This window comes from Agrobacterium sp. 22-3639C2 (genome assembly GCF_053522105.1).
Genome location: NZ_JBNWDB010000009.1, coordinates 1 through 53,530, shown reverse-complemented (window position 1 = coordinate 53,530; position 53,530 = coordinate 1). Strand labels below are relative to the sequence as shown.

The window sequence follows — 53,530 nt, the reverse complement described above, 5'->3', positions numbered from 1 at the left end:
CGTAGACGCGGTCCGGGTGTTCTCAATGAGACCTTTGGATCGTCGCGGATTTCGCTATTGTACGTTGGCGTACAGCAACCAAGCGTCTGCCGAGCCATTTGCCCATGGTGAAAGGATGGGAAAATGGCCAAGCACGCTGTGAGTGGAGTTTCCGGAAACACATTAAATGATTCGCAGCTGGAGGTGTTGCGTATCGGTATTGCAGATCTGGCGCCGGCCTTGACGGCTTTTGCCCGCCGCTTCGTCAGGAATGAAGAGGATGTCGACGATCTCGTTCAAGAGACGATGTTGCGAGGACTGCGGTCCCTGCACGGTTTTACGCCCGGCACGGCTTTGAAATCGTGGCTCTTCACCATTTTGCGCAACACGTTCTGTACCCGCTACAAGGTGTCTAAACGCGAATGTGTAGGCTTACCCGTTGGTATCGAGCAGACCATGTCTACCCCTGCCAGCCAGGAATGGCGTGTGCAGCATCAGGAAGTCATGCGGGCTATACGGGATCTCGACAAGGATCAGAAAAAAGCTCTTCTGCTTGTCGCCGGAGGGACGAGTTACTCCGATGCCGCGGCCATTTGCGGCTGCCGGGTGGGCACCATCAAAAGCCGGGTGAACAGGGCAAGGGAATCGCTTCGGCGCAATCTTGACTAAAGTGTAATTTCTCACACTCGAGAGCGCCTTTCCGGCGGATCGCCGGAAATCATCTTTCGGTGAGTTGAACCTCTCGCGCAAGACATTGCCGCGGCCGTTTTGTTTCTTTGCTCCTATCAGCGGTCACCGATCGCAAATTGCAGGGCATAATCGTCATACCTCGTGCCCTCGATACTGCCGTGCCGGAAAAAGGTTTCCCCCTGCACAGTCGGAAGACTGGTGAGGTTTGGCGAAAGGTTGGCGCGCATTTCCAGCCGTCCCGCGCTGAAATACCAGTCGATCGCCAGACACTGGGTTTCGCAGTCAAGGGAAACTGCCCTCTCGAAATCCGAGCACAGGAGCGGCCAGATGTACCGGCGCCGTTTCTCAAGCAATGCCTTCATCCTTTCCCTTGCCAGCTTCCCCTCGGTCGTTTCCGCCTCATCCCACTTCAGGGTCGAGATTTGCATCGTGTGCAGATCATTCGGATCCAGCACCACCTCTGGGGCCTCGGGAGGTAATTCGCCCTGGAAGCTTTCCGCCTGTTTCAGCCGATTCTTGATCTCCTGCTCCCGGTCGTTTTCAGGGTGGTCGGAAAAAAAGAAGAACGGGTTGGTCGAACCATGGTCGTCGCCCATGAACATCAGCGGCGTCTGCGGGGCGAGGAGGAGGATTGTCTCAAGCGTATCGAAAAGGGGAGGTTGTATCAGGGAACGCAGCCGCTCCCCGCGCAGGCGGTTACCGGCCTGATCGTGGTTATGCAGAAAGTTTACGAACCGGTGGGGCGGGAGATGGCCGCTGGGTTCACCGCTTCCGGCAAAATTATGAGAAGGCCGCGGGTGGCCCTGATAGACAAAGCCGGTTGCGAGCGAGCGGCGAAGACCGTCATAGGGCTGGTTGGCGAAATCCTCGTAAATGCCGCCGTCCTCATGCGTGGTGGCAACATGAATAACGTGGTGAAAGTCGTCGTTCCATTCGGCATCGACACCGACGAGGCCATCAGACGAAGGTGTCATGGGTGAGGCTGCATTTCGCGCGTCTTCCGTAACGATATGGACATGCCTGCTCGTTATCGCCCGTTTCACGTGCCCCGCCATCTCGATCAGAAAATCGACGTCTCCGTCGCCGCCGGCGAGATGGTCGGCGGCATCGATCCGCAGCCCGTCAAACCGATATGTCTCTAGCCAGTAGAGCGCGTTCTGGAGAAAGAGCGACCGCACCTCGGCGCGGTTGAAGTCCGGCGCGGGTCCCCACGGCGTCCCGCCCGGCTTGAAGAATGTGGGAGCAAACGCCTCAATTGCGTTCCCCGTGGTGCCGAAGTGGTTATAGACGACATCCAGCAGCACCATGATGCCGTGGGCGTGGGCCTTATCGATAAAGGCCTTGAGGTCTTCGGGCGTTCCATAATCTCGCTGGGGCGCGAACTGCAGAACGCCGTCATAACCCCAGCCGCGACTGCCCGAGAAGGTAGCAAGCGGCATGAGTTCGACAACCGTCACACCGATGCCTGCGAGATATTCGAGCTTCTCCCCTGCGGCCGCAAATGTTCCTTCTTTTGTAAAAGTTCCGACATGAAGCTCATAGACGACCGCTTCGAGCCACGGCCGGCCTTTCCAGTCGGGGTTTTTCCAGTGGAAGTCATGGTTGACGATAAGGGAGGGGCCGAGCGGGCCTTCGTCCTGCTGGTTGGAAGCGGGATCCGCAACCCTTGTCCCGTCATCCAGTATGAAGCCGTAGCGATCGCCGGCGGAGGTGGGTTTTGTGGCGTTATGCCAGCCGTTCCCGGCCGTTTGCATGTCGAATTCCGCGTCGTTCAGCCACAGTTTCACCGTTGCCGAGGCGGGTGCCCAGATGCTGAAATCCGTGTCGCCGGATTGATTGCGCTGCACACCCCATTTGCGATAATTCGCTGCATTCATCACCAGAGCCTCCTGTTGCCAGTGGCCTAACCTGTTGGTGATCCTGGGGTTCCCGCCTGCCGCCTGTCAGCTCTTATCTTTGCAAAAGTCTCGGGTCTGAAGTCGGCGACCGCGTTCTTTTTGCGCTTGCTGTTGCCAACAAGGCTCTCGAAAAGCGCCATATATTGTGCGGCACTCTTGTCCCAGGAAAAATTAGCCTGCATGGCCTGCCCCTGAAGCCGCCGGAAAAGTTCCCGGTCATTATAGGCGTTAATGGCGCGGTCCAGTGCTGCGCACAGATCGTCTGTATTCGCCGGCTCGAATTGAAAGCCTGTCGCCACGCCCGCTTCAATGGCCGCGTCATTGGCGTCGATAATGGTTTCCGCCAGCCCGCCCGTGCGGCTGACGATGGGCAGCGCGCCATATCGCAGCGCGTAGAGCTGCGTCAGCCCGCATGGTTCGAACCGCGAAGGCTGGATGATGAAATCCGAGCCGGCCTGGATCATGTGCGCCAGCCGTTCGTCATAGCCGATATGGGCGCAGACCAGCTCCGGATAACGCTTTGCCAGCGCCTGCAAGCTGTCTTCCAGTGTCGTATCCCCCTCTCCGTGAATGATCAGCCTGCCTTTCCTTTCAATTATAAGGGGTACGACGTGAGGGAGGAGATCGATCCCCTTTTGCCAGGTCAGGCGACTGACCACGCCGAAGACCGGGCCCTGGGTAGGGGCAAGACCAAGGGCCTGGAGCAAGGCATATTTGTTGATGCTCCGTCTCGTAGCCGTGGCAGCCGTGAAATTGGCGAGAATGTAAGGGTCCGTCGCCGGATTCCAGACGTCCTGATCGACGCCGTTGACGATGCCGCGCAGGTTCTCGCGCCGCTTAGCAAGAACGCCCTGCATTCCCATTCCCATTTCCGGTGTGAGGATTTCTCTTGCATAAGTGGGGCTTACCGTCGTCACGGCCGATGCGGTCGTCAGGCCACCCTTCAAAAACGACATGTCGCCATAATATTCGAGGCAATCCACCGTGCAGAGGTGGGGCGGCAATCCGAGAACGCCCGCCCGCTCCAGTGGATATTGTCCCTGAAACGAGAGATTGTGAAGGGTAAGGACGGAGGGCACCTGCGGCGTTGCCTCGGCGAGGTAGACGCAGCTTAAGGCCGCGTGCCAATCATGCGCGTGAACGAGATCGGGCTTCCAGCCGTCAATCGCACCGATTGCGATTTTCGCTGCAACCTTGGAAAGGACCGCAAAGCGCAGATCGTTGTCGGAAAAAGGCTCGCCTTTTATGCCATAGGGATGGCCGTCCCTGTCGAACAGGTCCGACGCTTCCAGAAGCAGCAGTTGTTGACCGTCTGAGATAACGGGATAAACCGATACCGGCTGCTCAAGAACAGTTGCACTCAGACATGGCTCCTTTCCGCGGATAAGTGGCGTGAGCCTGCGGTACAAAGGCAGCAATGTACGAACATCCGCCCCCTGTCTCGCCAGCGCCTCCGGCAGAGCACCTGCCGCATCGGCCAATCCGCCGGTTTTGACGAATGGAAACATTTCGGCCGTCACGGCAAGAATCCGCATTTGGCGCCTCCAGGAACCGCATTGATCTTAGATTGCGAGGAGCCCGGAAACAGGTTGGTGACAACCAAGCCGCCTGCCGGGAACAGGCGGGCATTACCTGTCCTGCCGGTGCCCTTGATGGGTCGAGTTAATCTTTATGTTTGCCTGCCGGCCCGTCTGGGTCGAAGCTTTCTGTTCCTGGGCAGATGAGGCGTCTTCCGTGCTCAGGCGGCCATTGTCACCGGGGCCCTGGTGGCTCCGGTTGTCTTCTGGAATAGGGAGAGTTTTCCGGGTCATTTGATAACCTCGTTCGGTATGAGTTCCTTGGAGCAACCCGAACCGTGCCTACGCAGGTTTGTTCCCGGTCCGCCGGCTGACTTTCATATCGTGATCGTGTCGTTTCACGGATCGATCGACGGTCGGAACACGGCAACGTTCTGCCCACCCGCATGGCGAGATGCAGGATAATCGGAAACCTCGGAGGTGAAAAACTAAGCTGAAATCGTGACAGGATGCCACCCGTCAGACCTGGATGTCAGCCGACACGCAATTTGGTTCGGAAATAGAGAGCGGCCAATTGCTGGAGTTTCGACGGATCGACGACGCCGCGATCATACATTTTCAGGACATAGCGGGCGACGTCTGCAGGGCATAGAGCCGGATCGCGTTCTGCAGACACGACATTTTCGTAGGCTGCCTTAACGATATTGATGTCTTCGTTCAGAAAAATTCCAGCACTCAGGTATTCGTGATTGGTTTGCATTTCACCTCCTTGAAACGCGCTCGGCGTTTCACAGCATGAGGGAAGATGCATTTATCTTATAGAGAAACGACCAAAGGTAAATGTCCGCAAGCGTACCAACGACAACTGAGAACGGCCGACGGGCCTAGCGAACGCCCTCGCTCGCAACAGCAGTCAGGTCGTCAAGCGCGGAATCAGAGCTGTATTTGCGCATAAATCGGGCGAGCATTCGATTGTTTTCCTCCTCGGGCACGCCGTAGAGATCGCCGGCATAGGTCTCAAGCATCTCGCGGTTCTTGATCGTAATTCGTCCCCTTTCGGAGCGAATGAACCCAAGGCTTTCCAGCACGTGGAGAGCGTCCGTTACGCTCGCGCGTCTGACTGCCAGCATGGTTGACAGGAATTCGTGGGTCAGTTGCAGCTGATTGCTTTCCACCCGGTCGTGGCACATCAGGAGCCAGCGGGCGAGGCGCTCCGTTACGGACTGGGTGGCGTTCGAAGATGCCGTGAATTGTATCTGTGTTCTTGAGACGTGGAGGGCGCAGACGAGAATGTCGAAGAATACCCGATATTTTGAAATAAGCGCGTCAAACGACCTGATATCCATGAAAAGTGCTTCGCCCGGAGCCTGCATGACGATCTCGGTCAGGTTCGTTTCCGCGCCAGCTACGGCTCCCGCCGGCACGAACCCCTCTTTGCCGACAACTCCCGCCTCGGTTTTGCGCCCCGATTTGGTCACGACAACGACCGAAGCTATGCCGGATAACAGAAAGAAGACACCCTCGATGGCCCCGCCGGCGGGTATCAACATGTCACCCAGTGCGAGTTTGATGGGCCTGCACGCGTCTCCAACCTCAACCCGGACGTCATCAGGTAAATGAGAAAGCAGAATATTCGCTTCGCCATGGCTATCGCGTTGCTTCAGCATGACACGTGCCTCCCTCTAATGTCTGATGTCTCTTCCTTGCGCCATCAAGGCGGAAACAATGTTTTCAATGTCTTCCGAACGCCTGGAGAGGACAAAAGGTCCCGGCTCGCTATCGATGACCGCGTCGGGCACGAAAAAAAGATAGGGAATGGCTTCACCATCCAACTGCTCTGTGAGGCGTAGCAGGACGTTCGCCTCGTAACGGATGTCGATAATCGCGGCGGTAAATTTCAGAGCGTCTTCACTCTCTATGAAACTGGCGGAATACGGTCCTTCAAGGCCAATCTGCGCGTGAAACCAGGCCATTCTGATTTCCGGCGTCACGGTATCAGTCATGCCAATGATTGCGATGGTGAGGCGTTTGACTGTCTGCATGCTCTACTCCTCGCATACCACTGCATGCGTGTGCCTTTCCGCTTACCATAACGCCTGAGCAGGATGATTTCAGCCGCCCCCAGTCGGAATTTATCAAACAAGCGCGAGAGGGCTGGCGCGGCGTTGGGCATCGCGTCCCGATGATGAAAACCTCTTGCGGCGGTTTTCCTCGCCGCCGTCCCGCTTCGGGGGCGGAACAATTGCGGATGGGCGGGGTTGGGATGCCGCGCGCCCATGAGGAGGTATCGGATGCAGGCAAGACAATGACTTGGCTGATCCGCCACGGGAAAGCATCAGGCTTGAGCAGGATATAAACCGACCGGTAAGTGAAAGGCTCGATTCAAAGTTTTCACCCATCGGCGTAGATGACGGCGATTTTCGCCGCCGCAAACGCACCTGGAAAACCATGATGGTCTATGCGCTTGTGATATTTGCGCTGGCGGCCGCCATTGCGCTCTATTTTTTAATCACGACGCATCCCGGTCGCACCGCGTGAGACGGCGCCGGCCCGTCATTTCGCCTAGACTTTACCCGCCTCCAGATTGTGACCATCAGTCGACGGTGGAACGCTGATTTCTGCGCTTCTGCGTCGCAGGGCAACATCCACCTGATGGGGCACCGCCACCATCACCTGAAGCGACCGGGACACCCGATTGGGGGCTGCGGTATCGGTCAGCGTCATATGGGTAGTTTGAGCGAAGCGTCTCGCCTCTTCGGTCCGCAGCATATCGTTCTCCAGCAGCTTTGCTGCCGCGAGCGCGAGATGTCGGCTGGGATAAACGCCTCTTATGATATCAGAGATGACGACGGCCCATCCATTTTCATGCGCCGTGATCTGGTATTCGGTGTTCTTTTTCATGGTGTTCAAGCCTCCCTGTTTGGCAGCCCCTAACCACGATTGGAAGAGCTTGTTCCAGATATTGAAGGCGGATGCGGCGGATTGCTTTCGCTAAGTCGTCCCGGCAAGAATTTCGCCTGTTCGGCCATTCCCCGATGCAGCAAGGGACCCTCCTGCAAATTCGTACGGAAACGTACTCACTGTTTTCATGCGATTTTCCGCTGTTAATATGACCGCTGCATATTGTTGTTTTCGAGCAAGGGGCGAACCGGGCGAACCGCTATGCTTGGATCTGATTTTTTTGTTTATAACCTGCTATTGAAAACCCTGGGCATGGAAGGGCTGTCACGGCTCGCGTCTCGAATGGAGCACGTCGATCTGCCGGCGGGGTATCAGCTCGTTGCGCCTGGCGTGCCTGTTTCCCATCTCTGTTTCATCGAAACCGGTCTGGCATCCACCGTCGTTCATAACGATAGCGGTAAAAGTATAGAAACCGTGCTCGTCGGCCGGGAGGGGATCACCGGCTGGCCCGCTCTTCTGGGCGCGGAAACCACGCCGGATGAAACCGTCATGGGTGTCGGCGGCCGTGGCTTTCTGATCCCCGCCGTCGAACTGCGACAGGAGATGGAGAATGACGTGCGGCTGCGGGAGCTTTTGCTGGGCTATATCAATATCTGTCTGCTTCAGGTGGGCCAGCTTGTGCTGGCAAATGGGCAGTACAGTCTGCGCGAAAGGCTCGCGCGCTGGCTGCTGATGTGTCATGACCGGCTCGATGCCGATGATCTGCCGATCACCCATGAGTTCCTCTCCACGGTTCTTGGCGTGCGGCGGCCGGGCATCACCAACGAGCTGCATGTTCTCGAAGGCATTCATGCCATCCGTGCCAGCCGAGGAAACGTCCGGATCGTCAATCGAAGCATATTGGAAGACGTCGCCGACACGACCTACGGCGTCCCGGAAAAAGAATATGAAAAACTGATAACTCGTATGCGGACGGACGTTGCAACGCCATCAGTCATTTCTGCCTAGCGCGTCGGCGAAGCGGACGACTTTCAATACTTCCTGCTGTTTATTCCGGATGATGATGCATCCTTCCGAGATGTCGCGCCCTTGCAGGACTGCCTCGCTCATCAGCGCCCGGGCATCTTGGAGCGCCTCCTCGATCGCCCGGTCGAGCGACGGCAGATCGCTGCCTTCCGGATCATCGAGGATGTTTTTGCCGCTGATCACGGTGAAGAAAAATCTTGGCATGTTGGTTCCTCAGGAAAGACATGGTCGCCGTAGGCGCACCGCGGCTTGTCCTCAGCCGAAGTGTCGCAAATATTGGGCTTGTTTCTCAAGCCGGGCGGCAAGTTCGGAAATGCTCATATTGTTCGCGCATAAATGAATAGCGCATTCCAGGAATTGCAGTGACGAGCGCCTGATAAAGTCCTGCTGCTGCTCATAAGCCATTCTGGAGATGCGATCGGATTTGCCGGATTTGTCCGTCATCGTCATGTTCCCTCGGATTGAATTTTCTCTCGCGCCTAACCGGGGCAACGCGAAATTGTTTCGAAAAAAGTTGCCCTGCTGTGTTGTTGTCTTCGCGGAACATCGTCGCCGCAAAGAGGTTGGGTGGGTTCGCAACCCAACCGGAGGCAATGATGACCAATAATTCTCCACGAGGTGGCGCTCCCGGCACCACCGACCAATCACCCCGTTGGGAGGGGCCGAAGGAAACCCGCCCCAGCGGCTACATGGAGCCCCTTGACGATCCCGAGCACGATCGGGAGGCTGTTGGGGAGAACGTCAAAAACCCACGTAAGAAGCGTGTTTCCGACGCAATGAAAACGCGCGACGAGAAGTAATGCGCGGCTCGTCCGTTGCGACCGGAGGAAGACATGTTCACTTCAACAAAAATACCGGCCAGCATCCGTCAGGGCGGGCCGGGTGCATCGCATGAAAACGCGAAGGCACCCTTGGAAATCAAGAAACCCGCCGCAGATAACGACAAGCGTTCGAAGAGCAGGGTTTCCGGAGGAGGTCGTGGGCGTGACAGTCACCATACCCATGACCCATACCGAAAATCATGATTCGCCGGGAGAGAAACAGTGAAAAAGGGGAAAAAAAGAAAAAGAAAAAGAAATGGTCGCAGAAGGTGACCAAGGAAAGCGACGCGCTCGATCTTGAGAAAGACGCCTCTCGTTGAGGAACTCTGTTTTCCTCTTGCCCGAAGCAAACGTCAGGATCGCGTCAGATCGCCGCGTAGTACGATCACCAGTTCCGCACCATCGGCACGAGATCAATGCGGTTTACCAGCGTGCGAAGCTTGTCGGCCGCCTGTACCCTCGTCTCCTCGTTGCCAAGCTGGTCGTGAAGAGCAGCGATCTCCTCATGATAAAATTTTGCCAGATTGGGATGCCGCAGGGGAGGTGGCTCCTCCGCATTGCGGATTTCGGATTACATAGAGGTTTCCGATGACCATGACACGTTTTTCCTGCAGTGAAGTCGATCTTGACGTTAGCAAGGCAAAGAAAGCCGCCCAAGCGGGATCCGTGACGATCACCCATCGCGGCAGGCCATCTCATGTGTTGATGACGTAACGCGAGTTCGAGCGCCTCATCGGAAAGCGCCGCAACCTCGCCGACGACGCACGAGCACTAACGGCTGATAGCCACCAAATCTCGTCGCCATGTTCCGCACTATGAACTGGCAAATGCTCTGGTCTACAATGCTGGCGCGCAACGCTCCCGAAACACTCCTAAACCCGCGCTTCCAGAACCATGTTGAAAGGCCCGGTGAAGGCTCGCCTGACGCTGGAAAAGCCACCCGAACGAATGACCTCTGAGAGCTTAGCTTCGCCAGCTTGAGCTCCCAATCCTTCACCCACCTCCTGGTCAAGTGACGTTGGCACGCAAATCATGGTTGATGCATTGTAGTAAAGGCGGCCGACAGGATTCATATTGTCCGCCGGGCGGTCGCCCGAGATAGGTTCAACGATCATCCAGGTGCCGTCATTTTTGAGGATACGAGACATGTGCCCCGCACACCCACGCGGATCACCCATATCATGCAGACAGTCGAAACTGGTGATGAGATCGAAATCCGTATCCTTGATGTCTTTGGCCGTCGCCGCCACGAATTTCACCCGGTCGTCCACCCCATGGCTTCGGGCATGCTTGTTGGCCTCTTCTATGGATGGCTCGTGGAAGTCATAGCCTGTGAAGCTGGCGTTGGGGTACGCCTCGGCCATAAGAATTGTCGAGAAGCCGACGCCACAGCCGACATCGGCGACCCGGGCGCCCTTCACCAGTTTGTCCTCGACGCCATGAAGGGCGGGCAGCCACGATTGGACAATATTGTTCACATATCCCGGCCGAAAGAACGCGCCCGTTGCGCAGAACAGGCAAGCTGCAGTGTCACCCCATCGCACCCCGCCGCCGGTCCGGAAGCTGTGCTCAACCTTGGGCTCTCCCTCGATCATCGCCGCGACCAGATCGAAAGCCCCTTCGAGATAGACGGGGCTGTCCTCGTTGACGAACACCATCGCCTGCTCGGGTGAGAGACTAAACATCCCGGAACCGCTGTCGTAGTCGATGTAGCCGTTTGCCGCCTGTGCCAGCGCCCACTCCCTGACGTAGCGCTCCAACAGGTTACCGGAGGCTGCCGCAAGGCCTGTGGATGTTAGCGGTCCGGCGCGGTGCAACGTATCGAACAGCCCCAGTCTCAAGCCAATCCTAACAGTTGGAACACTGAAGGCTCCGCCTAGATCGCCCAGTATTTTGCCAATAAAAGAATTCAGTTTTGTTTCGTCGAGCTGTGTCATTTCATTCCCCCCAATTAATTGGGTTGGCGGGCAAAGGCTGACCGAAAATTTACGCGTCAGTGAATGCTCGTAGGCGAAGTAATATAGCCGAATACCCTGAATTTGTCACGCAAACCAATATCGCTCTATCGGTGGTCCGCTCCTGACTGGCGTTACCCGTAAGAGTGATGGACGATAGCGCGGGGAAGTCGTAAACTGGCTTGAAGACCAGGCAACGATATACTCCCGGGAGGAAGCAATGCCTATCTTCATGGACCGGCACGAGCTTGCGGGAGTTTCAGCGGCGGATATCGCCGCGGCACATCTTAAAGATCTCAACATTCAGGAGCAGTACGGCGTCAGGTTCCTGACCTACTGGTTTGATGAAAGGCGTGGTACGGCCTTTTGCCTTATCGATGCTCCAGACGCTGAAACTGCGCAGTGCGTACATCGGGAAGCCCACGGATTTGTCGCCAGTGAAGTTGTGGAAGTCGCTCTGTCCGCTGTGGAAGCATTTCTCGGGCGAATACAGGATCCCTTGTCGCTTGCTACCATCTCGAAAGATATGGATGCCGGCCACCGTGCGATCCTGTTCACTGATATTGTCGGTTCAACCGAGATGACGGCCCGCCTTGGCGATCGTATGGCGGCGGAACTCGTCCGCGCACACGATGCCCTGGTTCGTGGTTGTCTCGGGCGACGGTCGGGGCGAGAGGTCAAGCACACCGGCGATGGCATAATGGCTGTATTCTCGTCCGTACCGTTTGCCGTGGATTGCGCCATTGATATCCAGCGCGAGTTCCATCGCTACAACAGCGGCAACGGTGAGCCAATTCACATCCGCATTGGACTGGATTGTGGTGAGCCGGTCGAGGACAGCAATGATTTCTTCGGTGCGACCGTGCAACTGGCAGCCAGGCTCTGTGCCGCGGCCGAGAGCGACCAGATCCTGATATCGGACAAGACCTTCCAGGAATATGGCAGCGCCGATGTCCTCGTCCATGGCAATCAATACAGACTGAAAGGATTTGCCGAGCCGGTCATCGCCTATCGTTGCGAGTGGCTGCACTAGCGACGTGATTTGAAATCCGATGTAGAAATGACCATCAAATGGTAATCTGCGTTGAGCCACCGTGCGGTTTGTTCGGTCGGGCAACACCGGCCTGATGTCTGGCGGGGTGTGGACACTTGCACCACCGCTGGGCGGCCGCTCTGCGAAGCCGGAAAACTCTAGCCTCAGCTGGTCCAGAAACCTGGGGCGGTTCAAAATGGGCCGGACTCAAATTTATTCTGGAGGAAAGTCTCAGTGGCAGGTCACGGTCACTTTGCAATTCAATGTCGCCTTGGTTGGGAGGATATTGATGAAAAGTGCGGCATTAGATAGAAAAACCACAGAATTCCATTTCAGGCACTGATTTCCATGGCTAATTTGGGAAATCTCTAAACGTTGCATGGCATCGGCCGCAAATAATGTACGTCGCGCCGCCAAGCGGTACGCTGCAATGGCGCTAGCAAGAGCGCGATCAAGGATCGATGGAATGGACTTGGCGTATCGCCTCCCGGAGGAATTCTTCACAGAGCGGTTTCTAGTCAGGCGGGTTCAACCATCTGATGGCGACGCAATCTTTGCTGGTTGGGCAACTGATCGTGAAGTGACGAAATATCTCACTTGGCGTCCGCACACAGACCTTTCCCAGACGCAGGAAGCTGCGGAACGCTCCTATCTGGAGTGGGAAGGTGGCTCCACGTTTCCAGCGGTCATTTGCCGACGCGAAGTGCCGAGCGAACTTGTTGGAAGGATTGACGCGCGACTGGCGGGACCGCGAGTTTCCTACGGTTGGCTTGTCCGGAAGGATCACTGGGGACAGGGCGTTGCGACTGAAGTGGTAAAATGGGCGATCGAGCATGCCCTTACCCATCCGATGATCTATCGCACCGAGGCAGCTTGTGATGTCATGAACGTGGCCTCAGCACGTGTGATGGAAAAGGCTGGTATGACCCAGGAAGCGTTGCTTCGGCGGTATCTTTTCCATCCAAATTTGTCGAACGAACCAAGGGACGCTTTCCTGTATTCCAAAGTTCGCTGAGACCGTCTCGGGTTACCAATCCGGCTGTAGCTTCCCGCATAAACCAACTGGGTCTCTCACGAGCGACTCCTATGCGAAATCCAAGGTAAAATCTGGATCATGTTCAGGATGATACGCATACAGCTCTAATCTCCCCGCGGCCTTCAGTCGCCGGACGGTGTCAACATCAGGATGCGCCCGCCCTAATCGTGGCGGTTCTTCACGAATGAATGAATCTCATGAAGCTGTTGGCTAATCGTGTGAACGAATGATATTTCGGTGAAGGGAGATTATCTGCGCGAGACGGATAAATCGTTGTTATAGCATGGTCGCAAAGAGGGGCGCCTGTTTGAACCCGCCTCAAGGCGTAGTCTTCGATTAGAATTGTTGGATAGCATCGCTAATTTCACTTCTCGCTCATGACGCCTCCGCCATCGCTGCATAGATGGCCCGACTGATATCGGTAGAAAACCGCCCGGCGCCAGACATGCCTTCAAATGCGGTATTGGTCAGGGCCACAACTGTCAGGCCGTTGCTTGGGTCAGTGAACCAGCTATGCCCGTAGGCCCCGCCCCAGCGCCAGGTGCCTGCCGGCTCGGCCACGCCTGCGGCCTGGCTGTCGCGCAGCACCGAAAAACCGAGACCATAGCCCCAGCCCGGCGATCCCTCGATGTCGATCCCGGCTATCTGGTCACGCGCCATCACGGAGGCATGATCGGCAGTCATAATATCACCGCCGCCCTGCCGTAACGCTTCTATCAGCTGCAACACATCGAACGCTGTGCCGACCATACCGGCGCCGCCTGAAGGAAAAGCCTTGGTATCAAACACCCGTGATGGATCCATCATGACGCTTGCCATACCGGGGAGCAATGGCAAGCAGTCCGGTTCGTGCATCCGGCGGGGACGTGGCGTGGCGTCCGCGTATGCAGCCGTAACCCGGGATGGATCGGAAAGCGCAAAACCGGTATCCTTAAGACGGAGCGGCTCGGTGACGAGCTTGCGGATGGATTCCGGCAAGGCGAGCCCTGTTGCCGCCTCAATCACCGCACCCACAACATCTATCCCCAACGAATAGCGGAATGCCGACCCCGGAGCGAAGGAGAGGGGGACGCCGGCAAGGCGCCGGATGTTGTCGGCAAGCGTCAGGTCGGAGCGGTCCATACCGTCCGACACGCCTGCTTGGGCGAGAGGCCCGCCTTCCGGCTCAAAAAAGCCGTAGCTGAGCCCTGCGCTGTGACTGAGTAGATGACGCAAGGTGATAAGAGCCGGTCGTCCCTCGAAGGTCGGCGTGAACGCCGGTAGCCATTCCGTGATTGGTCGATCGAGATCCAGTATCCCGCGACTGACCAGCGCTAGGGCAGCCGCAGCGGAGAAGAGTTTCGAGACGGAGGCCAGTCGGAAGATAGCGTCAGTTCGCATCTCCGTGCCGGCATCCCGGTCGGCGAGCCCTGCTGCGCGGCAATATATTGTTTTGCCGTCGAGCGCGACAAGGACGACAGCACCGACGATGCGTTCGGCTGCAATCGCGCCGTCTATCACAGCGTCCAGGCGCGATACGATCGAAGAATTTGAGGATGTCATGAGAATTTCCTTTGGATCAGGGATTGGCAGCCGGTGGGAAGGCATGATGGTGTGCAAGAAGTGTTGTGATGAATGCCGGGACGAGGAGGATAAGAATGGCTGGGGCGAAGCCGCCAACGCCACTCTGCTGCAGGATCAACCCGCCGACGATACCGCCACCGGCGATTGCCAGGTTCCAGGCGGTGACCAGCATGGATTGAGCAACATCGGCAGCATCGCCTGCGGTGTTCGAAAGAGCGGTCTGAAACAGCGTGGCGGTTCCGCCAAAAGCGAGGCCCCAGACCGCGATTGCACCGTAGACAACCGCCGGGTTCTCACCCCATAGCCCAAGCGCCAGCGCTGCAAGCCCGAACAAAGCGATGCTGGCGAGCGACAGGCTTCGCAGTTGGCGGTCAATCAGGACACCGACGATCCAGATGGCTGCCAGTGCTGTCGTGCCGAAGACCAGAAGCACAAGATCGGTCCGCGCTGCCATGCCGGCCTCGACCAAGAACGGGGCGATATAGGTGTACAGGATGTTGTGAGCGAGGACGAAGGCAATGGTGACGAACAGGACCGGGCGCACGCCGGGCAGAGTAAACACCGTGCTGAGCCCGCGGCGACGCTCCATAGGCTGGCCTTCGAAGTCCGGCACCTTCGCGATAACCCAAACAACCAGTACCAGAGTCAAGCCGCTGATGAGGCCAAAACACGCCCTCCACCCGAGGAGGGTGCCCAGAAAAGTACCGGCCGGAATGCCAAGCGACAGCGCGAGCGGCGTGCCCACCATGGCCACCGCGATAGCCCGTCCCTTTAGTGCCTCGGGCACCATGCGTGCCGCATAGCCTGCGAGCAACGCCCAGAGCAACCCGGCCGAAACGCCGGCACAAAATCGTGCGACCATCGTCAGCAGATAGCTAGAGGAGACGGCTGTAACTGTATTGGCGATTGCGAAACCGGCGATGGCAGCGAGGAGTAACCGCCGCCGTCGTATGCCTTGCGTCGCCGCCGTCAGCGGGATCGCGGCGATGAGCGATCCAATCGCGTAGATCGTCACCATCTGGCCCACCAGTGCGTCCGACACGGCAAGGCCCGCGCCGATCTGCGGCAGCAAAGCTGCGGGCAACGCCTCGGTCAGAATGGTGATGAAGCCGGCCATGGCGAGTGCGAGCAGGCCCGAGAGCGGCAGACGACGAGGTTGGGGCGGGTCGACGGGGGACGCGGCGAATAAGTGCATGTTTGTCATGCCCTGACCATAAGCCGGTCGCCGCGATTGGAGAATTATGCTAGAGTTCTCATCATATCGGACATAAATGTCCGCAATAGGGACCAGTGGATGGAACATCTCGGCGCATTGAATGCCTTCGTTCAAACGGCAGATTGCGGTAGTTTTGCGGGTGCAGCCGCGAGGCTTGGCGTTTCTGGCTCGGCCATCGGCAAGGCGGTCGCGCGGCTGGAAGAGCGGCTTGCCGTTCGCCTCTTCCATCGCTCGACGCGCTCGTTGACGCTGACTGCGGAAGGAGCTCTGTTCCTCGATCGCTGCCGCCGGATATTCAGCGAGATCGAGGCCGCTGAACTGGAGCTGTCGCAAATCCGTCAGGCGCCGCGCGGACGTCTTCGTGTCAGCCTGCCACTAATCGGCATGCTGATGATGCCCGCAGTCATGGCCTTCATGCGCGCCTATCCCGAGATCGAGCTTGACCTCGACTTCACCGACCGGCTGGTGGATGTGATCGACGAAGGTTTCGATGCCGTGGTCCGCACCGGCGAAGCCCGGGACTCGCGATTGATGATGCGTCGGGCAGGGGCATTCTCGCACCGGATCGTCGGATCGCCCGATTATCTCGCGGCGCGTGGCGTGCCTTCGACGCCCGACGATCTGCTCGGTCACGCCTGCCATCATCACAAATATCCGTCCACCGGCAAGCTGGAGCGCTGGCCGATGGTGTCGGACGGCGCGGCCCTTGAACTTGTTCTTCCCGTGACATCGGTAGCAAGCACGCTCGAGCCGCAGATCTGCCTGACCGAGGGGGGCTTCGGGCTTGCATGCCTGCCGCAATTCGCGATCCGGGAGCAGCTCCGGCGAGGTACGCTGGTCAGCGTGCTTGAGGACTATATGCAAGAGGTCGGTGCCTTCCACATCCTCTGGCCGGCAAACCGGCATCCCTCGCCGAAGGTGTCCGCCTTCGTCTCCTTTATGGCTGAAAACCTTCTGCGTGAGCAACATAGGTGATTTGTCATTCGCGCGTTCGCACCAAACCTCGTGGCCTTAGGCCTCACTGGCGGCAACTGACGTTCGCTTGAAAGGATCAGGAGATCGTCCGCGCCTACGTGGCCAGCGCAAAGGCCAAGGGGCGCGACGACATTTCCGCCCATTCCGAAAGCCGCTCGCCAGCACTCGGTCAGCCGCCTGAGGCATGGCGTTCAGCGGTCGATTCGAGGGGGGGGTCGATCTTTTCGATCACCGATGCGCTTGCATACGGCATGATCGAACGTCAATGGGGTCGCATCATCATCATCATCATCATCATCATCGGTTCATCGGGCATCGAGCGACCCATTGCCGGTTTCGCCCTGTCGAAAGCGGTTCGCGCCGCGGTCGCCGGGTGGTCGAAAACGCTGTCGACGCAGCGCGCGCCTCACTGGGTCACGGTCAACATGATCCTGCCTGGCCGGAGTGACACCGACCGCGTTCGCGTGCTGGATGATATCAGGGCTAGAAACATCGCCCTTGAGCTAGCTGCCGTGCAGGAAGCGTCGCGAACGGACATCCCCCGGGAGAGAACGAGTTCAATCATGGTCGGTCAAATATGCGTAGCTCGGGCTTGATCTCAAACTGGTAAGAACACCGATACCATGGTCAGCAACAAAAAATTCGAATCTTCCCGGTTCAAGACTAAGGGGGACATAACCGGTGTCGTTTCGTTGACTGCGGGTCGACCACTTTGGCCCAGAGTCCGTAAAGCGCTGCGACGAATTTACTACTGTGGTCGCTGGAAAAAAAAACGGCGCTGGTACTAAGCCGCTTAAGTCGATTGACCATGTCTGTGCAAGCGTCGGGGTTTGAAACCAACATGGTGACGGGCATTAATCCGAACGGATGTAGTTCTTCGAAAAACCACGTACCTCCCCGATGAGTAATAAAGTGACCGAAATGCCGAGGGTCCAACCACCTCGACCCGTTGCGTCCCCGCAGGTGCGCGGGAAAGATATGAATCAGCTCAAGGAATGCGCCTAAGGACGGTACCCGATGGCAGGTCGGCCACGTCCACTGCGCCGTTCTGCAGGGCCAAGGAAACATCGTCGGTGAAATCGTTTGTGAGCGCTTCGATGAGTCACCTTTGGACTGATGCCGTATCTTGGTCATGGTAGCGACCGCGAATAAAGAGGACCTCTTCGTTAAGGTTGTGCTCCAGCAACTCGGCGCTAACACGAGCAATTCATCGGGAACGTGCCGTGATGCTTCGGAGACGATTTCCAGCCCACGGTTGACGGCAAGCTTGTTCAAAGTCCGCTAATGTCTTACCGGTCGTGTGGCTCTGAATGCCTTCAATTTCTTCCAGCATTTCCGCCAGAACAAGCCCAACTTTTCGCTCTACCATCAAAATACTCGAACAGCCGATTGTTCGTTGTCGCGGCGAAGCATGGGATGGCGGCTATTGCGAGTGGTCACATCGACCTCTATGGCCAGCTTTTCTTCAAGGAACTGCCTAATCCCAAGTAGCTCCAGAAGCGAGAACTTTTTGGAAGGGTCTTAATCAATGAAAACGTCTAAATCGCTGGAAGAGCCGGCTCCATCCCGGGCTGTTGATCCAAATAGATAAGGGCGCGTCGCGCCAATGCCTTTTATGGCGCGAGCGGGCTTCTTTAAGCTTCGGATGGCAACGATTCGGTCCATGACCCAATTTTATATCAACCTCCGAAAACCATCTACATGCTTTACCTATTACAGACCGGGCGACATGATTGGGCCAAAGAGAGCTGCTGCGCAGCCTGCCCGGTCTGATCCTGGAGTGAATTTAGTCCATCCCGTCTTTCTCAGCCCGGTTCACGATATGGGTAAAGCGGCGGTGGATACCGATTTCCATGGCCAGCATTCGGCCGACGATGCGTTGATAACTGTCGATGTCAGTGGTTTCCACCGTCAGGAAATAATAGACGCCACCGCCACTGACTAGCAGGACACAATTTCCGCTTTGGCGCTGACAGCGCTCTAGAAGCGTTTGAAATCCACCGGCGATGGCTGGCCAGTGTTACGTTCATCAGCACCCAAACGGGCAGTTGTTCAGCCCTTGATAAGCGGGCGTGAAAACCAGTGACCACACCTTGTGCCTCAATCCGTTTCAATCGCGCCCAAGCCGGGGTGGTCGACAAACCAACGGCTACGCCGGCGTCTGTTTGGTCAGGCGTCCGTGGAGCTTCATTGCCTCGATAATGCGCAGGCCTATTACATCCAGTTTCAGTTCTTCCTCCATGGGCCGCCGCAGACAGTTGCAACATGATGTAAGCGGGGTGGCTCGAATATGTTTCCATGATGCATATCGAAACATGCTTGACTATGATTTTTACATATGAAATGTTTTTTGCATCAACATAAAACAAAAGGGCGAACTTATGTCACTGTCGAAACCGGCCTTGCGTGCATTATTTGCATCTGTGGCCCTGACTCTTCCCGGATTGGCTGTAGCCAATACGCTGAACGTGCAGATTACCGCTGATATCAGAAGCTCCCAACCGGGCATAAACCGCGATGCTGGCACGGATTCCGTCATGCTCAACGTGGTTGAAGGGCTGGTTGCTGCAGGTGAAAAGGGTGAAGTTCGCCCGATGCTGGCTAAGGAATGGACGGTATCCGACGATGGAAAAACCTATACATTTACGCTGCGTGACGGCGTGAAATTCCACAATGGCGAGACGATGACCGCTTACGATGTGCAGTGGAGCCTCGAGAAGCTCATTCGTGACCCGGAATTCAGCTGCAAGACATTTTTTGATGGGAGTCGCGACGCAAAGGTCCAGACAATCGTGGCGAAGGAAAACACGGTTATTGTTACGCTTGATCGTCCCGATGCGATGTTCCTGAACTACATGGCGCAGGCGCAGTGTGGATCCACCGGTATCGTGCACCGTGCCTCGTTCGGAGATGACGGCAAGTGGAAGGCGCCAGTCGCCACCGGTCCGTTTGAGTTCGGCGAATGGAAACGCGGGCAAGGACTGACACTGAAGAAATTCGCTGACTATTCTATGTCAGGAGAGCAGCCCGACGGTTACGGCGGACGCAAGGAAGTTCTTGTTGATGAGGTGAAATATGTTGTTGTGCCGGACACCGCAACGGCGGTGGCCGGTCTCAAAAGTGGCGCTCTTGATGTGCTGCCCTACCTGCCGCCGGGTGAGGCCGCAAAGTTGAAGGACGAAAAGGACTTCAACATTGTTGCGGCTCCTCACGGTGGCCTCGTGACCATGCTGTTCCAGACCGCCGATCCGTTGATGTCGAAGGTTGCAATGCGTCAGGCTGTCATTGCCGCGCTGGATACACCGCAGATCGTTGATTCCGTAACCTACGGGCTGGGTGTTCCCAACAATTCGCTCGTTGCGTCCGGCTCGCTTTATCATACGGCGGCACATGACAAGGGTTACAGTTATGACCCTGATGCCGTGAAGGCACTGCTGGCCAAGGCCGGTTACAAAGGCGAGAAGATCAACATTCTCACCAACCGTCGCTCGGCCATCAACTATGATACCGCAATCATCGCGCAGGCCATGTTGCAGTCTGCCGGTATCAATGCGGAAATCGAAGTTCTTGAATGGGCAAGCCAACTCGACCGCTTCAATAGCGGTAAATACCAGATCATGGCATTCAATTATTCCAACCGCACCGAGCCGGCGCTCGCCTATCAGACGGTTGTCGGTTCGAAAGCCAAGAAGGCCAATGCTGTCTGGGATGATGCTGATGTTAGCAAACTCGTCAATCAGGCGCTGCAGGAAACCGATCAGGCAAAACGTCAGGCGATCTTTGATGACCTGCATACCCGTTTTCTGGAGCAGGCACCTTTGGTCATGCTCGCCAACGGTCTCGATGTCGGCGTGTCCGGCCCGAAGGTAAAGGGATATCGCACCTGGCAGGGCTTCGCCCGCTTCTGGGGTGTTGAGAAAACCCGGTGAGAATGACTGGCGGATACTGACCATGCTGAAATTCGCCCTGAGCCGATTATTGTCGGCAGTCCCCACCCTGTTCATCGTCTCGGTGGCGGTGTTTGGCCTCATCCGCCTGATACCCGGCGACCCGGCCAGTCTGATGCTCGGCGATCTCGCCGATGCGGATGCGCTGGCCGCCGCCCGCAGGTCGATGGGATTGGATAAACCCGTGCCACTGCAATTTGTCATCTGGCTTGGCAATGCCGTGCAAGGTGACCTCGGCCACTCTGTGCTGAATGGCCAGCCGGTGCTTGATCTTGTGTTGCAGCGTTTTTCGACCAGTGCGTGGATGGTGCTGATTGCAGTTGGTCTTTCCGTTCTTATTGCCGTGCCACTCGGCATGGCGGCGGCATGGAAACAGAATGGGGGACTTGATCTTGCTATTGTTGCTATGTCCACTTTGCTGCTTTCAATCCCGACCTTCTGGTTGGGATTGATGATCCTGCTCGGCTTCGGCCTCAAACTCGGCTGGTTACCGGTACTGGGTTATGTTTCGGTCACTGACGACCCGATTGCCGGATTGATCTACCTGATCATGCCAGTGGCAACTCTGGTGCTACATGAAGTAGGCATTATCGTTCGTATGGCCCGTGCCTCGACGCTTGATGTGCTGCGGCTGGATTACATTACTCATGCCCGCGCCAAGGGGTTGGGTGAGGCGGCGGTGCTTCTGCGCCATGCGGCACGTAATGCTTTTGGCCCAACCTGGACGCTTATTGGCTTGGTTCTTGGCAACCTTCTTGGCGGTGTTGCCGTGGTGGAAACCGTGTTCACCATTCCAGGCCTCGGTAGACTGATAGTCGATTCCATTTACGCTCGTGATTACGCCGTCGTGCAGGGTTGCTTGCTGTTTGTGGCCGTCACTTACCTGCTCGTCAATCTGCTGGTTGACCTGCTCTATCCCCTGTTCGATCCGAGAGTGACTGCAGAATGAAACGCCATCAACGAAACCGTATCCTCGGCGGCGCCCTTCTCGCCTGTTTTCTCGGGGCGGCGCTTGCCGGACGCATCTGGACACCTTTCGATCCGATGCGCATCGATCTGCGCTCCAAGCTGCAGGCACCAAACGCTACTCACTGGCTTGGCACCGATGAATTCGGTCGCGACGTGTTGTCCCGGCTAATGACAGCAGCAGGAACCAGTGTCTCTATTAGCCTCGTGACGGTGTGCATTGCAGTTCTCGCCGGCGTGTCGTTTGGTGTTCTGGCGGGTTACGCTCGTGGCTGGACGGACCGCGTCATCATGGCATTGAACGATGCGCTACTGGCTTTTCCCAGCATGTTGCTGGCGCTGGCATTGCTGTCGATTACCGGTGCCAATATGTACGGCATCATTCTGGCGCTCGGCATTGCCTATACGCCCTCCATGGTGCGGGTGGTGCGCGGTTCGGTGCTGTCACTGCGTGAACGGGAATTTATAGAAGCGTCCCGCATCATGGGCAATTCGGCTGTCTATACCATGTTCCGCCACATAGTGCCGAACTGCCTTGGTCCGGTAATCGTGCTGGCAACCTCCATGTTCGGATCGGTCCTGCTGACTGAGAGTGCACTCAGCTTCCTTGGTCTTGGTGTGCCTCCGCCAGCGCCGACCTGGGGCAACATGCTGGCCAGTGGCCGTCCGCACATCGCCGAAGCTGTCTGGCTCGGCATCTTCCCGGGTCTCTGCATCTCCCTGTCACTACTTGGCATAAATCTGTTCGGAGATGCGATCCGCGATCGTTTCGACCCCCGCATGCGAGGATTGTAAGCAATGAAACAGCCTCTTATTCAGGTCGAAAATCTTAGCCTTTCCGTAAACGGTATTGATGACCACGGTATCGTAAGCGATGTTTCGTTCAGCGTTGGTGCGGGTGAAATCGTCGGTATTGTCGGCGAAAGCGGTTCGGGAAAAACCATGGTGGCACGTAGTCTCATGGGTCTCCAGCCACCCGCTATCTCCATCTCGGGCGGCGATATCCGTTTTGAAGGCCGCTCTGTACCATCAATGAAAGGTAAGGAAATCCGCGCATTGCGTGGCTCCCGGCTGGGCATGGTGTTTCAGGAACCAATGACCTCGCTCAATCCGTCGATGACCATTGGCAAGCAGCTTGAAGAGCCACTGAAACTTCACACACGGCTGGACGCCGCTGCACGGCGCGCCAAAATTCTTGAAATTTTGCGGCGGGTCGGCATTCACGATCCCGAAGGTGCGTTGCTGGCATTCCCGCATCATTTTTCAGGCGGCATGCGCCAACGCATGATGCTGGCATCTGCCATGCTGCTGCGACCATCCCTGCTGATTGCGGACGAGCCGACGACAGCGCTTGACGCGCTGGTACAGCGCGAGGTGCTGGAACTGATGCTCGAGATGGTGCGGAGTGAAAACACGGCACTGTTGATGATCAGCCACGACCTGCCCATGGTGGCGCGCTACTGCGACCGCGTCATCGTCATGCGGCAGGGGGAAATTGTCGAGCAGGGTCCGGTTGCGGACATCATTTCCAATCCACGCCATTACTACACACGCGAATTGCTGCAATCCATGCCGATGCGTGGGCCGTTGAGAGACATTGATCCGCAATCAAAGCCCGTCATGGAAGTGCGCGGCATTGAGGTCACATACAGTGCCCGTGCAGGTTTTATGGCGCCGCGAAAGACCAAAAAGGCTTTGCATGGTGTCGACCTTGTCGTGCGGCCGGGTGAAATCGTGGCGCTGGTCGGTGCCTCCGGTTCCGGCAAGACAACACTTGGCCGTTGTATTGCCGGGCTGGTGCCTGCCTCTGCCGGCCGCATTTTCTTCGCCGACGAAGAGGTGAAGCCGGATTCGCCCGTGTGGCGCAACTACCGTCTCAATTGCCAGATGATCTTCCAGGACCCGTTCGGCTCGCTCGATCCGCGCATGAAAACATGCGATATCGTGGCGGAAGCCTTGCGTCACGACACCAAATCGACGCGGGAAGAAAAGCTGTACCGCACCCGCACCATTCTGGAAGAAGTGGGGCTCGACGGGCGTTATTCTGACCGGTTCCCGCACGAGCTTTCCGGCGGCCAGCGTCAGCGCGTGGCAATTGCGCGTGCCATTGTCGGACGGCCGCAGTTCGTGATCGCTGATGAGGCGGTGTCGGCACTTGACGTTACTGTGCGTGCCAGAGTGCTGGAACTGCTGGCTGATCTTCAAAAACGATATGGTTTTTCGTGCCTGTTTATCAGCCATGACCTCGGTGTGGTCGAACAGCTCGCCGACCGGGTGGTGGTGATGCGTGATGGCGCTATCGTTGAGCAAGGCAATCGCGACGACATTTTTGATGCTCCGCAGTCGGAATATACTCGGGCCTTGCTGTCGGCCATTCCAACACTAACCCGCACCGAAACCGGCGTTTCGCTGAACTGGCGTTTCGCAGAAACGGAAAAACAGCAGGCGGACGCATTGCAATGAAATTGACAGCAGTAACTACGGATCTGCCAGGGGCAACACCCGCCTCGCGGGGCACAGACCCAGCGATAATCCTCGCCATGCTAGACGAGATCGAACGTCACGATCTCGAACTGCATAGCCTTCTCGTCTGGCAGGATGGTGCACTGATCACCAGCGCTTACTGGGCACCTTATTCACTTGCCCGCCCGCATATGATGCATTCCGTGACCAAAAGTTTTACCTCCATGGCTGTTGGTTTGGCCGTGTCGGATGGTCTGCTGTCGATCGATGATGCGGTGCTGCAATTTTTCCCTGACTATGCAGGACCGGTCGACGATAACCTGCGGGCCATGAAGGTACGGCATCTGCTGACCATGACCAGCGGTCATGGCCGCGGCATTTCTGGAGGCTCCTGGCGGCGGGTGCTTTCAAGCTGGGTGGAGGATTTCCTGCGCCAGCCCACACCCCACAATCCTGGAGAAGTTTTTGTCTACGACAGTGCTGCAAGCTACATGCTGTCAGCCATCGTGCAGCAGGTCACGGGACGGATGATCGCGGATTATCTCTCTGAGCGGATATTCCAGCCGATGGGCATGTCTACGAATATGACATGGGACACAGGCACTGACGGCGTCAACACCGGCGGCAATGGCCTCAGTTGCACCAGTGAGGACATGCTGAAGCTGGGCATACTGCACTTGCAGGGCGGTGAATGGCAGGGCCGACAGCTTCTGCCCCGGCAATGGGTGCAGGCCGCAACCGGCATGCAGATCCGGGACGTGGTACTCGGTGTTTTCACAGGAGACCACTATCTCGGCCCGGACGAAGTCGGAGATGGTCAAAAGGTTAGCCGGCGTGAAGGCTACGGATATCAATGGTGGCGTGGCCCCCATAACAGTTTTTCCGCCAATGGCCTGTTTGGCCAATATTGTATCGTCCTGCCGGAAGAAAATGCCGTCTTAGCATTTACCGGCGGGTTGGAAGACAGTGATCGCCGTGTCCATCAGCTTATTTATGACGTGCTGCGTCCAGCACTCGGCAAAGGCGGTGGCACCCCTGAGAGCGCCGAGAAACTGGACGCACGTCTGGCTGGATTGCGGCTAAAAAATTTTGCAGACATGGCGTTTTCGGCGGAAAAAGTGCCGTGCGGCACATGGATGGTCGAACCCAACGATCAAGCTATCGAAAGCATCGCTCTTGCCGCCAACAATAACGAACTGAGTGTCACTCTTCGCGATGCGGATGGTGAACATCAAGTACGGGCAGGATGCGGTTTTTACATTGAAACTGTTACCACAATACCCGGCGCAAGGCTGCACCATTCCTACCAGCCAGTCGGCGGATTGAGGGTCTTGGCCTCGGCCCGGCTTCTTGAAAATGACGGTGCCGACACGGTTCTGGAAATGGATTGGATATTCGTTGAAACGGCGTTTCGCGATACCGTTCGCTTACGCTTTACAGACGGCTCGATGATCCTTTCGAGGCGGGTAAATGTCAATTCATCCGAGCTTGAATTTCCTGACATCAAGGGGCAACTGCTGGAGCAGCATGCAAGGGAGAAACAGCATGGTTGACAATGAACCGGTTGCGATTTCTCACATGACGCATGAGACATTTGCGCAGCGTATGAAACGCCCCGCAGTCATTCTCATTCCGCTTGCTTCGCAGGAAGAGCAGGGGCCGCACGCGCCGATGGGTGATTTCATGCTGACCGAACGGCTAGCGGAAATGAGCGCCCGGGCGGGGGACGGGCTGACAGCGCCTGTGCTGCCGTTTGGCCATGCTGAATTTTTCCGGGCGATAGCCGGTGGAATTCAATTGCGTGCTGCGACGTTCACCGCTGTGCTTGAGGATATCCTGACCTCCTTCCTTGATCACGGTTATGAACAGCTGCTGATTTTCAATGGTCACACAACGAATGCACCGCTGATCGATCAGGTTTGCCGCAAGTTGCGCCGTGAAAAAGGGGTGCTGATACCGGCACTGAACATTTGGCAGAGCTTGCCGGATGGCCTGTGGAAGACACTTTATGGTGATGACGCCGCGCGCGCGCGCGGTCACGGCGGTGAACCGATGACTTCGGTCTATATGCATCTTTTTCCCGAACTGGTTCGAACAGAGGCGATGCGCGATCCCGCGCCGCGTGGCAGCGTGTTCGGTCTGCCCGTTGGTGGTGTCTCTGCCACTCGTTTCGAGGGAATACCGGTCCAGATACCGCTTGACTGCACCGAGGTCGATCCGGCCGGTATGCTCGGTGGTCGGGCCTCATTGGCAAGTGCTGAAAATGGTCAGGTGATTTGTGGCCATATAGTTGGCCATACTGCGCGGTTGATGCGCCATCTCGCCGGTTTCGATCCACGAAATGCCGTACAGCCTTTTGAGGCATCTGTCGCACGGCCGTCGCAAGGAGAAAGCCATGACTGAATTACGTATCGGTGCAATGCCGGTTACGCCTCCCCAGGTGGTTATCGAGGCGTTGCAGCAGATTGAAACGGCCAGTGTCGGGCATCTGCGTCATACCGGTTTCATGACCGGTTCTATTCAAGCGGTCTTGCCGCAGCAACAGGCCCGTGCCGGTGTTGCCGTCACGCTCGCCATTCCCGCCATGTGCTCGACGCTGTTGCATTACGCGCTAAGCGAGGTGCGCCCCGGCGACATGCTGGTAATTGATCGGTTGGGTGACAGCCGCCATGCCTGCCTTGGCGGTGCGGTTGCACGGGCTGCGCGCATGGCAGGTGTTGCCGGTGTCATCATTGACGGGCCGTGTACCGATGTCGCGGAAATCATCGCCGAAGGGCTGCCCGTCTGGTGCCGCGGTGTTTCGTCTGTCACCACCCGCCAGCTTGATCTTGGTGGCACATTCAATCGACCGATCGCCTGTGGTGGTGTGCCGGTTTTGCCGGGCGATATCGTATTGGCGGATGCTTCCGGCGTGGTGGTGCTGCCCGCGGATGAGGCGGCAGACATAGCTGATATCTGCATAGCCCGTGAGACACGTGTTGCCCGCACCATGCAGCGGTTGCTCGATGGCGAAAAGCTCGGTGACATCACCCGCGCGGTGGACAAGGTGAACGCGCGCCTCAAGCCAGGCGCAACGGAAGGAACACAAAAATGACCCCGCTCTATGGCCAGTTGCAAGATATAACGCTGGAGGGCGTACTTTCGGTGATTGCACCCCGCACGCCTCTGGCTCCGATGGTGTTTGACAGCCCCCATAGCGGTCTGGACATGCCTAGGGGATTCCACCCTGCTGTTTCCGCAGAGCGAGTGAGAGTAGCCGCAGACACCCATATCGATGATCTGTTTTCGTCGGCATGTGATGTCGGTGCGCCGTTACTGAGCGCGCGTTTTCCCCGCAGTTTTCTCGATGTGAACCGGTCCTTGCTCGATATGGACACCCAGCTTGTGGACGGTGATTGGCCTCATCCAGTGCGTGAAAGCGCAACGGCGAAACGCGGCATGGGGTTGATGTGGCGTTACGCCTGGGGCGATGAGCCAATGTATGCGGCACCCATGAGTGTGGCGGAAGCTGAGACGCGGATCGTCACCTACTGGCAGCCCTACCATGAACATTTGGCTGGCCTGCTGAATGCCGTCTACAGCCGGTTTGGCCGTGTTTATCACATCAACTGCCATTCGATGACCGCCGTTGGCCATGCGATTTCGTCTGATCCGGCGGGAACGGTGCGGGCAGATATTTGCCTTGGCGATTTGCACGGCGGGTCAGCCTCCAGCGAATTTATAGCGCTGATCACCGAAACTCTTGAAGCGCAGGGGCTGGTCGTTGCGCTCAACAAGCCTTTTCGTGGGGCGGAACTGGTTACAGCCTATTCGAATCCGGCCCTTCAACGCCACAGTGTGCAGTTTGAAATTAACCGCAAGCTCTACATGGACGAGGCAACTCGCGAGCGTAACGATGGTTACGAGGCATTAAAGGGCGTGCTTGCCCGTATGAACCGCGTGCTGGCTGATTACGCCAGCCAGCAACCACCGAAAAAACTTTAAAGGGAATTGTCTCATGTTCGTCCAGCAAAAGGCCGTGCCACTCAATTTTTATCGCCGTGGCCGCACACCGATCTTTGCTTCGCGCATGGATCAGCGCTTTTCGTGGTGCTGCTATATTCCCGAAGGATATGATCCGGCCGGTGAAACCGTGCATCCGCTTGCCGTCCTTGTTCATGGCAGCCTGCGCGACGCTGATATCCTGCGCGACGAATTCATCGACTTTGCCGAACAGCATCAATGCGTCCTGCTGGCACCGCTTTTCCCGGCGGGTATTGATGATGCTGATGATCTGCACAATTACAAACACATGATCTATCACGGTATTCGTTACGATCTTGTTCTGCTGGACATGATTGATGAGCTGGCGACGCGTTACCGTGTCGAGAAGGAAAAGGTGTTGATGCACGGCTTTTCCGGTGGTGCGCAATTTGCCCATCGTTTTTTCTATCTTCACCCGCGCCGACTTCGTGCCGTTTCGGTGGGTGCACCCGGCACCGTCACGCTTCCCGATGATCGCGCCAATTGGTGGGTCGGTTTGAACGGCATGGAAGAGATATTCGGCCAGCCCATTGATATCGACGCGATGCGTCAGGTGGCCGTGCAGCTGGTGATCGGTGACGCGGATGTCGAAACCTGGGATGTCACCGTCGGGCCAAAATCACCCTTCTGGATGGAGGGCATAAATGATAGCGGTGAAACCCGCGTTGAGCGTTTGCGCGCCTTGGAAAAGGGCCTGAAGGCGGTTGGTGTCGAACCGCGTTTCGATAGGGTTGCCGGCATCAGCCATAATGGCACCGGTATTCAGCCGCCCGTCAAGGCATTCTTCTCGGCAGTTCTCGAAGGCTGAGAAACTATCGGCTTGGCCGGAGACTACGACGTCGATCAGTCTTCGGGCCGAACAGATGTGGCGACCCATCGCGCCACATTTTTTGTGCCCTCGGGTTCACCAATCGTGACGCAGCGTGTGTTGACCGCAAACTCGGGTCTGTCAACGGTTACAGTGGCGTGTTGCGTGCCGATCGTTGCGCAGAAATGAACTTGGTCGGCGTTGGAAATGCCGCTCTCCGTCTTATGAAGTGTCACCGCCCCTGTTGTGCCGCGCTGTCCTGCCCATTCCAGCAGCGCGATTTCCGCCGTCTGTGCAGGCGCGTCGTAGGAGGGGTTGCCGCGATAGGCGGGAAGGTAGGGACTGCCCTGTTCAAGGCAGGTGAGAAAATCGCCAACCTGCGATGGCTCTAGTCGGCTATAGCGGGCTCTGTGCGGCAAAACGACAAGTGAGGCTGCAAAACGGCATCCGCCGAGATGGGTGGATTGCAGGATACGGAAGCGACTTGGATTTGCTGCCTGTCGCAGGGCCTTCCATGTCGCAAAGCCGTAACGGGCGCAGCAAGGGTCCTGCTTGCCATCGGTGCAGCACACGATGGTCATGCGTGGGTCATGTGTACCGTCAAGCACGCCTCCACCGGCAATATGCAGCAGCAGCCGTTCGGCTTCCGCAGGTGTCACATGGTCTCTGACAATACCCTGATGCGTGAACCCAACGTCGTCGCCATCCACCAACGCAACGTGAATGCCCGCCGCATTTGCAGCCAAAATTGCCTGCCCGAGCCCTTCTGGCATATTGTGCGATTTGATCCGTGGCACACGCCATTCACCGCGCGGCCAGTGCAGCAGCACATAGCTTTTTGACGATGGGCCAAGTCCCGACGCCGGTTCGCCGCGCTCAGTACACAGGTCACGACAAAAGATACGTGCAGCCATCTGCGATCAATCCCCGAGGCGGGCAGGGTGCGCCTCGCCACTGACGGAAGAACGGCTGAGATGGCGGAAGAGGATGGCCGAAGCCAGCTTTCGGTCATCGCTTTTGATGGCTTCGAGGATTGCCAGGTGGTCTCGCGCCGCCTTGCGTACGCCCGCTTCACTCAGTTCAGCAAATTCCGCATATTCCGTCATGCGCCGCAGGCTGTTTTGGCGGTGGATCGCCTGTTCGAGAAAGCGGTTGTTTGCCCAGGAAACCACGGTTTCGTGGAAGCGGGCATTTGCCTCAAACCAGGCCGATCCTTCAATCGATGCCAATGGGGCGTTAAGCAAAGCCGTCTGTTCACTTTCCAGCGCCAGCAGCATCTCCATGTCCACCCGGAATGTATCTTCCATTACGGCGCCGCATTCGATGATGGCGCGGAAGGCGTAACTTTCATTGACCGCCTGACGGTTGTCTAGGCATTCGGCAAAACGCCAGCCGTGCCCGTCACGCCGTTCTGCAAGTCCTTCAGCAGACAGGCGCATGAGCGTGCGGCGCACGACGCCGCGTGACGTGCCGAAGTGTTCCAGCAATTCTGTTTCGGACGCTTCGCTGCCGATCAGACCGTTTGCTCTCGCATGCATAATCTGCCGGTACAGCACATCCATCCCAGATGGGGGCACAACTTCTTCAAAGCGATCATCGCCGGTTGGCACTCGCACCAACACAAAACCACGATTATCGGTTTGCGCTAGAAGACCCTTTTCAGAAAGGAATTGCAGTACCTGTCGAACTGGCGTACGCGAGATGCCGAATTCGCGGGCGAGAGCCGCATCCGAGATCTTCCCACCGATTGGCCACTTACCCGCACGGACAATTGGTATCAGTTTTCGAACAACTTCAATCTGTAAAGGACTAAGAGCGCCGTTCGCAACACTCTTTGAGCCTAGGATGCCACTTCTCATAGCCACTTATTACACGCCCAATCTATAAAATGATTTATGCGTCATCATAATACAAATCGACTGTCAATCTGAAGCGAATAATTGGTTGTAAGCCACGTTTCGTCGCCTTTACATTTCGCGAAAGCAGATAGTCGCTTGGAGGGTTAATTCTAATGCCGGACTGGACGCCATATCGACTTGTACATAGATCAGGCAACTGAATGAAATGAGCGCGGTTATGGGGAGATTTTATCACCCTCGTTAGCCGTCAACTACACCCAACTCGAAGTATGGCGTCAACGATGAACGGTAGCCGCAGGAATCGCGTGTTGCGAGCCCCCGCAACCAATATTCCAAAAACCCCTGGCATCAGCCGCGGAGGTTTCGCGGTATGGGCATAAGCACAATGCTCACACAAACGGGTCCTTAATTCGCCACAACGACGGGCCTCAGTCAGCAGCCAGATATTCAACCGAGCGAAATTCTTGACTGCGCAAGTGCGCCAGGTCTTCATCCAGTTGGCTAAGTCGCATCATATGTGCGGTGATCTGTAATGAGATGATGTGCCGGTCGTCTATAGAGAAACGTTCCCACCTCTTGAGATTGTCGATGACCTCAATGAGGTCGAGACGTTCTTGTTCAAGTTTCTCCAAATTCCAGATCATCGCAGCCGGCCTCCCGATTTGACTTGCGTGAAACGTAGCATGGCCGGATCGGTTCAAACCGATAAGATTTAGCGTAAATTTTATCTAAATCGCAAGTTGCTCCAAGCTGCGGTTGGCGTGCTTGAGCAAATCCAGGGGATCCGTCAGCTAGCCACCGCGCTTGGTCGCGAATAGTGTCGTCGTCGAACGCATGGAACAGGCTTGTACCGATCCAATGCCTCCAGGGAACACCCGCATCATCCGCGGAAACTTGCCGCGCGGCAACGGGAGCTCGAGGTGCGGCTGAAAGTGCTGCTTGGCACATGGGTTCTCAACCAACTGCAAAAAAGCCGGCGGATGGAATGGATGCTCAGATGCTGCTCCACTTACTGCGGTGTAAGCTGACGCAGATGGCGCTGTGTGATGCCGATCGTGCACTGCTTGGGGATTTGCTCAAAGGGGAAATCGTGGGTGAGGCTGGCTGATCGTTTGCTGGAGGGAGAAGGACCGTGTCCGGTCGCGTCCGGGTTCTGGTCGGCATGTTCAGTCATTGTGGTGGCATTGCAACTGGCCAACAGGTGGCCCGTACTTGCCCACCCCTGTTTGTCGCTTCCCGCCTTCGGAAAAGGGACAAGAAAAAAGCCCGGCACAATGGCCGGGCTTTTGCTGTTGCTGTCCGGGTGAATCAGAATTTTACGCCGAGGCCGACGCGTATTGCATGCTGGTCGACATCTGCATTGATTGCAGCGCCGCCGAAATCGAAATCCTTGTCGCCGAAATCGGTGTAACGATACTCAACGCGTCCGAACACCATGTCGGTAAACGCGTAGTCGAGACCAACGCCGACGGTGTAGCCGTTGAACGTTTCCTTCACGTCGGCAATGCCCGGAACTTCCGCGTAGCCGCGAGCATAGGCCCAGCCTGCGGTACCATAGACCAGGGCACGGTCAAATGCGTAGCCGACCCGGCCACGAACCGAACCCTGCCAGTCAAACCCGTAGTCAAAGCCCGTGCCAAGGATAGTGGCTGAATCATCGCCCCAGTTCTTTTCGAAGTCTGCTTCGAGGCCAACGACCCAGCTGTTGCCAAGGTCGTAGTTGAAGCCGACGAAACCACCGGCAAGAGCACCGTCGAAGTCTGCGGACGTTTGGCCGGGAAGGCCGACGATCGAAGCGTCATTGTTGTTCCAGCCGTAGCCGGCCTGGACACCGGCGGTAAACCCGGTCCAGCTGAACAGCGGCGCAACGTCTGCTGCCGGGGCTGCAGGAACTTCTGATACGGCATCGGCCGCCATTGCAGTCGATGCCGCAAGCACGAATGCGATAGTCGATACGATTTTCTTCATAGTCTCTGAACTCCCTTATATGAGAGATCATTCATATGCTTTTTTCCAGAAATATGATGTAACCTTTGTGCAACGCCCGCGACCTCAGCAGCTGTCTGCATAAATTGAGGCTGTCCGGCTTCAGCGTCTCGTGCAATCACACTCTTTCGGCTCATTTTTCTGGCGCTGGCGGGCCACAGATACCTTCGACCGGTGAAGGCCGTCAGCCGAGCTGGCGCTCAATTGCGGCCTTGTCGATGACCGACCAGACCCTGCGGATTTTTGTCTGTTCGAGCTCGTAGAAAACATGCTCGCAGAACTGAACGCGTCGGCCATTGACCGGAAGGCCCATGAAGGTGGATTTGGGAGTGCAATCGAACGAAAGCCGGGCGCCGATCCGGGGCACGTCGCTGACAAGGATCTCTGCCTGAAACCGAAGGTCTGGAATATCAGCAAAGTCCCTGACCAGCATGTCGCGATAGCCCGACAGGCCTAACGCCCGGCCGTTGTGTTCAACAGTATCGTCGACGAAAGTGCCGAGCTCATCGAAGGCCTGACGGTTGAGGCAGTCGAGATAAGCCAGGTAAATGACGTTAAGTGTATGCATGTGTTTGTCCCCTGTCGACGTGGCGAATGACGTCCTTGGCCCCTGGCTTTCTGGATCATGACGGTGCGGGTCAAGCTGTGATGAGATCGCACCTGCCATCATCCAGTCGGTACAACACATCCTGCGGAACGGGAAGTTCGAGCATCTCCAGCTTCGAAAGTCCGAGAAAAACACCCCGAAGAATCCGCCCGAACAGGCCATGGGAAATGGCGATCGTCGGATGCCGGAGATCCGAGATCCATGACGTCGCGCGCTTGCAGGCGTCATCAAAACTTTCGCCATCCGGTGCCCTGAAATACCAGTCGAATGCGTTGGATCCTTCAAGGCGCCCAGGAAATTCGGCATCAATCTCAAATCGCGTCATCCCGTCCCAGGATCCGGTGGTGACCTCAACGAGCCTGTCATCTTCGAGATACTGGAGCGTAACCTCGGCCAGGACCCGTTCTGCTGTCTGTCGCACGCGCCCGAGCGGACTGATTTGCATCCGGAAAGACTGCTCATCGTCGCAGAGAGCGTCACGGAGCAGGCGTGCGACTTGATCTGCCTGTTCGATACCGCGCGCGGTCAGCGGCGAATCCTGTTGGCCCTGAAACCGGCCAAGACAGTTCCAGACTGTTTCGCCGTGGCGCAGGAGATAGATTGTTGGGACAGCCACGCTTGCTTCACCTCTATGTTCGTAATCGATTGCCATCGCTCGTGGCATCAATACGGAAACGTGCCGATTGCAGCGCATTGATGACCGCGTGCAAGGCCTGATCCCTGTCCTTGCCCGACAACGATAGTAGGTTGTGCTCGAAAGCCCCGAGATTGGCGAACTGGGCATGAAGATCGGCCACGACCAGCGGATCGTGGAGGCTGACGCCGCCGCGAGTCTGACAGCGTTCGATTGCTTCTGTTACTGTCGTGCGCAGCACGATGTAGTGCAGCGGGCATGCAAGCGCCAGGAAGGCCGGGAGCCAGTCCGGTCGCACGACGCCGTCAAGGATGACGAAGTAACCCTCACTGGCGTAACGACCGGCAACATCGGCGGCGATCTGCATGATCATGCGGTTCTGCTGATGGGATTGCGGTAGCCATGGATCGATGCGGCCATGCTTGATATAACCCCATAGGTCATCGCTGTGAAAATGCACTTTTGGAACCCCGGGCAAGTGCGCCAGCGTTTCGGCGATTGTGGATTTGCCGGAGCCGGGGTGGCCGGACAGAAGCAGGATATGGCCGCCGAGATCGTCTGTCATGTTCCGTCACTAACCACTGGTATACATGAACCCGCCGATACGACGGTCATTGGCCCAAGTAGCCACCCTGTCATTCTACGTCCTGGCCGATAGGCGGGTGAAGAGCTGCCGCCTGAGCTGTCCTATCTGGCAAAGCTTACCACGAGATAGGCGGACGCCAGAAGCAGGGTGACGATTGTGAAGAATATCAGACCTGCCGCCAGTTCATCGAACCGGCCGTCGCGTTCATTGCGGTCCCAGTCGTAAGCCATAGCCAACCTCCATCGTTGCTGTGAGAGGAAGGTGGTCCGGTATGGTTAATGGAATGCTAATAGTCGAAGGCTGAATGTTGCCGGTATGATTTGGTGGCTGGGCCCTGGTGACTGATTTCATCGCGAGATTGGTTGAAACAAAGGTACAGAAGTAATACCATTGGTTTCGACGGTATTACGGGAGTTTGACATGACAACAACGGTAACGGCCAAAGGGCAGGTCACCATTCCAAAAGCTGTACGCGAGCTTTTGGGGATTTCACCAGGAAGCTCGGTCGATTTTGTTCGAGCCCCCGATGGAAGGATAGTTCTCGTCAGGGCGGACAAGAAACAGCCACTCACGCGTTTCGCCAAGCTGCGCGGCCATGCCGGTGAAGGTCTGGGTACCGACGCGATTCTGGCTCTGACCCGTGGTGACGAGTGACGCTTGTCGATACAAATGTCCTGCTTGATCTCGTGACGGACGACCGGGTTTGGGCCGACTGGTCGATTGAGCAGCTCGAGCTGGCGAGCGTTTCGGGTCCGCTGTTTATCAATGACGTCGTCTACGCGGAACTATCTATTCGATATGAGCGGATAGAGGCTCTTGATGCTTTTGTCGATCAGGCGGGGTTGAAGTTCACCCCTTTCCCTCGCGCTGCGTTATTTTTGGCGGGTAAGGCCTTTGCCAGATATCGACGCGGCGGCGGTACCCGTACCGGTGTTTTGCCTGACTTTTTCATCGGAGCCCACGCGGCAATACAAAACCTTCCCTTGTTGACGCGAGATGTGGCTCGTTACCGATCATATTTTCCCACGGTCACTCTGATTTCACCTGGAGCTTAGGCCTGCGCCGCTCTGATCCGGCACCGGTTTCGGGGTCGGTATGGCTCTGATGGGCCGCCCAGGCGATAGCTACAAGGGCTTTCAACTGGATGGCTTAACAATGCTGATGTCGGTTTTGCTATCGAGGACGATATGCAGGTCGCGGATCATGCCTGCCGCGAGCAGCAGAGCGTTTCGGATCTCTTCATCGCTGCGCCACCCGAGCTCGATGGAGAGGGTAACGGTTTGGATCTCGAGGAGGCGGTCACGACCGGGGCCGGGTGGAATTCCGATTGTTTCGCGCATGTCCCGGATCGTTGTAACGGCCCGTTCGAGCACACGCCGCTTCTGATAGTCGTCGAGGTGATCGAGCCTGTTGGCGTCGCGGACAAGTTCGGCAATGAAACTGTTGGTCAGGGTCATTGTGTGATGTTGCCGGGTCGGCTGAAGGGCGTCAACACAAGACCGGCAGCGTGGGCTTCAGCTTGCGGTTTTAGGTGTTGCTGTGATCACGGTGCATCAGGGCAGAACCTGCGGAGAAATGGATTGTGCGACTATGAAGTTTATATATTGCCGATAAATATCATATATTTATGTAATAACCCGCATGTAAAAAGTGAAGACTATGGTAAGTACTGTTTCAGCAATTTGTCGAACAATCGTGATGAAACATAGTCTTCTCAAACGAAGAAAAAGGCCCTTGCTCCTGGCGGGGGCAATCCCTCACATTCCCGATCAGGATGATTTGGTGCGATCAAGTGAAAAACTTACCGATCGGGAAGTGAAGCGTCGATTTTTTGTGAAAACTTCCTGTACGGTAAGTCAAGAGATGGAGGTTGACGATGTTCAGGTCCGCATGCGATTTCGGAGCTGCTATCAGGGAGAAACGCAAATCTCTTGGCTGGACGCAAACCATGCTTGCAGCCCGTTCCGGAACGGGTGAACGCTTCATCGTCGAGCTTGAATCGGGGAAGCCGAGTTGCCAGCTCGAAAAAGCCCTGATCGTCGCGCGCACCGTCGGCATCGAGATCGGCGATCTCAACACGGTCCAGACTGTGCAAGCCGCGCCGGACGATGACCTCGGCTTTTTGCCGATATTTGGTGTTGATCGATGACAACTATTTACTATCAGACCTTGCCTGTCGCCCATCTCACTTTTGATGGCGAATGGACGTTGGACTACGATCCGGGCTGGGAAGCACGCCGCACGGCTTTTCCGGTGTCGCTCACCATGCCGCTGCGCTCCGGGTCCGTGAGTGCCGCGAAGCTGCTGCCCTGGCTGCCAATCTGCTTCCGGAAACACATCTTGCCGAGATCGGCCAGCGCCTCAAGGTTTCTCCGCAGGACATTGTCGGTCTGCTTGGTTATATCGGACGTGACACGGCGGGGGCGCTCTCGATCGGCGAACCGCGGAAAGCGGGTGTCAACCTTTAGCCCGTGCCGGATGAGCAGGCTCTGGAGCCTATTCTCGATGAACTTCCTGCCAAACCTTTTCTGGTCGGTGAGCGCGGTGTTTCCATGTCGCTTGCGGGCGTCCAGGAGAAGTGCGTGCATGCCGCGACGTGAAGGGGAAGGAGCTTTATTCGAGATGTTTTTACCGCGAAGTGCTTTTTAGGAAGCAGTTCTATGATGACATCGTGTTTCGTCACGCACATGTGCCAAAGCGATAGTGAACCGGTTCATTACCGCGCGCGTCGGGCCGTCCGAAAAGCTTGTTTACGGGCATCTTTGTCACAGACCGTACGAAACGGAACGCTGCGGGAACGCGACGCCCGTCTCGCCGTTATGACCTACTGCTGTAATAGATGGCATTGGAGTACGTGCGTATGGGCAGTCGAGTTTGCATCATTGGGTCAGGTCCCACCGGTATTTTCACACTTCAGCGTCTGGTTCAGTCTCCCGCACCACTCTCCATCACCGTTTACGAAGCCGAAATGCTGGCCGGAAAGGGGACGCCCTATCTTCCCGGCGCCAACGATCCGGTAATGCTGTCCAATATCCCCAGCATTGAAATACCTTCAATGCCCATGTCGCTGATCGACTGGCTGTACAGCCAGAGTGACGACTATCTGAGCCGCTTCTCCATTGTGCGATCTGGAATCAATGAGCGCGAATTTTATCCACGGCTCGTTCTGGGCGATTATTTTCACACACAATTCACAGCCATTGTGAGAGACGCGAGGAACCGCGGGCATGAGGCCGATGTGTGCCCCGGCCATTGTGTCAGGGATATCGTTCTCGGTATCGATCAGATCCGCGTCAGCGTCGATACGAATGATGGCAGTTTTGACGCCATTTTCGACCACGTCGTGATGGCGACCGGCCACAACTGGCCAGATAAAACCGAGGTGAGACCCGGTTATTTTGCGTCTCCATGGCCGGCGGCAGCTCTTAAGGCTGCCTGCCACGGTCGGCTTGGTATATTGGGAACGTCTCTGAGCGGCATCGATGCCCTGTTAACCGTCGCGGTATCGTGCGGTTCATTTATCCATGATGACGCGGGAATATTGCAGTTTCACGCTACCACCGGCCACGAGAATTTCTCGGCCGTGATGATGTCGCGCAAGGGGTTGTTGCCGGAGGCTGACTTCTACGGCCCGCTTCCATATTCAATGCCAAATGTGTGCACGCAGGAGGCCGTGGATCAGGAGATTGGACGAGGACCGGTTGGTTTGCTCGACAGGGTGTTTGAACTTTTTCGCCGTGAAATCGCAAGTGCTGATCCCGACTACGCCTCTGAGATAGGCTTGAACAGCCTTACCGTCGATAGTTTCGCGGAAGCTTATTATGGGCGCCGGTCAGCCACTGATCCATTCGCCTGGGCAGCAGCGAACCTTGCGGAGGTCGAGCATAATGCCCGGGAACGCTTCACGGTACCTTGGCGCTACGCCATTTTGATAACACACGAAATTATCGCGCGGGCGATCCCACATTTGGACACACAGGATCTGGGCCGGTTTAACAAGTCGTTCAAAAGTGTCTTCATTGATGACTATGCGACAGTTCCGCATTTGTCGATCAAGCGTCTTCTTGCACTACGGAATGCCGGCCGGCTCGAGATTATGCGGCTCGGCGACGATTATTCCATCGATACTGATGGTCTTTCGCGCGGGGCGAGGGTGCGGATGAGGGATGCCGAAGAGATATTCGACAGCTTTATCGATGCCACTGGCCAGACTGCCCTCTCCGCCCGGGACCTGCCTTTCCCTTCGCTGCGGCGCGGGACTGTGAAACCAGCAATGACAGTGGAGTCCGGGACTCCATTAGCTATTGAAGAGAACGACCCAATTGTCAGAAGAACCGGTGGTATAGCGGTGGATGAAAGTTACCGTCCGCTCGATACGGGCCTGCTGTCGAACCGCCTTTACTGTGTGGCCATTCCCTTTTTGTTGCACAAGCATCCGTTCGTTCAGGGCATAACAAGCGCAGCGGAACTGGGCGAGACCGCTGCGGAGGCCATTTTGGAAGACCTGAGCAAAACCGCATTTCCGTCGATACTTTTAACGGCCTGACAGTAGCAGACGGGAAGTGATGATGACTGAGCGCATTCGACCAATGCCGGCAATCGGGAAAATCGTAGAAATATGGCGATACCCAGTGAGCTCGCTCGGCGGGGAAATATGCCATGAGGCCGACATCAGTCTGAATGGGATCACGGGAGATAGGCGTTTCGGCCTCTTTGATCCCGTGTCCGGCGTAGTCGCTGCGCCGGAAAAAGACGCTCGTTGGCGCCCGGCGCTTTTTCTTAAGAGCGCCATGGATGAGAATGGCGTTCGTATTGGGTTTCCGAACAGACGATGGCTATACCTCGAAGATTCTCAATTGCCGCAGGCGCTGTCAGCGCATTTCGGATTTGAGGTGGAGATCGGCAGTTATGCCGCGGCGGATCCTCTGGCACCCTCTGTTCCGCAAATCAGAAATCGCTATTCGGTATCGCCCCTGCATTTAGTGACTACCTCCTCGTTGTGCGAACTTCAGCGGATGACGCCACAAAGCACTATCGACCGGCTGCGTTTTCGTCCCAACATCCTACTTGAAACGCAAGACATGTCCGGCTTTTCAGAATTTGGCTGGATCGGCGATGCCATCAGTTTCGATACAGTTGAGGTCACGGTGACGGAAACGACACAACGCTGTGGCATGACACTTATCGCCCAGCCGGAGCTGAAGGAGCAGCCTGAAATCCTCCGAACGATGCTGAGAAACACCAGTCGCGCGCTTGGCATTTATTGTGAGCCCAGGACAACAGGCCGTATTGAGATCGGCACTACCGGGAAAAAACACGTCGGGTAGCCAGTTGTCTGCAGTGAGATGCGTCACCGCTTTCGCAGGGGTTATTTAAGTGTACCTCTCGGCAGGTATGCCAAAGCGCGTGCCGACCAACGCAACAATTAAGACTGCTTATTATTGAGGGCTTGAGAGATGGAATCTCTTTCCCGACGAAGGCAGGTGGTATTTCGTGTTCCCCACTGCTGCGCAAAAAGGGATGAGAATCGTGAAGAATGCTATCAGCTTAGCCGTCTTTTTTGCTTTGACTGTATCATCGTCATCAAGTCAGGCGAAGGAGCCGAAATTCTCGACTCGTTTGATTATATCCGTTGATGAGCCGCTGAATAAAGAAGGCGGGGCGGTAATCATATCTAGTCGAAAGGTGTCTGATGATGAATGGCGCGCCCTAGCTGCAGATTCGGCACCTGGGGAGGCAAGCGAAAAGGCGTTCCATATAAGCGTGTCGTCGCCTGCCTCTATCGTGGATTTTGTTTACCCTGAGAGCGGAACCTACAGTTTTAAGTTCCAATCTCCTCCTGGCAGCAACGCCGCGCCCCTTAAAACTCGGGAGGTTTTAACAGGCAGCGCTGAGGTGGCCGATCCGGAAACCAAAGAGCAGGTGAGTTGGCCATCGATGAGCGTCATTTATGTTGAAGGTGCCACCTATAATGAGGGATGGGCGCGGATATTCGCTTCCAAATACCTCGTTGTCTTTGGTGATACCAATTTGGTCCAGGCGATAGAACGAAGTGACATATTCTCCTACAGCTTTGCTGAATATCTGGGCAGTGGTGGTTTGTCGCAAGCGACAGTCACGCATCTTCGCGGCGTAGCATCGAACTATACGATCGGGGAATAGCGGGCGAGCCCGCTGATGGCGGATCATGGATGTGCTGGAAGGGTCCGGGAATGTGTTCGCTGGCCGGCACAAGGGTAACCAAAGCACCACATTTTCACGACGACACCTAACTATATGATCGTGTTGTGCCTGGAAGCAGATTCTAGATGTTCGACCAGCATGAGCTGTTCTGCAAGGAGCAACGCCTCGGGAGAAGAAAACTCTTTCGCTATTCCGCTGACATAGAAGGTCGGCGCTTTGGTTAAAGCAGATCGACTATCATCATAGCCCAAAAAAAAACGAGCATGGCGATGCAGGCCGGGCGGAAGAGATAAAATCGCTGCCAGTTCGTGAGGCGGAGGTCGTTGTAGTGCATGGATCTGTCAAGTTTGACGTGATCCATTTCGCTGTCGACAGAAAAATCACCACCATTCTTCTTGTAGAAATTATACTTCCGAACCTGCGCGATAATCTGTTGCACAGCCAGAAGGCCAACCGCGATAAGAGCCGCAGAAAAAATGACGATCTCAAGTATCAGCAAGCGTTTCTCCTGTGCGATCGGTTGAAACGGCGACGTATCCGGGTGTGAATCAAATCGTGGGAGACGAAGTGCCAAACCGCTTCAATGGATGCAATTGTCTTTAAAAACTACGCAATTTCGATTTTTTCGTCCAGTATCTGACAATGATGTGGCGCGATATTTCGGACAGGCGGAAAGTGGGCTTCCACGTGCTTGATGCGGACACAGGGATTAACTGTCATGTGAGGTCGCATATTAGAGCATCGGATTGCGCCGGAAGTAGGTAGACGGAAATATAAAAACCAAAGATCTGAAAATTTTGTCGAGGAAGACGAGAAAATCGAGATGATGTCGGCAAAAATAGAAATGAGTTTAGCATGATTGGCGTGTTTGTTAGACTAATAATTCTTGCGGTTGCATTGCCTGTTTTCTCGGAGACGTCCGGGGCGGCGGCGAATGCTGAGGTAATAAAGCCAGTAAAAACTCAGGTCACGATAATTGTCGATAATGCTGTGCTTCAAACCGGCGGAACGGTTCTCGTGGTGCCCCAAAAGGTCTCCCGGGACGTCTGGGATAGACTGCCCAAGCGACCGGAGAATTCCCTGCTTCGGAATAAACCGAAATCTCGGGTGATCGAGGACGGGGATAAATTGCTGGAGGTGACGGTCTCCAGCAAGGTTTCCGTTGTCGAGTTCGACTATCCAGCCGATGGGACTTACGGGTTTAATCTGGTTCGCGCCGATAACACTAGGCCGTCTGCCCTGCGCACGAAGCGCATTTTCGTGGGCAGCGGATATTATACCGATCAAAAGACAGGAAGACGGGTGGACTGGGGCGAAGTTTCAACGATCCACATCTATGGGCCGGACGTTGATGAGAGTTTTAGCCGATCCGTCAGAATTTCATCCAACGAAATAATGAATATCGGCGCCGCCAAAATCGCGGGTGAGGGATTTGTCGTACATCGGCTCAGTGATAGTCAGATAGACCGTTCGGTGATCAAAGAGCCGAACTAAAGCGAATATCTCTATATTACCAATATCCGTTAGGCCGTCGACATGAGGCAACGATGAAATCCAATGGATATGGAATAGATAAGGAATTCTGCCGCACGAACGGTTGTAGGATCTTCTTTGGCGTGGATTGGCTGGATGACGCCGAATTTGAAGCCATCAAGGCATTTTTCGGCTCGCGTCAATTGTTCGTCTCGAGCGGGGATAAACCACTTGAGCAATCGCCCGCCTCCTCGTTTTCCGCGGCTGTGAAACTGGAAAGTGAATTTGTGGATAGCGACAAGTATATTCTCTCACCGAATGACGCGTTGATTTATGTAAGCGATGATCGCGATGTTTACCTCGTTGCCGCATCGAGCGAGCGTCTTGCAACGTTGATCACCGAAATATCAGCCCGCGGCGGGAAAACATATTCTTCCCTCGTGCGCAGCGGCACAGTCGAACCTAAGAGGCAGGTCAGGGCTTTATTCGACTATTGGGCAGATCTGAATTTCGAGAGTGCCTGAATAGCCGGCTACGCAATTTCGAGATTAAGATCCCGGTGTATTCGCCCGGCATGTGCGCTCGGTTCAATGGTTGAAGCGGTTCGCGGTCTCAACGCATACGCGGTGCGCCGCAGCATTCTCTTTTCGCAAAGATGCCCGGGACACCTCGAGGTCGGTGAGGGGAATACCCGCATACTCCGTGTGAAAGAGTCATTGGCCGCACACGGAGACCCAATCGAGCGGGGTTCTGACCTGCTCCTGCCAATCATGGCGATCGCGATGGCGATGCAGAGCATCGTCGGCAACAATGTTGGAGCGCGGCTTTACTCCCGCTCGGATGCGGTCCTGCGGATCGCTGCCGCAACAACATTGCTCTATTGTCTTGCCGTCGAGGTTTTGTTGCTGGGCCAAGGCACAGTCGTCGGAGCAGCCTTTGTCGCTGATCCGGATGTGATCGGTTAGGTCGGCCGGTTGCTTCGCCCCATGGCTGCGGTCTATCTCTTTTCCGGACCAGTTCTTGTGCTCGGTCTATATTTCCAAGCCATCGGCCGACCGGCCCGCGCGGATCTTCTGACCATGGTCAAGCCGCTTATCCTATTACCTGTCTTGTTCACGATCGCTGCGGCAATGTTGGGCGCGGACGCAATCTGGTTTGCCTTTCCGCTGGCAGATGGTGTGGCCGCAATCATCGCAACTCTTATCCTTGCCGACGCCCTCAAGGCGAGGGGAAACGCGGGTATCGGGCTCAAGGCCGTAAAGAATCTGTCATGACAGTCAGAACCATTGCAGAAGCCAAATCGCACGCAAAATCTCCGCGGAGCGTACTCGCCGCAGACGGTAACGTCTTGGGCCATGCCCAGGCACTGGAGCTCGTCGCCCGACAGAACGGCGCGCGACTGGAACACCTTGTCCACCAGCCTCGCCAACGCTGACCCTCCGTTCCATCTGCACCAAAGGGTGCAGGGGCGGTATCTTGGGCAATCCTTTAAAGGCGGAATAAGCGCATTATCATCCTCGGGCTCGCACTATTCCGTGACTGTCCGTTTCGATGAACCGGTGGACACAGTTACCTTCAACAGCTTTTCGAACATGGGCCGAGTGGTAAGAGGTACGGTGGATATCAATGGAACTTCCGTACGCAAGACATCAAACGGGACGCCGCACCTGACTTTAAGCGCGTTATGAGCCTCGGTGCGTTAAAGGTTCGCGGCGATTTCCGCGGTCGCCAGTGTCCGCAATGGGCCAAGAGTCGTCTACCGCTTAGCGCGATTTGCAGACATCAGAACTCGCGTTAGTATCGAGCGATGACAAGCGAAGCATCCGACGAAACAACCGAAGCGAACCGCCACGCTTGGAACGCTCAACGGTTCGCCGCGTGGCTATCTGCCTTTGGTAGCCCAGAGGCGGAAGCGCGTAAAATCGTTGCTGAGCCGAGGCAGGTTCTCCGGCGACTTCTGCCATATCTCGGCGAGGTTGCGGGCAAGCGCATCTGCAATGTGCAAGGCTCGCATGGACGCGTTGCAGTCGCGCTGGCTCATATGGGCGCAGAGGTTCTCGTAATCGACTTTGCAGAAGAGAACAGGCGCTTTGCACTTGAACTCGCGGCGTGTGCGGGTGTGGTTATCGACTACGCTGTCAGCGATGTCCTCAAGGCGAATGAACTCGGCCGAAACCGCCAATTCCACGTCTTGCTGCTTGAGCTTGGCATCCTTCACTACCACCAAGACCTAGACCTCTTTTTCCGCGTGATGCGGGGACTTGCGGCGGATGGCGGCATTCTCCTTTTAAATGAATTTCATCCTATTCAACGCAAACTGTACTGGCCAAAAGGGCCGCATGACTACTTCGAGGCAGGCCTGATTGAAGCGGACGTCCCGAACCCCGACCAAGATGGCGAAAGTCTAGGACGTTGCATGTACCGGTTCTGGACTTTGGGAGAGATCGTGACCGCAGCCATAAACGCTGGATTTAGGGTTGCAAGGCTCGACGAGCATCCAGACTGGGAAGACCCAACTATTCCGGGCAGCTTTACAATGCTGGCCGAAGTGTTAGCCGATGCCATGACCGCTTAGGGCCAGAACCTGCCGCGAATAGATCACGCCATTTCTGGTGATTGCGCCAGTTTCTGATCTGGCCGAGTATCGATGCGACTATGTCCGCGCTGGGAGTCTCATATGAAGTTGGTCGAAACGCCGGAGTTTTCCGTTGAAGCAAATCCGATGTTTGAAAATACCCGTGTCTTGGCAGGGTCAATCGGATTGCGTCGTCATCCGGAGACGGCGTTCTCACCACAGATGAGCGTGTGGTCTGCTAAGCGTGAGAGAAAATCACCCGAAAAATGGCTCAGCGACCGCCTCAAAGATGATGGCGGCAAAATCATTGGGCGCGAAGCCGTGACCTTCGCAGGCATGCCGGGCGAGATGAGCAAAGTAAAGGATCGTTTGCAGGATTGGGAGACGAAGGAGAAACGCAACTGGTATCGGCTGCGTGCGCTTCTGGTGTCGGCCGATGGCTCTACCTGGTATCACGCCACTGCTATGGTCAGTGAGCCGGAGCTTGCCGAGATCGAGAAAGATTTTAAGCGTCTGCTAGAATCCCTCCGCATCAAGCTCGAAGGCAATGCCGCGAATGAGGTAAGAACTGCGGCGGAAGCTGAGACGGCAGCCGTCGTTGAAAAACTGAAGAACAGCATGGAGAAGGTGTCAGCCATTGCCATCCAGCAAAGCCACGAAGAACGGAGCCTCGAAAATGCAGCCGCCGCGATGGCACCCGTGGCAGGTATTGAGGAGCGCTTCAACGCGGCGGTAGCTGACGCTGGGTTGCAGGATAAGCATGAGGCCCTGCGTCTGATCGTCATGCCGACGGTTGCCATGGTTGAATGCAATGCCGCCGACACCGAAATTACTGGCCTGAGCCGCATCGGCGGAGGCCCTGATCTGCCCATCGACACGGATTGGCCGCGCGACGACAACGGCTTACACCTCAATTATCTTGCCCAGATCAATCTTGATGACTTGCCTGATCGCCCGGAAGAACTACCGGCATCCGGGTTGATCTCCTTCTTCACGGGAACGGACTACACGGATTGGCGCGTCCTCTACACTCCGCCGGACGTAAGTCTCACGCCCCATACAGTTTCGGAAGACGCGATGGACACGGCAACCTCGGTATCGCAGATGATCGTCTGGGATAGCGACCTCAAGCGGTTTGTACCGAACGGACAGGCTGTCGACGGACTATCGGTCAGCACGGACGAGGCCGGTCGCTTGACATTCAGCCGTGACGGGGTACCCGTCAAGGCTTTCGCCTCCGAATACGAGTTCAGCCGCTCGGCGCAGACGCTGCGCTTCGAACGCTCGCTTAGCGCTCCCTTCGGCCAGCGTGGCCCCAACAACAACCGGAGGGCCTATGCTGATATTGGGATCGAAGACCCGTCGGATTTTTCTATCGCGGTCAGCGAGCGCTTTAAAATCGGAGATGGACCGCAGCACCAGATGTTCGGAATAACCGGCGTGCGTGATCTCGCCGCAATCCAGCAGATGGCTGCGAAACATGCAGCACAAAACGGCTGGTCCGATATATCCGCACCAGATGGCTGGTTCATTCTGGTCAAGCTCGCATCCGGAGGCGAAGCGGATTTCAGCTTCAGTGATCACGGCGACTACGTTTTTATGATCAATCAAAATGACGCCGCTCGAGCGGACTTCTCGCGGGTCTACGCCTTTGTCGACTCTGGTTGAGTAAGAGATCACGACATGACGCCATGGCAGGACGTCGTCATCAACCTCGTGAACAGCCAGGCGTCGTGCCCTGCTCTTGTGAGCGGCAAGACCTTCGATCCCGATGTGGCCGTCACCAGCCAATTGATGATGATCGACGATCCTACCCTCGATGAATATGATGCAAGGGTAAAAAAGCTGTTCAAACCGGCATGTGCCAAGCTGGGAAAGCTCGGCGTTGGGCAGGTCTATGGTTTCCAACCGATTCTGGCGCTTGGCGGCGACAGAGCCCTGGAAAGTCTCGCGATCTGCGACGCGTTGCCGCATATGGCGATCTTGGCGCAGGCGCATGAGATGCAGTTGATGGACAATGCCGCTTTTCCGCCTCGGCCGGTGCGCGTGATTGGTTCATGAGCTCGGCCCAATGAACGCATCGGGCCGAAACCGGACGTAGGTGCACGCGTGGATGAACGACTTGTGTCGAGCCATTTCTCCTGTATGACGACAGGAGATGACGGCGCTTAAGGCGGACTTTGGAGGCGACAGGTGTGTTGGGGCATGTCTGTCGCAGCTTTTGCGCAGACATCAACCGCTACCGTCAGGGATTACGCAGACTTTTTACACCGGAGATTTTCATGAGACATTGTAGACTCGTTTATCAGAGCTATCCGCTCGACCTTGCAGTCCAGGAGCCGTGCATCACCCTGCGAGCCACAAGTGGATCTTGGCCTGGTCAAACATTGGAGGACTACATCGGTCTAGATCTGAAAATGAATTCTCCGAAATTCTTCTTCGATCCCAATAATGACCCCGAAGATGGCGTTGCCCATTGGTTGAACCCGGGTCTGGATACACAGTGGCTGAAAATTCCCTTGAAGCACTTTAAGAACCGTGATTTTCGCAGCCTCGAAGAAATCCGGGTGGATTTTCAAGGCGAGGGAACGCAAAACCCTTTGATTGGGGAGAATTGGTGGGAAGCTCCCGGCCTTATCACCACCTACAGCGATGAATTCTTCGCCCGTGCGGCAATCTCCATTCGTCACGACGGTGGTGGCACGTTTTCGGTTCAGCTTTCTGGCACCTCTCAGTTCGACACTGCCTTTGATATAGCCTTCAGTGCTCCCCTGACCGTCAAGCTGATCGGATATCGCAACTCTGCGACCCAAGAGGATCTTTTGGGCTGGTTCGACCGCTTTCTCAAAAAAGACGACTTCACTTTCACGCCGCTGCAACGAGGTGAAGACCTCTATCTCGATGGTGTGGTCAAATAACCGCCGTGCCAATCGTCCTTAGGCGTCAATTTTCGAAAGCGCACCCACGATCACAGTTATTGGTATGCGGCGCGGTTCTCATCGTAACTGGACACCCAATGGACCCAGACAGAGACTCCCCTGGCCTTCAACGCTTCCATCACCTGTCGATTGGGATGCCCCGGCGTCGTGACATCTGCGTAAAGCTGGTCGTCGAGGACACGGATGCTTCGTAGACTGGGCATGTCGAGCAGAGCCGGGATGTTCTCTAACGCAATCCCTGCATTTATGGTCTCGATCTTGAATGGCGGCAGGAGGTCACGAAGGTCCACAGTCCCGATCATCGACGTCAGATCAAGGCCCTTGATATTCGGGCAGTGCTTGATCCCGGCAAGGCTGTTGATGTCAAAGATATCGTCCGCTCCATCCCAGAAGAACCAGACATATCGATAGATGGAACTGCCTCCATCCAGAACAAGCTCGTCGATCTCATTCAAAAGGTCGGTCGAAAGAGGATAGCGATCCAGGTAGGCACGAACTGCGGGAATGGGCTTGTAACCTTCGTTCTCAAGATCGACGGGCCGCCCGAGAACATGCTCGGCAAGCTGTTGCGGGGTCCCGAGATCGATTAGTTGTTTGTCAATGAGGCTGGATAGGATCGCAAGCTTTAGATTAGGATCACCGAACGGCGCACCCGAGATATCTCCAGGCGCAGGGTAGCGTGATGCAGTAGCCATCCGCGACCATCCAAGAGTTGCGAAAATACCTCCCGCGGCCACGAAATCACGTCGTTTCAGCATAAATGTGCCATATCTCCATGAAATTGAGCCGTTTTGCCGCGCTGACCTGCTTCAGTAGCAGGTTTAACGAAAGTAGCCTACACTGACTCAGCGCAAGATCGGTGCGCGGAATGGGCCGACGGCCGTCATGGCCCTGAAGCGCCAACAGCGGACATTGCGCCTGCTGCAAAACTCTCTATTCTGCGACGTCACAAGGTAGGAAATGATCGGGGTTTTTCGCGACCTAGCATATCTAGCTCAGACGAAATTTTTGGATAAGAGACCATCATGGATTTAGAAAGCCTCAATCCGCAAGTCTTCAAAATGTGGGAATTGCAAAGGAATGGAGGTCCTGATTTCTTTCAACCAAGCACGAGAGAGGACATCGAAGAAATCGAGCTCCTGGTAGAAAGAGCTATCCCTGAAGACTATCGAGATTTTTTACTGAAGTATTCAGCCATCGGTGGCTCTATCGAAGTCGGCGCGTATTTTTTCCCGTGTAATTTCAAGAAAAGGTCGGTTATCGCTGGGAACCTATCCTTGGTGCCTTGGGCAAAAATGACGATCAGTGCTATCAGGGCCTACTGTAATCCACATCCGGATTTCGAAGGAGTGAAGCCGCGTATATCGCGCGAACTGCTTCCGCTCACACGCGACAACTACTCCACGCTGCTGATTGATCTTCGCCCGGAGAGCTTCGGAAACGTATTGTATCTGCCCTATGTCCGAAAGCAGGTTTTTGGCAAGCACCCAAATTACGGATGGGGAAATGTTGGTTATGTCGCGCCAAGCTTCACTGACTTCATCAGGGAACTTGGAACTGAGGCCGAACTGAAGGCGCGCTATCCTCATCGGGTTGCTTAATCTTTTCGCACTAGTCAGAGTTTAGTGACCAATTTTACGACGGCGAATGACCGTTTCGGGCCGGTCGGAGACATTGCAATGGTTTGGTAAAGGTCTAATCTCAGCGGCTGCTTAGAGCAAGCGTAACGACAAATGAGGCGGCAATGAACCTTGGTGCCCCGGATGCGCCTTTTGGCATGGAAGAGACGGTTGCGTAGATCGTCAGCACGCTTCTGGCGCAGCGTGGCAAGCCAAGGGCTTCAGTATCTCGACCGCGACGGAAGGACTGTTCCATTGTGAGGCTTTCGCAGGCGCCAGCATTTTTCTGAAAGACGAAGGCAGGTCATTTGCGGCGAATTCATATAACGCGCGACGGGCAGCAAGGCCGTTTTAGGGAGAAGTCGGGTTCCTATAGCGGCTGACCGATGGTGGAAAACGGTCACGATGATACAGTCTTGCAATTCGCAACGAGTCATAAAGCCGAGTTTTCTGAGCATGCATGTGAGTTGCGATTTCTTTTAAATGCTATTATATTGGCATTAATGTGTCAGATGTGCGCATGAGTGATAATATGTTAGCATTTAAAATGTCTTCTCCTGTGGAGGTTATCCGGGACCTGGCGGACAGAATGAAGCGCCGACGGATCCAGCAAGGATTGACCCAGCGCGAATTGGCTGCGAGATCGAATGTCTCCTACGGATCGCTGAGGCTATTTGAAGAAACCGGCAAAATTTCCCTCGAAAGTCTGGTGAAAATTGCCTTTGCTCTTGAGGCGGAAGCGGAATTCGAACGGCTGTTTCCAGGTCTGCCGCCACAGAATATCGATGATGTCATTGATCGTCCTCTCAAGCAGCGTGTGCGCAATAAATGAAGTTCACGTCAATCCAGAAGATGAGCATTTATCTGGAGCTCGAAGGGAATGAGAAAAAGCTCGGGACGCTTGCCTGGAGCGGCAGGGAACGGAGGGCTTACTTCGAGTACGCGGCGGAGTTTCTGACAGCGCCCCTTTTGATTTCTCCATTCCATATAATGGCGGCCAGTGGGTTGATTGCGGCGCCTCGCGATCCGTTCGACGGGCTTCACGGGCTGTTCAACGACAGCCTGCCGGATGGGTGGGGTCGTTTGTTGCTGGACCGCCGTCTTCAGCGGGCGGGTATCGACTATACCCGGCTTACTCCGATCGACCGTTTGTCTGCAGTCGGCAGAACAGGAATGGGCGCGCTCTCGTATGTTCCTGAATTACCAGACGACCAGCAGCCTCAGGCCGTCACTGATCTCGACTGGTTCGCTGATCAGGTCGAGTTGGTGCAGGCTGAAATGGACGTGGCTGACATTGATGGCTTGCAGGGTGCGCAGGGCGGATCCGCGGGCGCACGGCCGAAGATTATGATCGGCTTCAACCAAGCGGAAAACAGATGCGTTCTGGATTATGGCCAACCGTTGGACCCGGGGTTCGAAAGGTGGATGGTCAAGGCGCCGAGTTCCGATGATCCTCGGGAAATCGGTGCGGAAGAAAAAGCCTATTCGCTGATGGCCGTCGCTGCAGGACTGACGATGGCCGACACCCTGCTGCTGGAGACCAGGAAAGGACGACGGCTTTTTGCGACCAAACGTTTTGACAGGACCCCTGCCGGCAGGCTCCACATGCACACGGCAAGCGGCCTGCTGAATGCAAGCCATCGTGAAGCGAGTGTGAGCTATGAGCAACTGCACAAGCTTACTCACATAATGACCCGGGACGCTACGGAAGTCCTGAAGATGTTCCGAAACATGGTGTTCAATGTCTATGCCAGAAATCGCGACGACCATGCGAAGAACCACGCCTTTCTTATGGACGTGAATGGCCGCTGGTCTCTGGCGCCCGCATACGATCTTACTTTTTCGTCGGGACCAGGTGGAGAGCACAGCGCGACAATAGCCGGGGAAGGCAGGAATCCCGGCATGTCCCACCTTCTGGCAGTCTCCAAAGGGGCCTCGATTTCTGATCAGGACGCACGGGAAGTTATAGAACAGGTTAGAGCGGCCGTAGACCGATGGCCTAAGTTTGCTGGGGAAGTTCAGTTATCCAGAACTCGGACCGCTGAACTCGACAGGTTCTTGAATGGTAATCGGCTGGCTTAAAGGCCGATGATCACCTTTGCCACGTTCGTTGTCGAAACCGACGATACGCCTGCCGTCCTTGCCATAAAACACTCGATACTCGAACAGGTGCGTCCTACCGGGAACGGGTTCCGGCACCTGTATAAAAATTTTTGAAACTTTCATTAATTGGAAGTATCAAGAATTATGTCTTCGTTGGTGGACCAAATTTCCGCGGCCGGATTGGCTGATCGTTTTCTGAATGACCGGCAACTCGCCGAGTTGCTGGACGGCAGTGACGCGCGCCGTTATGGCCTAGTCAACCGCGCTTTGAAAGACGGGTATCTCATCCGTCTGAAGCGTGGTTGTTATGTGCTGGCGCGACGCTATCGACGTGACCCGGTTCATCCGTTTGCCGGCGCCGAAAACCCCGGGCAGCTATATCTCTTTCGAAACAGCACTGTCGTTTCATGGATGGATTCCGGAGGCGGTGTTTGTTACGGCCAGTGTTTCACCTGGACGCAAAAGCCAGGATTTTTCGACGCCCGGGTTCGGGACCCTCAGCTATCATCCTCGGGCGATTAACGATTATCGGTTCATGACGAGTGTTGACCGTGTCCCGCTCAACGGCTCGATTGCGTTCGTTGCCAGGCCTCTTCGGGCGCTTATGGATCTGGTAGCTCTTCGCAAGGTGGAGTGGAGCGGGCTTGAATGGCTGACGATTGGTATGAGGATTGAGGAAGATGCCCTTTTCGGAACGCGACGTAAGGATTTTACGGCATTGAAGCCGGTGTACAAGCACAAGGCTGCAAATGCTTTTCTCCGGACGTTGGAGGCTACAGCTTCACCTGTCAGACCATAGAGAAAAGACTTGTGGGCTGAGATTCAGTGAAAGGGATGAAATTTATCACAGCGCTCAGTTAATGCAGCATTTACAGGATTGCTGTATTTTATGGATTTACTTTTGTGACCGTGCTATCCTCGCGATACACGACGGGAGTGTGTTTGATGGCAGGTTCAGGTAATTCCTACACCACGAGTGATCTTTCCAGGAAGTCGGGTGATATTATCGCTGAGGCGCTTCGTCATCCGGTAACGATCACCCAGCGCAACAAGCCTCGTCTGGTTCTTCTTAATATCGAGGATTATGAACGTTTGATGCGGCAGTCTGATCTGCGTACGGTTGGCACTATTGATAATATGTCTGACGCTTTGCTAGAGGAATTTGAGGCCGCAGTCGACACTTATGCGGAAACTGAAGAGACGGTTCGGTGAGCGGTTTCGATAAGATCGAGACTGCAGTCGTAATCCGCTACCCTTATCTATGGAGCCGCGAGGCTGCCCGCGGTGAAACCGAAGGTCGGAAGGGGCGACCTGTTGTTGTTGGCGTCAGGCTCGCCCGTGCGGGCGGCGACATGGTTCTTTTCTTTCCGATCACGACGAAGCATCCGGAAACTGATCGTTTTGCTATTTAGATCCCTGCGCATTGAAAAGCGCCGGGCCGGTCTTGATGCAGATGTGCGGCTTTGGATCATTCTGGATGAGTATAACAGCGACATTATCGGACATTCTTTCTACTGGAGCCGGAGCTACCTGTGGGACGGTTCAGTAAAGCTTTTTTTCTCCCTGTCCTTCGGGAGTTTATTGCGCGTCGTCGGTCGTCCAGCGAGGTTTACCGCGCCCGATAAAGAACCGTGTGATGTTGGGTAACTCAGGTCGACAAACCGGACAGATCCTTGATGTACACGCTTGACGTGTCACGTTCGACGGACTGGCAATCCTATGTTGGATGGGCCAAATCGCGCCGATATACGCCTCTGGAATATTTTACCCATCTTGATGGCATTAATACATATATTCCCGTATTTATACTTATTTGACGGAATAGAATACTTAGAGATGATTGGGCGGCTGTAAATTGAACAGGGGAGGAAGAGGGTCGGTAAAACATATAATTTGTCCGAGAGGTGAGCGCAAAACATATAAATAATTAAACACACCATTGCTGCGGGAGAGATGAGAGATTTACTGGAGAAGTTCGCCTGTTTGTGCGCAGTCAATTTGGCACTGTTATAAGCAGGTGATTTTATATAGGTTTTTATTGTTTAATGGATTTATTTACAGGTAGAACCGGAGGGAATCTGATTGGAAAGTGAATTGAAAAGGTGGTGAAAATTGGTGGCGATCGATCATAATAACAATATCATGATAT

The 53,530-nt window shown here is 55.7% G+C and carries 61 protein-coding genes and 4 pseudogenes; 42 read left to right on the top strand and 23 right to left on the bottom strand.

The features are described 5' to 3' along the window. The first annotated feature begins 123 nt into the window (after nt 1–123). Nucleotides 124–648, top strand: a complete 525-nt coding sequence (locus ACQZ6D_RS27515; protein ID WP_013762435.1) for a sigma-70 family RNA polymerase sigma factor — start codon at nt 124–126, stop codon at nt 646–648. A 116-nt stretch (nt 649–764) separates the two neighbouring features. Here the strand turns inward: ACQZ6D_RS27515 and treZ are convergent, their stop codons facing one another. The 5 genes from treZ to ACQZ6D_RS27490 form a co-directional block, all read right to left on the bottom strand. Further along, the gene (treZ, locus tag ACQZ6D_RS27510; RefSeq protein WP_112496990.1) at nt 765–2,546 is read right to left on the bottom strand and encodes a malto-oligosyltrehalose trehalohydrolase; all 1,782 of its coding nucleotides are present in this window, start codon (nt 2,544–2,546) and stop codon (nt 765–767) included. Nucleotides 2,547–2,572: 26 nt separating this feature from the next. Next, nucleotides 2,573–4,102 carry a glycogen synthase GlgA gene (gene glgA, locus ACQZ6D_RS27505; protein WP_448730438.1) on the bottom strand — a complete coding sequence of 510 codons (1,530 nt, stop codon included), beginning with the start codon at nt 4,100–4,102 and terminating at the stop codon, nt 2,573–2,575. A 514-nt stretch (nt 4,103–4,616) separates the two neighbouring features. After that, nucleotides 4,617–4,844, bottom strand: coding sequence for a hypothetical protein (locus ACQZ6D_RS27500; protein WP_003518990.1), 228 nt, complete (start codon nt 4,842–4,844; stop codon nt 4,617–4,619). 124 nt (nt 4,845–4,968) lie between these two features. Next, nucleotides 4,969–5,751 (bottom strand): Crp/Fnr family transcriptional regulator, encoded by a 783-nt coding sequence (locus ACQZ6D_RS27495; protein WP_173995336.1) that lies wholly within the window; start codon nt 5,749–5,751, stop codon nt 4,969–4,971. A 15-nt stretch (nt 5,752–5,766) separates the two neighbouring features. Beyond that, nucleotides 5,767–6,126, bottom strand: coding sequence for a hypothetical protein (locus ACQZ6D_RS27490; protein ID WP_013762440.1), 360 nt, complete (start codon nt 6,124–6,126; stop codon nt 5,767–5,769). 268 nt (nt 6,127–6,394) lie between these two features. Between ACQZ6D_RS27490 and ACQZ6D_RS27485 the strand changes: the two genes are divergently transcribed. Beyond that, nucleotides 6,395–6,622 (top strand): hypothetical protein, encoded by a 228-nt coding sequence (locus ACQZ6D_RS27485; protein ID WP_112496993.1) that lies wholly within the window; start codon nt 6,395–6,397, stop codon nt 6,620–6,622. A 24-nt stretch (nt 6,623–6,646) separates the two neighbouring features. On the opposite strand, the gene ACQZ6D_RS27480 is transcribed toward ACQZ6D_RS27485, so the two are convergent. Then, complete coding sequence (locus tag ACQZ6D_RS27480) at nt 6,647–6,985, bottom strand: hypothetical protein (RefSeq protein ID WP_025594786.1); 339 nt, start codon at nt 6,983–6,985, stop codon at nt 6,647–6,649. Between the two features lie 261 nt (nt 6,986–7,246). Here ACQZ6D_RS27480 and ACQZ6D_RS27475 point away from each other — a divergent pair, with 261 nt between their 5' ends. Then, complete coding sequence (locus ACQZ6D_RS27475) at nt 7,247–7,993, top strand: Crp/Fnr family transcriptional regulator (protein ID WP_111802309.1); 747 nt, start codon at nt 7,247–7,249, stop codon at nt 7,991–7,993. Here the strand turns inward: ACQZ6D_RS27475 and ACQZ6D_RS27470 are convergent. Both ACQZ6D_RS27470 and ACQZ6D_RS27465 read right to left on the bottom strand, forming a co-directional pair. Further along, the gene (locus ACQZ6D_RS27470; protein ID WP_006315847.1) at nt 7,976–8,215 is read right to left on the bottom strand and encodes a DUF6894 family protein; all 240 of its coding nucleotides are present in this window, start codon (nt 8,213–8,215) and stop codon (nt 7,976–7,978) included. The two genes, ACQZ6D_RS27475 and ACQZ6D_RS27470, sit on opposite strands and share 18 nt — an antisense overlap. A 51-nt stretch (nt 8,216–8,266) precedes the next feature. Then, complete coding sequence (locus ACQZ6D_RS27465; RefSeq protein ID WP_025594784.1) at nt 8,267–8,455, bottom strand: hypothetical protein; 189 nt, start codon at nt 8,453–8,455, stop codon at nt 8,267–8,269. A gap of 152 nt (nt 8,456–8,607) precedes the next feature. Here ACQZ6D_RS27465 and ACQZ6D_RS27460 point away from each other — a divergent pair, with 152 nt between their 5' ends. The 3 genes and pseudogenes from ACQZ6D_RS27460 to ACQZ6D_RS27450 all read left to right on the top strand — a co-directional run. Beyond that, entirely contained in the window at nt 8,608–8,811 is a 204-nt protein-coding gene (locus ACQZ6D_RS27460; protein WP_026331086.1) for a hypothetical protein, read from the top strand. 33 nt (nt 8,812–8,844) lie between these two features. Then, the gene (locus ACQZ6D_RS27455) at nt 8,845–9,036 is read left to right on the top strand and encodes a hypothetical protein (protein WP_013762445.1); all 192 of its coding nucleotides are present in this window, start codon (nt 8,845–8,847) and stop codon (nt 9,034–9,036) included. A 384-nt stretch (nt 9,037–9,420) separates the two neighbouring features. After that, a pseudogene (locus ACQZ6D_RS27450) lies at nt 9,421–9,543 on the top strand (type II toxin-antitoxin system Phd/YefM family antitoxin); the annotation flags it as partial. Between the two features lie 161 nt (nt 9,544–9,704). Here the strand turns inward: ACQZ6D_RS27450 and ACQZ6D_RS27445 are convergent. Beyond that, complete coding sequence (locus ACQZ6D_RS27445; RefSeq protein WP_013762449.1) at nt 9,705–10,769, bottom strand: class I SAM-dependent methyltransferase; 1,065 nt, start codon at nt 10,767–10,769, stop codon at nt 9,705–9,707. Nucleotides 10,770–11,007: 238 nt separating this feature from the next. Here ACQZ6D_RS27445 and ACQZ6D_RS27440 point away from each other — a divergent pair, with 238 nt between their 5' ends. Both ACQZ6D_RS27440 and ACQZ6D_RS27435 read left to right on the top strand, forming a co-directional pair. After that, complete coding sequence (locus tag ACQZ6D_RS27440) at nt 11,008–11,820, top strand: nickel-binding protein (protein WP_013762450.1); 813 nt, start codon at nt 11,008–11,010, stop codon at nt 11,818–11,820. Nucleotides 11,821–12,286: 466 nt separating this feature from the next. Further along, nucleotides 12,287–12,835 (top strand): GNAT family N-acetyltransferase, encoded by a 549-nt coding sequence (locus ACQZ6D_RS27435; protein WP_013762451.1) that lies wholly within the window; start codon nt 12,287–12,289, stop codon nt 12,833–12,835. A 396-nt stretch (nt 12,836–13,231) separates the two neighbouring features. On the opposite strand, the gene ACQZ6D_RS27430 is transcribed toward ACQZ6D_RS27435, so the two are convergent. Beyond that, nucleotides 13,232–14,398 (bottom strand): serine hydrolase domain-containing protein, encoded by a 1,167-nt coding sequence (locus tag ACQZ6D_RS27430; RefSeq protein WP_448730437.1) that lies wholly within the window; start codon nt 14,396–14,398, stop codon nt 13,232–13,234. Nucleotides 14,399–14,414: 16 nt separating this feature from the next. Beyond that, on the bottom strand, nt 14,415–15,623 hold the full coding sequence (locus tag ACQZ6D_RS27425) for an MFS transporter (protein WP_111800613.1): 1,209 nt from the start codon (nt 15,621–15,623) through the stop codon (nt 14,415–14,417). A gap of 90 nt (nt 15,624–15,713) precedes the next feature. On the opposite strand from ACQZ6D_RS27425, the gene ACQZ6D_RS27420 reads away from it, so the two are divergent. Then, nucleotides 15,714–16,610, top strand: a complete 897-nt coding sequence (locus tag ACQZ6D_RS27420; RefSeq protein WP_111800612.1) for a LysR family transcriptional regulator — start codon at nt 15,714–15,716, stop codon at nt 16,608–16,610. Between the two features lie 98 nt (nt 16,611–16,708). Next, nucleotides 16,709–17,206, top strand: coding sequence for an SDR family NAD(P)-dependent oxidoreductase (locus ACQZ6D_RS27415; protein WP_448730436.1), 498 nt, complete (start codon nt 16,709–16,711; stop codon nt 17,204–17,206). A gap of 925 nt (nt 17,207–18,131) precedes the next feature. Here the strand turns inward: ACQZ6D_RS27415 and ACQZ6D_RS27410 are convergent. Continuing rightward, nucleotides 18,132–18,275, bottom strand: coding sequence for a nucleotidyltransferase domain-containing protein (locus ACQZ6D_RS27410; protein ID WP_322919991.1), 144 nt, complete (start codon nt 18,273–18,275; stop codon nt 18,132–18,134). Between ACQZ6D_RS27410 and ACQZ6D_RS27405 the strand changes: the two genes are divergently transcribed. The 10 genes from ACQZ6D_RS27405 (at nt 18,274) to ACQZ6D_RS27360 (ending at nt 28,817) form a co-directional block, all read left to right on the top strand. Further along, nucleotides 18,274–18,555 carry a hypothetical protein gene (locus tag ACQZ6D_RS27405; protein ID WP_162633774.1) on the top strand — a complete coding sequence of 94 codons (282 nt, stop codon included), beginning with the start codon at nt 18,274–18,276 and terminating at the stop codon, nt 18,553–18,555. The genes ACQZ6D_RS27410 and ACQZ6D_RS27405 overlap by 2 nt on opposite strands. A gap of 499 nt (nt 18,556–19,054) precedes the next feature. Next, nucleotides 19,055–20,539, top strand: coding sequence for an ABC transporter substrate-binding protein (locus tag ACQZ6D_RS27400; protein ID WP_322919989.1), 1,485 nt, complete (start codon nt 19,055–19,057; stop codon nt 20,537–20,539). A 22-nt stretch (nt 20,540–20,561) separates the two neighbouring features. Continuing rightward, nucleotides 20,562–21,506 carry an ABC transporter permease gene (locus tag ACQZ6D_RS27395; RefSeq protein ID WP_111796705.1) on the top strand — a complete coding sequence of 315 codons (945 nt, stop codon included), beginning with the start codon at nt 20,562–20,564 and terminating at the stop codon, nt 21,504–21,506. Further along, nucleotides 21,503–22,318, top strand: coding sequence for an ABC transporter permease (locus ACQZ6D_RS27390; protein ID WP_038495639.1), 816 nt, complete (start codon nt 21,503–21,505; stop codon nt 22,316–22,318). Before ACQZ6D_RS27395 ends, ACQZ6D_RS27390 begins: the two co-directional genes overlap by 4 nt. Before the next feature lie 3 nt (nt 22,319–22,321). Next, on the top strand, nt 22,322–23,986 hold the full coding sequence (locus ACQZ6D_RS27385) for a dipeptide ABC transporter ATP-binding protein (protein ID WP_111802312.1): 1,665 nt from the start codon (nt 22,322–22,324) through the stop codon (nt 23,984–23,986). A gap of 77 nt (nt 23,987–24,063) precedes the next feature. Further along, a complete protein-coding gene (locus ACQZ6D_RS27380) occupies nt 24,064–25,539 on the top strand; it encodes a serine hydrolase domain-containing protein (protein ID WP_236772756.1) in 1,476 nt (491 codons plus the stop codon). Then, nucleotides 25,532–26,389 (top strand): creatininase family protein, encoded by an 858-nt coding sequence (locus tag ACQZ6D_RS27375; RefSeq protein ID WP_112496998.1) that lies wholly within the window; start codon nt 25,532–25,534, stop codon nt 26,387–26,389. Before ACQZ6D_RS27380 ends, ACQZ6D_RS27375 begins: the two co-directional genes overlap by 8 nt. Then, a complete protein-coding gene (locus ACQZ6D_RS27370) occupies nt 26,382–27,080 on the top strand; it encodes an RraA family protein (protein ID WP_111802315.1) in 699 nt (232 codons plus the stop codon). Before ACQZ6D_RS27375 ends, ACQZ6D_RS27370 begins: the two co-directional genes overlap by 8 nt. Continuing rightward, on the top strand, nt 27,077–27,970 hold the full coding sequence (locus ACQZ6D_RS27365) for an N-formylglutamate amidohydrolase (RefSeq protein ID WP_111796708.1): 894 nt from the start codon (nt 27,077–27,079) through the stop codon (nt 27,968–27,970). Before ACQZ6D_RS27370 ends, ACQZ6D_RS27365 begins: the two co-directional genes overlap by 4 nt. A 13-nt stretch (nt 27,971–27,983) precedes the next feature. Then, complete coding sequence (locus ACQZ6D_RS27360; RefSeq protein ID WP_003518948.1) at nt 27,984–28,817, top strand: alpha/beta hydrolase family protein; 834 nt, start codon at nt 27,984–27,986, stop codon at nt 28,815–28,817. Nucleotides 28,818–28,852: 35 nt separating this feature from the next. On the opposite strand, the gene ACQZ6D_RS27355 is transcribed toward ACQZ6D_RS27360, so the two are convergent. The 8 genes from ACQZ6D_RS27355 to ACQZ6D_RS27320 form a co-directional block, all read right to left on the bottom strand. Then, on the bottom strand, nt 28,853–29,731 hold the full coding sequence (locus tag ACQZ6D_RS27355) for a sucrase ferredoxin (protein WP_153793910.1): 879 nt from the start codon (nt 29,729–29,731) through the stop codon (nt 28,853–28,855). 6 nt (nt 29,732–29,737) lie between these two features. Next, nucleotides 29,738–30,676 carry a GntR family transcriptional regulator gene (locus tag ACQZ6D_RS27350; RefSeq protein ID WP_111796710.1) on the bottom strand — a complete coding sequence of 313 codons (939 nt, stop codon included), beginning with the start codon at nt 30,674–30,676 and terminating at the stop codon, nt 29,738–29,740. 428 nt (nt 30,677–31,104) lie between these two features. Beyond that, nucleotides 31,105–31,320, bottom strand: a complete 216-nt coding sequence (locus ACQZ6D_RS27345; protein WP_065659437.1) for a hypothetical protein — start codon at nt 31,318–31,320, stop codon at nt 31,105–31,107. A gap of 664 nt (nt 31,321–31,984) precedes the next feature. Beyond that, nucleotides 31,985–32,644, bottom strand: a complete 660-nt coding sequence (locus tag ACQZ6D_RS27340) for an outer membrane protein (protein WP_013762458.1) — start codon at nt 32,642–32,644, stop codon at nt 31,985–31,987. Nucleotides 32,645–32,846: 202 nt separating this feature from the next. Continuing rightward, the gene (locus tag ACQZ6D_RS27335) at nt 32,847–33,230 is read right to left on the bottom strand and encodes an ester cyclase (protein WP_111802317.1); all 384 of its coding nucleotides are present in this window, start codon (nt 33,228–33,230) and stop codon (nt 32,847–32,849) included. Between the two features lie 70 nt (nt 33,231–33,300). Continuing rightward, nucleotides 33,301–33,921, bottom strand: a complete 621-nt coding sequence (locus tag ACQZ6D_RS27330) for a histidine phosphatase family protein (protein ID WP_112493370.1) — start codon at nt 33,919–33,921, stop codon at nt 33,301–33,303. Continuing rightward, nucleotides 33,899–34,468, bottom strand: a complete 570-nt coding sequence (locus tag ACQZ6D_RS27325) for an AAA family ATPase (RefSeq protein ID WP_111802319.1) — start codon at nt 34,466–34,468, stop codon at nt 33,899–33,901. The genes ACQZ6D_RS27330 and ACQZ6D_RS27325 overlap by 23 nt, the downstream gene beginning before the upstream one ends. A 122-nt stretch (nt 34,469–34,590) precedes the next feature. Continuing rightward, nucleotides 34,591–34,719: a hypothetical protein gene (locus ACQZ6D_RS27320; protein WP_263634972.1), complete on the bottom strand. Its 129-nt coding sequence runs from the start codon at nt 34,717–34,719 to the stop codon at nt 34,591–34,593. A gap of 190 nt (nt 34,720–34,909) precedes the next feature. On the opposite strand from ACQZ6D_RS27320, the gene ACQZ6D_RS27315 reads away from it, so the two are divergent. Both ACQZ6D_RS27315 and ACQZ6D_RS27310 read left to right on the top strand, forming a co-directional pair. After that, nucleotides 34,910–35,143 (top strand): AbrB/MazE/SpoVT family DNA-binding domain-containing protein, encoded by a 234-nt coding sequence (locus ACQZ6D_RS27315; protein WP_162633773.1) that lies wholly within the window; start codon nt 34,910–34,912, stop codon nt 35,141–35,143. Continuing rightward, nucleotides 35,140–35,544, top strand: a complete 405-nt coding sequence (locus ACQZ6D_RS27310; RefSeq protein ID WP_111796716.1) for a type II toxin-antitoxin system VapC family toxin — start codon at nt 35,140–35,142, stop codon at nt 35,542–35,544. The genes ACQZ6D_RS27315 and ACQZ6D_RS27310 overlap by 4 nt, the downstream gene beginning before the upstream one ends. Nucleotides 35,545–35,625: 81 nt before the next feature. Here the strand turns inward: ACQZ6D_RS27310 and ACQZ6D_RS27305 are convergent, their stop codons facing one another. Further along, on the bottom strand, nt 35,626–35,946 hold the full coding sequence (locus tag ACQZ6D_RS27305) for a hypothetical protein (RefSeq protein ID WP_111802320.1): 321 nt from the start codon (nt 35,944–35,946) through the stop codon (nt 35,626–35,628). A gap of 419 nt (nt 35,947–36,365) precedes the next feature. Here ACQZ6D_RS27305 and ACQZ6D_RS27300 point away from each other — a divergent pair, with 419 nt between their 5' ends. From ACQZ6D_RS27300 to ACQZ6D_RS27280, 5 genes and pseudogenes are all read left to right on the top strand, one after another. After that, complete coding sequence (locus ACQZ6D_RS27300; RefSeq protein WP_111800608.1) at nt 36,366–36,638, top strand: helix-turn-helix domain-containing protein; 273 nt, start codon at nt 36,366–36,368, stop codon at nt 36,636–36,638. After that, a pseudogene (locus ACQZ6D_RS27295) lies at nt 36,635–36,957 on the top strand (HipA N-terminal domain-containing protein). Before ACQZ6D_RS27300 ends, ACQZ6D_RS27295 begins: the two are co-directional and overlap by 4 nt. 392 nt (nt 36,958–37,349) lie before the next feature. After that, nucleotides 37,350–39,035: an FAD/NAD(P)-binding protein gene (locus ACQZ6D_RS27290; protein ID WP_111800607.1), complete on the top strand. Its 1,686-nt coding sequence runs from the start codon at nt 37,350–37,352 to the stop codon at nt 39,033–39,035. A 22-nt stretch (nt 39,036–39,057) separates the two neighbouring features. Next, nucleotides 39,058–39,816, top strand: coding sequence for an MOSC domain-containing protein (locus ACQZ6D_RS27285; RefSeq protein ID WP_162693373.1), 759 nt, complete (start codon nt 39,058–39,060; stop codon nt 39,814–39,816). Nucleotides 39,817–40,018: 202 nt separating this feature from the next. After that, nucleotides 40,019–40,651 (top strand): hypothetical protein, encoded by a 633-nt coding sequence (locus ACQZ6D_RS27280; RefSeq protein WP_111804894.1) that lies wholly within the window; start codon nt 40,019–40,021, stop codon nt 40,649–40,651. A gap of 241 nt (nt 40,652–40,892) precedes the next feature. On the opposite strand, the gene ACQZ6D_RS27275 is transcribed toward ACQZ6D_RS27280, so the two are convergent. Further along, the gene (locus tag ACQZ6D_RS27275; RefSeq protein WP_112497002.1) at nt 40,893–41,171 is read right to left on the bottom strand and encodes a hypothetical protein; all 279 of its coding nucleotides are present in this window, start codon (nt 41,169–41,171) and stop codon (nt 40,893–40,895) included. A 356-nt stretch (nt 41,172–41,527) separates the two neighbouring features. Here ACQZ6D_RS27275 and ACQZ6D_RS27270 point away from each other — a divergent pair, with 356 nt between their 5' ends. From ACQZ6D_RS27270 to ACQZ6D_RS27230, 9 genes and pseudogenes are all read left to right on the top strand, one after another. Continuing rightward, nucleotides 41,528–42,166, top strand: a complete 639-nt coding sequence (locus tag ACQZ6D_RS27270) for a hypothetical protein (RefSeq protein ID WP_448730434.1) — start codon at nt 41,528–41,530, stop codon at nt 42,164–42,166. Between the two features lie 53 nt (nt 42,167–42,219). Further along, the gene (locus ACQZ6D_RS27265) at nt 42,220–42,669 is read left to right on the top strand and encodes a hypothetical protein (RefSeq protein WP_111800603.1); all 450 of its coding nucleotides are present in this window, start codon (nt 42,220–42,222) and stop codon (nt 42,667–42,669) included. A 192-nt stretch (nt 42,670–42,861) separates the two neighbouring features. Further along, the gene (locus tag ACQZ6D_RS27260) at nt 42,862–43,110 is read left to right on the top strand and encodes an MATE family efflux transporter (protein WP_111804828.1); all 249 of its coding nucleotides are present in this window, start codon (nt 42,862–42,864) and stop codon (nt 43,108–43,110) included. Between the two features lie 21 nt (nt 43,111–43,131). Further along, on the top strand, nt 43,132–43,419 hold the full coding sequence (locus ACQZ6D_RS27255; protein WP_111800601.1) for a hypothetical protein: 288 nt from the start codon (nt 43,132–43,134) through the stop codon (nt 43,417–43,419). Continuing rightward, nucleotides 43,416–43,833: pseudogene (locus ACQZ6D_RS27250) on the top strand (glyoxalase superfamily protein). Before ACQZ6D_RS27255 ends, ACQZ6D_RS27250 begins: the two are co-directional and overlap by 4 nt. A gap of 119 nt (nt 43,834–43,952) precedes the next feature. Further along, nucleotides 43,953–44,720, top strand: coding sequence for a class I SAM-dependent methyltransferase (locus ACQZ6D_RS27245; RefSeq protein ID WP_174047819.1), 768 nt, complete (start codon nt 43,953–43,955; stop codon nt 44,718–44,720). Between the two features lie 102 nt (nt 44,721–44,822). Further along, entirely contained in the window at nt 44,823–46,388 is a 1,566-nt protein-coding gene (locus tag ACQZ6D_RS27240; protein ID WP_162693363.1) for a DUF1963 domain-containing protein, read from the top strand. Between the two features lie 15 nt (nt 46,389–46,403). Then, a complete protein-coding gene (locus tag ACQZ6D_RS27235) occupies nt 46,404–46,781 on the top strand; it encodes a T6SS immunity protein Tdi1 domain-containing protein (protein WP_111800598.1) in 378 nt (125 codons plus the stop codon). 221 nt (nt 46,782–47,002) lie between these two features. After that, nucleotides 47,003–47,638 (top strand): hypothetical protein, encoded by a 636-nt coding sequence (locus ACQZ6D_RS27230; RefSeq protein WP_162694937.1) that lies wholly within the window; start codon nt 47,003–47,005, stop codon nt 47,636–47,638. Nucleotides 47,639–47,694: 56 nt separating this feature from the next. On the opposite strand, the gene ACQZ6D_RS27225 is transcribed toward ACQZ6D_RS27230, so the two are convergent. Next, complete coding sequence (locus tag ACQZ6D_RS27225; protein ID WP_111800631.1) at nt 47,695–48,354, bottom strand: DUF6892 domain-containing protein; 660 nt, start codon at nt 48,352–48,354, stop codon at nt 47,695–47,697. A gap of 330 nt (nt 48,355–48,684) precedes the next feature. Between ACQZ6D_RS27225 and ACQZ6D_RS27220 the strand changes: the two genes are divergently transcribed. The 6 genes and pseudogenes from ACQZ6D_RS27220 to ACQZ6D_RS27195 all read left to right on the top strand — a co-directional run bounded on the left by ACQZ6D_RS27220 (nt 48,685) and on the right by ACQZ6D_RS27195 (nt 53,006). Continuing rightward, nucleotides 48,685–49,260, top strand: coding sequence for an SMI1/KNR4 family protein (locus ACQZ6D_RS27220; RefSeq protein ID WP_111804831.1), 576 nt, complete (start codon nt 48,685–48,687; stop codon nt 49,258–49,260). 538 nt (nt 49,261–49,798) lie between these two features. Then, a complete protein-coding gene (locus tag ACQZ6D_RS27215; protein WP_236772758.1) occupies nt 49,799–50,110 on the top strand; it encodes a helix-turn-helix domain-containing protein in 312 nt (103 codons plus the stop codon). Beyond that, on the top strand, nt 50,107–51,360 hold the full coding sequence (locus tag ACQZ6D_RS27210; protein ID WP_111800596.1) for a type II toxin-antitoxin system HipA family toxin: 1,254 nt from the start codon (nt 50,107–50,109) through the stop codon (nt 51,358–51,360). Before ACQZ6D_RS27215 ends, ACQZ6D_RS27210 begins: the two co-directional genes overlap by 4 nt. Nucleotides 51,361–51,525: 165 nt before the next feature. Then, complete coding sequence (locus ACQZ6D_RS27205) at nt 51,526–51,903, top strand: type IV toxin-antitoxin system AbiEi family antitoxin domain-containing protein (protein ID WP_236772759.1); 378 nt, start codon at nt 51,526–51,528, stop codon at nt 51,901–51,903. Nucleotides 51,904–52,326: 423 nt separating this feature from the next. Continuing rightward, entirely contained in the window at nt 52,327–52,593 is a 267-nt protein-coding gene (locus tag ACQZ6D_RS27200) for a type II toxin-antitoxin system prevent-host-death family antitoxin (RefSeq protein ID WP_111800595.1), read from the top strand. Continuing rightward, nucleotides 52,590–53,006 (top strand): annotated as a pseudogene (locus ACQZ6D_RS27195) (hypothetical protein). Before ACQZ6D_RS27200 ends, ACQZ6D_RS27195 begins: the two are co-directional and overlap by 4 nt. Nucleotides 53,007–53,530: the final 524 nt, after the last annotated feature.

What these genes read in the sequence shown, in the direction of transcription:
- ACQZ6D_RS27390 (WP_038495639.1), top strand. Translation starts at nt 21,503, where the DNA reads ATGAAACGCCATCAACGAAACCGTATCCTCGGCGGCGCCCTTCTCGCC.
- ACQZ6D_RS27240 (WP_162693363.1), top strand. Translation starts at nt 44,823, where the DNA reads ATGAAGTTGGTCGAAACGCCGGAGTTTTCCGTTGAAGCAAATCCGATG.
- ACQZ6D_RS27430 (WP_448730437.1), bottom strand. Translation starts at nt 14,398, where the DNA reads ATGACATCCTCAAATTCTTCGATCGTATCGCGCCTGGACGCTGTGATA.
- ACQZ6D_RS27285 (WP_162693373.1), top strand. Translation starts at nt 39,058, where the DNA reads ATGACTGAGCGCATTCGACCAATGCCGGCAATCGGGAAAATCGTAGAA.
- ACQZ6D_RS27440 (WP_013762450.1), top strand. Translation starts at nt 11,008, where the DNA reads ATGCCTATCTTCATGGACCGGCACGAGCTTGCGGGAGTTTCAGCGGCG.
- ACQZ6D_RS27320 (WP_263634972.1), bottom strand. Translation starts at nt 34,719, where the DNA reads ATGGCTTACGACTGGGACCGCAATGAACGCGACGGCCGGTTCGATGAA.
- ACQZ6D_RS27345 (WP_065659437.1), bottom strand. Translation starts at nt 31,320, where the DNA reads ATGATCTGGAATTTGGAGAAACTTGAACAAGAACGTCTCGACCTCATT.
- ACQZ6D_RS27245 (WP_174047819.1), top strand. Translation starts at nt 43,953, where the DNA reads ATGACAAGCGAAGCATCCGACGAAACAACCGAAGCGAACCGCCACGCT.
- ACQZ6D_RS27425 (WP_111800613.1), bottom strand. Translation starts at nt 15,623, where the DNA reads ATGACAAACATGCACTTATTCGCCGCGTCCCCCGTCGACCCGCCCCAA.
- ACQZ6D_RS27365 (WP_111796708.1), top strand. Translation starts at nt 27,077, where the DNA reads ATGACCCCGCTCTATGGCCAGTTGCAAGATATAACGCTGGAGGGCGTA.
- ACQZ6D_RS27330 (WP_112493370.1), bottom strand. Translation starts at nt 33,921, where the DNA reads ATGGCAATCGATTACGAACATAGAGGTGAAGCAAGCGTGGCTGTCCCA.
- ACQZ6D_RS27290 (WP_111800607.1), top strand. Translation starts at nt 37,350, where the DNA reads ATGGGCAGTCGAGTTTGCATCATTGGGTCAGGTCCCACCGGTATTTTC.
- ACQZ6D_RS27230 (WP_162694937.1), top strand. Translation starts at nt 47,003, where the DNA reads ATGAGACATTGTAGACTCGTTTATCAGAGCTATCCGCTCGACCTTGCA.
- ACQZ6D_RS27385 (WP_111802312.1), top strand. Translation starts at nt 22,322, where the DNA reads ATGAAACAGCCTCTTATTCAGGTCGAAAATCTTAGCCTTTCCGTAAAC.
- ACQZ6D_RS27205 (WP_236772759.1), top strand. Translation starts at nt 51,526, where the DNA reads ATGTCTTCGTTGGTGGACCAAATTTCCGCGGCCGGATTGGCTGATCGT.
- ACQZ6D_RS27460 (WP_026331086.1), top strand. Translation starts at nt 8,608, where the DNA reads ATGACCAATAATTCTCCACGAGGTGGCGCTCCCGGCACCACCGACCAA.
- ACQZ6D_RS27215 (WP_236772758.1), top strand. Translation starts at nt 49,799, where the DNA reads ATGAGTGATAATATGTTAGCATTTAAAATGTCTTCTCCTGTGGAGGTT.
- ACQZ6D_RS27200 (WP_111800595.1), top strand. Translation starts at nt 52,327, where the DNA reads ATGGCAGGTTCAGGTAATTCCTACACCACGAGTGATCTTTCCAGGAAG.
- treZ (WP_112496990.1), bottom strand. Translation starts at nt 2,546, where the DNA reads ATGAATGCAGCGAATTATCGCAAATGGGGTGTGCAGCGCAATCAATCC.
- ACQZ6D_RS27375 (WP_112496998.1), top strand. Translation starts at nt 25,532, where the DNA reads ATGGTTGACAATGAACCGGTTGCGATTTCTCACATGACGCATGAGACA.
- ACQZ6D_RS27445 (WP_013762449.1), bottom strand. Translation starts at nt 10,769, where the DNA reads ATGACACAGCTCGACGAAACAAAACTGAATTCTTTTATTGGCAAAATA.
- ACQZ6D_RS27325 (WP_111802319.1), bottom strand. Translation starts at nt 34,468, where the DNA reads ATGACAGACGATCTCGGCGGCCATATCCTGCTTCTGTCCGGCCACCCC.
- ACQZ6D_RS27350 (WP_111796710.1), bottom strand. Translation starts at nt 30,676, where the DNA reads ATGAGAAGTGGCATCCTAGGCTCAAAGAGTGTTGCGAACGGCGCTCTT.
- ACQZ6D_RS27490 (WP_013762440.1), bottom strand. Translation starts at nt 6,126, where the DNA reads ATGCAGACAGTCAAACGCCTCACCATCGCAATCATTGGCATGACTGAT.
- ACQZ6D_RS27515 (WP_013762435.1), top strand. Translation starts at nt 124, where the DNA reads ATGGCCAAGCACGCTGTGAGTGGAGTTTCCGGAAACACATTAAATGAT.
- ACQZ6D_RS27265 (WP_111800603.1), top strand. Translation starts at nt 42,220, where the DNA reads ATGAAATCCAATGGATATGGAATAGATAAGGAATTCTGCCGCACGAAC.
- ACQZ6D_RS27370 (WP_111802315.1), top strand. Translation starts at nt 26,382, where the DNA reads ATGACTGAATTACGTATCGGTGCAATGCCGGTTACGCCTCCCCAGGTG.
- ACQZ6D_RS27420 (WP_111800612.1), top strand. Translation starts at nt 15,714, where the DNA reads ATGGAACATCTCGGCGCATTGAATGCCTTCGTTCAAACGGCAGATTGC.
- ACQZ6D_RS27465 (WP_025594784.1), bottom strand. Translation starts at nt 8,455, where the DNA reads ATGACGGACAAATCCGGCAAATCCGATCGCATCTCCAGAATGGCTTAT.
- ACQZ6D_RS27220 (WP_111804831.1), top strand. Translation starts at nt 48,685, where the DNA reads ATGGATTTAGAAAGCCTCAATCCGCAAGTCTTCAAAATGTGGGAATTG.
- ACQZ6D_RS27255 (WP_111800601.1), top strand. Translation starts at nt 43,132, where the DNA reads ATGGCTGCGGTCTATCTCTTTTCCGGACCAGTTCTTGTGCTCGGTCTA.
- ACQZ6D_RS27410 (WP_322919991.1), bottom strand. Translation starts at nt 18,275, where the DNA reads ATGGACCGAATCGTTGCCATCCGAAGCTTAAAGAAGCCCGCTCGCGCC.
- ACQZ6D_RS27495 (WP_173995336.1), bottom strand. Translation starts at nt 5,751, where the DNA reads ATGCTGAAGCAACGCGATAGCCATGGCGAAGCGAATATTCTGCTTTCT.
- ACQZ6D_RS27470 (WP_006315847.1), bottom strand. Translation starts at nt 8,215, where the DNA reads ATGCCAAGATTTTTCTTCACCGTGATCAGCGGCAAAAACATCCTCGAT.
- ACQZ6D_RS27270 (WP_448730434.1), top strand. Translation starts at nt 41,528, where the DNA reads ATGATTGGCGTGTTTGTTAGACTAATAATTCTTGCGGTTGCATTGCCT.
- glgA (WP_448730438.1), bottom strand. Translation starts at nt 4,102, where the DNA reads ATGCGGATTCTTGCCGTGACGGCCGAAATGTTTCCATTCGTCAAAACC.
- ACQZ6D_RS27315 (WP_162633773.1), top strand. Translation starts at nt 34,910, where the DNA reads ATGACAACAACGGTAACGGCCAAAGGGCAGGTCACCATTCCAAAAGCT.
- ACQZ6D_RS27210 (WP_111800596.1), top strand. Translation starts at nt 50,107, where the DNA reads ATGAAGTTCACGTCAATCCAGAAGATGAGCATTTATCTGGAGCTCGAA.
- ACQZ6D_RS27300 (WP_111800608.1), top strand. Translation starts at nt 36,366, where the DNA reads ATGTTCAGGTCCGCATGCGATTTCGGAGCTGCTATCAGGGAGAAACGC.
- ACQZ6D_RS27395 (WP_111796705.1), top strand. Translation starts at nt 20,562, where the DNA reads ATGCTGAAATTCGCCCTGAGCCGATTATTGTCGGCAGTCCCCACCCTG.
- ACQZ6D_RS27305 (WP_111802320.1), bottom strand. Translation starts at nt 35,946, where the DNA reads ATGACCCTGACCAACAGTTTCATTGCCGAACTTGTCCGCGACGCCAAC.
- ACQZ6D_RS27455 (WP_013762445.1), top strand. Translation starts at nt 8,845, where the DNA reads ATGTTCACTTCAACAAAAATACCGGCCAGCATCCGTCAGGGCGGGCCG.
- ACQZ6D_RS27435 (WP_013762451.1), top strand. Translation starts at nt 12,287, where the DNA reads ATGGACTTGGCGTATCGCCTCCCGGAGGAATTCTTCACAGAGCGGTTT.
- ACQZ6D_RS27380 (WP_236772756.1), top strand. Translation starts at nt 24,064, where the DNA reads ATGCTAGACGAGATCGAACGTCACGATCTCGAACTGCATAGCCTTCTC.
- ACQZ6D_RS27360 (WP_003518948.1), top strand. Translation starts at nt 27,984, where the DNA reads ATGTTCGTCCAGCAAAAGGCCGTGCCACTCAATTTTTATCGCCGTGGC.
- ACQZ6D_RS27475 (WP_111802309.1), top strand. Translation starts at nt 7,247, where the DNA reads ATGCTTGGATCTGATTTTTTTGTTTATAACCTGCTATTGAAAACCCTG.
- ACQZ6D_RS27235 (WP_111800598.1), top strand. Translation starts at nt 46,404, where the DNA reads ATGACGCCATGGCAGGACGTCGTCATCAACCTCGTGAACAGCCAGGCG.
- ACQZ6D_RS27480 (WP_025594786.1), bottom strand. Translation starts at nt 6,985, where the DNA reads ATGAAAAAGAACACCGAATACCAGATCACGGCGCATGAAAATGGATGG.
- ACQZ6D_RS27500 (WP_003518990.1), bottom strand. Translation starts at nt 4,844, where the DNA reads ATGCAAACCAATCACGAATACCTGAGTGCTGGAATTTTTCTGAACGAA.
- ACQZ6D_RS27405 (WP_162633774.1), top strand. Translation starts at nt 18,274, where the DNA reads ATGACCCAATTTTATATCAACCTCCGAAAACCATCTACATGCTTTACC.
- ACQZ6D_RS27335 (WP_111802317.1), bottom strand. Translation starts at nt 33,230, where the DNA reads ATGCATACACTTAACGTCATTTACCTGGCTTATCTCGACTGCCTCAAC.
- ACQZ6D_RS27225 (WP_111800631.1), bottom strand. Translation starts at nt 48,354, where the DNA reads ATGGCTACTGCATCACGCTACCCTGCGCCTGGAGATATCTCGGGTGCG.
- ACQZ6D_RS27355 (WP_153793910.1), bottom strand. Translation starts at nt 29,731, where the DNA reads ATGGCTGCACGTATCTTTTGTCGTGACCTGTGTACTGAGCGCGGCGAA.
- ACQZ6D_RS27340 (WP_013762458.1), bottom strand. Translation starts at nt 32,644, where the DNA reads ATGAAGAAAATCGTATCGACTATCGCATTCGTGCTTGCGGCATCGACT.